The sequence below is a fragment of the Bradyrhizobium sp. NBAIM01 genome (assembly GCF_020194115.1).
GTDB lineage: Bacteria > Pseudomonadota > Alphaproteobacteria > Rhizobiales > Xanthobacteraceae > Bradyrhizobium > Bradyrhizobium yuanmingense.
The window spans coordinates 396,311-451,655 of the sequence record NZ_JADYVU010000004.1 but is presented as its reverse complement, the minus strand read 5'-3'; the positions used below and the strand labels follow the sequence as shown (position 1 = coordinate 451,655).

57 protein-coding genes, 1 tRNA gene and 5 pseudogenes (2 of these 63 cut by a window edge) are annotated in these 55,345 nt (G+C 60.7%); 37 read left to right on the top strand and 26 right to left on the bottom strand.

Annotated features, from left to right (window positions below; all coding sequences use genetic code 11):
• Positions 1 to 547: the final stretch of a beta-L-arabinofuranosidase domain-containing protein gene (locus I6F31_RS17375; protein WP_225185806.1), read on the top strand. 1,418 nt of this gene lie to the left of the window's left edge; only the last 547 of its 1,965 coding nucleotides appear in the window; its start codon lies off the left edge, out of view; it ends in the stop codon at positions 545 to 547.
• Here I6F31_RS17375 and I6F31_RS36530 read toward each other — a convergent pair.
• Positions 501 to 899 carry a hypothetical protein gene (locus I6F31_RS36530; RefSeq protein ID WP_276573207.1) on the bottom strand — a complete coding sequence of 133 codons (399 nt, stop codon included), beginning with the start codon at positions 897 to 899 and terminating at the stop codon, positions 501 to 503. The two genes, I6F31_RS17375 and I6F31_RS36530, sit on opposite strands and share 47 nt — an antisense overlap.
• Positions 900 to 1,178: 279 nt before the next feature.
• Between I6F31_RS36530 and I6F31_RS17365 the strand changes: the two are divergent.
• Both I6F31_RS17365 and I6F31_RS17360 read left to right on the top strand, forming a co-directional pair.
• Positions 1,179 to 1,481 (top strand): annotated as a pseudogene (locus I6F31_RS17365) (transposase); the annotation flags it as partial.
• Positions 1,482 to 2,197: 716 nt separating this feature from the next.
• Positions 2,198 to 2,560, top strand: a pseudogene (locus I6F31_RS17360) (TRAP transporter large permease subunit); the annotation flags it as partial.
• 40 nt (positions 2,561 to 2,600) lie between these two features.
• Here I6F31_RS17360 and I6F31_RS17355 read toward each other — a convergent pair.
• Positions 2,601 to 2,780, bottom strand: a complete 180-nt coding sequence (locus I6F31_RS17355) for a hypothetical protein (protein ID WP_225185805.1) — start codon at positions 2,778 to 2,780, stop codon at positions 2,601 to 2,603.
• Between the two features lie 454 nt (positions 2,781 to 3,234).
• Here I6F31_RS17355 and I6F31_RS17350 point away from each other — a divergent pair, with 454 nt between their 5' ends.
• From I6F31_RS17350 to I6F31_RS17320, 6 genes and pseudogenes are all read left to right on the top strand, one after another.
• Positions 3,235 to 3,648 carry a hypothetical protein gene (locus tag I6F31_RS17350; protein WP_225185804.1) on the top strand — a complete coding sequence of 138 codons (414 nt, stop codon included), beginning with the start codon at positions 3,235 to 3,237 and terminating at the stop codon, positions 3,646 to 3,648.
• Between the two features lie 119 nt (positions 3,649 to 3,767).
• Complete coding sequence (locus I6F31_RS17345) at positions 3,768 to 4,001, top strand: hypothetical protein (protein ID WP_225185803.1); 234 nt, start codon at positions 3,768 to 3,770, stop codon at positions 3,999 to 4,001.
• Entirely contained in the window at positions 3,998 to 4,531 is a 534-nt protein-coding gene (locus tag I6F31_RS17340) for a hypothetical protein (protein WP_225185802.1), read from the top strand. The genes I6F31_RS17345 and I6F31_RS17340 overlap by 4 nt, the downstream gene beginning before the upstream one ends.
• Positions 4,532 to 6,799: 2,268 nt before the next feature.
• The gene (locus I6F31_RS17330; RefSeq protein WP_346656493.1) at positions 6,800 to 8,146 is read left to right on the top strand and encodes a hypothetical protein; all 1,347 of its coding nucleotides are present in this window, start codon (positions 6,800 to 6,802) and stop codon (positions 8,144 to 8,146) included.
• Positions 8,109 to 8,567, top strand: a complete 459-nt coding sequence (locus tag I6F31_RS17325) for a hypothetical protein (protein WP_225185801.1) — start codon at positions 8,109 to 8,111, stop codon at positions 8,565 to 8,567. Before I6F31_RS17330 ends, I6F31_RS17325 begins: the two co-directional genes overlap by 38 nt.
• Positions 8,568 to 8,768: 201 nt before the next feature.
• Positions 8,769 to 9,107: pseudogene (locus tag I6F31_RS17320) on the top strand (FCD domain-containing protein); the annotation flags it as partial.
• A gap of 80 nt (positions 9,108 to 9,187) precedes the next feature.
• On the opposite strand, the pseudogene I6F31_RS36720 reads toward I6F31_RS17320, so the two are convergent.
• Together I6F31_RS36720 and I6F31_RS17315 are read right to left on the bottom strand one after the other, a co-directional pair.
• A pseudogene (locus tag I6F31_RS36720) lies at positions 9,188 to 9,483 on the bottom strand (LLM class flavin-dependent oxidoreductase); the annotation flags it as partial.
• Positions 9,453 to 10,367, bottom strand: coding sequence for a LysR substrate-binding domain-containing protein (locus I6F31_RS17315; protein ID WP_225185800.1), 915 nt, complete (start codon positions 10,365 to 10,367; stop codon positions 9,453 to 9,455). The gene I6F31_RS17315 and the pseudogene I6F31_RS36720, both read right to left, overlap by 31 nt.
• 110 nt (positions 10,368 to 10,477) lie before the next feature.
• Here I6F31_RS17315 and I6F31_RS17310 point away from each other — a divergent pair, with 110 nt between their 5' ends.
• The 5 genes and pseudogenes from I6F31_RS17310 to I6F31_RS17290 all read left to right on the top strand — a co-directional run bounded on the left by I6F31_RS17310 (position 10,478) and on the right by I6F31_RS17290 (position 16,205).
• Positions 10,478 to 11,227 carry a glucose 1-dehydrogenase gene (locus I6F31_RS17310; RefSeq protein ID WP_225185799.1) on the top strand — a complete coding sequence of 250 codons (750 nt, stop codon included), beginning with the start codon at positions 10,478 to 10,480 and terminating at the stop codon, positions 11,225 to 11,227.
• A 25-nt stretch (positions 11,228 to 11,252) separates the two neighbouring features.
• Positions 11,253 to 12,104: a transketolase gene (locus I6F31_RS17305; protein ID WP_225185798.1), complete on the top strand. Its 852-nt coding sequence runs from the start codon at positions 11,253 to 11,255 to the stop codon at positions 12,102 to 12,104.
• Positions 12,101 to 13,111: a transketolase family protein gene (locus I6F31_RS17300; RefSeq protein WP_225185797.1), complete on the top strand. Its 1,011-nt coding sequence runs from the start codon at positions 12,101 to 12,103 to the stop codon at positions 13,109 to 13,111. Before I6F31_RS17305 ends, I6F31_RS17300 begins: the two co-directional genes overlap by 4 nt.
• 180 nt (positions 13,112 to 13,291) lie before the next feature.
• Complete coding sequence (locus I6F31_RS17295; protein ID WP_225185796.1) at positions 13,292 to 14,317, top strand: TRAP transporter substrate-binding protein; 1,026 nt, start codon at positions 13,292 to 13,294, stop codon at positions 14,315 to 14,317.
• Between the two features lie 35 nt (positions 14,318 to 14,352).
• A pseudogene (locus I6F31_RS17290) lies at positions 14,353 to 16,205 on the top strand (TRAP transporter large permease subunit).
• Positions 16,206 to 16,248: 43 nt separating this feature from the next.
• Here the strand turns inward: I6F31_RS17290 and I6F31_RS17285 are convergent.
• The 10 genes from I6F31_RS17285 to I6F31_RS17240 all read right to left on the bottom strand — a co-directional run bounded on the left by I6F31_RS17285 (position 16,249) and on the right by I6F31_RS17240 (position 26,464).
• Positions 16,249 to 17,055 (bottom strand): SMP-30/gluconolactonase/LRE family protein, encoded by an 807-nt coding sequence (locus tag I6F31_RS17285; protein WP_225185795.1) that lies wholly within the window; start codon positions 17,053 to 17,055, stop codon positions 16,249 to 16,251.
• A gap of 116 nt (positions 17,056 to 17,171) precedes the next feature.
• Positions 17,172 to 18,275 (bottom strand): ABC transporter ATP-binding protein, encoded by a 1,104-nt coding sequence (locus I6F31_RS17280; RefSeq protein WP_225185794.1) that lies wholly within the window; start codon positions 18,273 to 18,275, stop codon positions 17,172 to 17,174.
• Positions 18,276 to 18,285: 10 nt separating this feature from the next.
• A complete protein-coding gene (locus tag I6F31_RS17275; protein ID WP_225185793.1) occupies positions 18,286 to 19,125 on the bottom strand; it encodes a carbohydrate ABC transporter permease in 840 nt (279 codons plus the stop codon).
• Positions 19,122 to 20,045: a sugar ABC transporter permease gene (locus tag I6F31_RS17270; protein ID WP_225185792.1), complete on the bottom strand. Its 924-nt coding sequence runs from the start codon at positions 20,043 to 20,045 to the stop codon at positions 19,122 to 19,124. Before I6F31_RS17270 ends, I6F31_RS17275 begins: the two co-directional genes overlap by 4 nt.
• Before the next feature lie 61 nt (positions 20,046 to 20,106).
• A complete protein-coding gene (locus I6F31_RS17265) occupies positions 20,107 to 21,543 on the bottom strand; it encodes a sugar ABC transporter substrate-binding protein (protein ID WP_225185791.1) in 1,437 nt (478 codons plus the stop codon).
• Positions 21,544 to 22,349: 806 nt separating this feature from the next.
• A complete protein-coding gene (locus tag I6F31_RS17260; protein WP_276573206.1) occupies positions 22,350 to 23,228 on the bottom strand; it encodes an amino acid ABC transporter ATP-binding protein in 879 nt (292 codons plus the stop codon).
• Positions 23,229 to 23,236: 8 nt separating this feature from the next.
• A complete protein-coding gene (locus I6F31_RS17255) occupies positions 23,237 to 23,887 on the bottom strand; it encodes an amino acid ABC transporter permease (RefSeq protein ID WP_225185790.1) in 651 nt (216 codons plus the stop codon).
• On the bottom strand, positions 23,884 to 24,552 hold the full coding sequence (locus I6F31_RS17250) for an amino acid ABC transporter permease (protein WP_225185789.1): 669 nt from the start codon (positions 24,550 to 24,552) through the stop codon (positions 23,884 to 23,886). Before I6F31_RS17250 ends, I6F31_RS17255 begins: the two co-directional genes overlap by 4 nt.
• A gap of 21 nt (positions 24,553 to 24,573) precedes the next feature.
• Positions 24,574 to 25,467 carry a transporter substrate-binding domain-containing protein gene (locus I6F31_RS17245; RefSeq protein WP_276573205.1) on the bottom strand — a complete coding sequence of 298 codons (894 nt, stop codon included), beginning with the start codon at positions 25,465 to 25,467 and terminating at the stop codon, positions 24,574 to 24,576.
• Between the two features lie 79 nt (positions 25,468 to 25,546).
• Positions 25,547 to 26,464, bottom strand: coding sequence for a LysR family transcriptional regulator (locus I6F31_RS17240; RefSeq protein ID WP_225185788.1), 918 nt, complete (start codon positions 26,462 to 26,464; stop codon positions 25,547 to 25,549).
• 131 nt (positions 26,465 to 26,595) lie between these two features.
• On the opposite strand from I6F31_RS17240, the gene I6F31_RS17235 reads away from it, so the two are divergent.
• The 9 genes from I6F31_RS17235 to I6F31_RS17195 all read left to right on the top strand — a co-directional run bounded on the left by I6F31_RS17235 (position 26,596) and on the right by I6F31_RS17195 (position 35,744).
• The gene (locus tag I6F31_RS17235) at positions 26,596 to 27,546 is read left to right on the top strand and encodes an NAD(P)-dependent oxidoreductase (protein WP_225185787.1); all 951 of its coding nucleotides are present in this window, start codon (positions 26,596 to 26,598) and stop codon (positions 27,544 to 27,546) included.
• Positions 27,547 to 27,569: 23 nt separating this feature from the next.
• A complete protein-coding gene (locus I6F31_RS17230) occupies positions 27,570 to 29,075 on the top strand; it encodes an aldehyde dehydrogenase family protein (RefSeq protein ID WP_225185786.1) in 1,506 nt (501 codons plus the stop codon).
• Between the two features lie 26 nt (positions 29,076 to 29,101).
• Positions 29,102 to 30,148 (top strand): glutamate cyclase domain-containing protein, encoded by a 1,047-nt coding sequence (locus I6F31_RS17225; RefSeq protein WP_225185785.1) that lies wholly within the window; start codon positions 29,102 to 29,104, stop codon positions 30,146 to 30,148.
• A gap of 206 nt (positions 30,149 to 30,354) precedes the next feature.
• Positions 30,355 to 31,668, top strand: a complete 1,314-nt coding sequence (locus tag I6F31_RS17220; protein ID WP_225185784.1) for a selenocysteine synthase — start codon at positions 30,355 to 30,357, stop codon at positions 31,666 to 31,668.
• The gene (locus I6F31_RS17215) at positions 31,665 to 32,681 is read left to right on the top strand and encodes a glutamate cyclase domain-containing protein (protein WP_225185783.1); all 1,017 of its coding nucleotides are present in this window, start codon (positions 31,665 to 31,667) and stop codon (positions 32,679 to 32,681) included. Before I6F31_RS17220 ends, I6F31_RS17215 begins: the two co-directional genes overlap by 4 nt.
• Positions 32,682 to 32,701: 20 nt before the next feature.
• Positions 32,702 to 33,451: an amino acid ABC transporter ATP-binding protein gene (locus I6F31_RS17210; RefSeq protein ID WP_225185782.1), complete on the top strand. Its 750-nt coding sequence runs from the start codon at positions 32,702 to 32,704 to the stop codon at positions 33,449 to 33,451.
• A 43-nt stretch (positions 33,452 to 33,494) separates the two neighbouring features.
• A complete protein-coding gene (locus tag I6F31_RS17205) occupies positions 33,495 to 34,370 on the top strand; it encodes a transporter substrate-binding domain-containing protein (protein ID WP_225185781.1) in 876 nt (291 codons plus the stop codon).
• Between the two features lie 52 nt (positions 34,371 to 34,422).
• Positions 34,423 to 35,085: an amino acid ABC transporter permease gene (locus I6F31_RS17200; protein WP_225185780.1), complete on the top strand. Its 663-nt coding sequence runs from the start codon at positions 34,423 to 34,425 to the stop codon at positions 35,083 to 35,085.
• Positions 35,082 to 35,744, top strand: a complete 663-nt coding sequence (locus tag I6F31_RS17195; RefSeq protein ID WP_225185779.1) for an amino acid ABC transporter permease — start codon at positions 35,082 to 35,084, stop codon at positions 35,742 to 35,744. The genes I6F31_RS17200 and I6F31_RS17195 overlap by 4 nt, the downstream gene beginning before the upstream one ends.
• Positions 35,745 to 35,923: 179 nt before the next feature.
• Here the strand turns inward: I6F31_RS17195 and I6F31_RS17190 are convergent.
• The 5 genes from I6F31_RS17190 to I6F31_RS17170 all read right to left on the bottom strand — a co-directional run bounded on the left by I6F31_RS17190 (position 35,924) and on the right by I6F31_RS17170 (position 39,641).
• Positions 35,924 to 35,995, bottom strand: a tRNA-Arg gene (locus I6F31_RS17190).
• Between the two features lie 75 nt (positions 35,996 to 36,070).
• Positions 36,071 to 37,354 (bottom strand): site-specific integrase, encoded by a 1,284-nt coding sequence (locus tag I6F31_RS17185; RefSeq protein ID WP_225185778.1) that lies wholly within the window; start codon positions 37,352 to 37,354, stop codon positions 36,071 to 36,073.
• Positions 37,355 to 37,609: 255 nt separating this feature from the next.
• Positions 37,610 to 38,188: a hypothetical protein gene (locus I6F31_RS17180; RefSeq protein WP_225148072.1), complete on the bottom strand. Its 579-nt coding sequence runs from the start codon at positions 38,186 to 38,188 to the stop codon at positions 37,610 to 37,612.
• Between the two features lie 352 nt (positions 38,189 to 38,540).
• Positions 38,541 to 39,122, bottom strand: coding sequence for a hypothetical protein (locus I6F31_RS17175; protein WP_225148071.1), 582 nt, complete (start codon positions 39,120 to 39,122; stop codon positions 38,541 to 38,543).
• 114 nt (positions 39,123 to 39,236) lie between these two features.
• On the bottom strand, positions 39,237 to 39,641 hold the full coding sequence (locus I6F31_RS17170) for a nuclear transport factor 2 family protein (RefSeq protein ID WP_225148070.1): 405 nt from the start codon (positions 39,639 to 39,641) through the stop codon (positions 39,237 to 39,239).
• 706 nt (positions 39,642 to 40,347) lie between these two features.
• Here I6F31_RS17170 and I6F31_RS17165 point away from each other — a divergent pair.
• Entirely contained in the window at positions 40,348 to 40,845 is a 498-nt protein-coding gene (locus I6F31_RS17165; RefSeq protein ID WP_225148069.1) for a DinB family protein, read from the top strand.
• 32 nt (positions 40,846 to 40,877) lie between these two features.
• Here I6F31_RS17165 and I6F31_RS17160 read toward each other — a convergent pair whose 3' ends face one another.
• The 3 genes from I6F31_RS17160 to I6F31_RS17150 form a co-directional block, all read right to left on the bottom strand.
• On the bottom strand, positions 40,878 to 41,282 hold the full coding sequence (locus tag I6F31_RS17160; RefSeq protein WP_225148068.1) for a nuclear transport factor 2 family protein: 405 nt from the start codon (positions 41,280 to 41,282) through the stop codon (positions 40,878 to 40,880).
• Positions 41,283 to 41,436: 154 nt separating this feature from the next.
• Positions 41,437 to 42,360 (bottom strand): CoA ester lyase, encoded by a 924-nt coding sequence (locus tag I6F31_RS17155; protein WP_225185777.1) that lies wholly within the window; start codon positions 42,358 to 42,360, stop codon positions 41,437 to 41,439.
• 2 nt (positions 42,361 to 42,362) lie between these two features.
• On the bottom strand, positions 42,363 to 43,529 hold the full coding sequence (locus I6F31_RS17150; protein WP_225185776.1) for a CaiB/BaiF CoA-transferase family protein: 1,167 nt from the start codon (positions 43,527 to 43,529) through the stop codon (positions 42,363 to 42,365).
• Between the two features lie 361 nt (positions 43,530 to 43,890).
• Between I6F31_RS17150 and I6F31_RS17145 the strand changes: the two genes are divergently transcribed.
• Both I6F31_RS17145 and I6F31_RS17140 read left to right on the top strand, forming a co-directional pair.
• Positions 43,891 to 44,241: a hypothetical protein gene (locus I6F31_RS17145; RefSeq protein ID WP_036009533.1), complete on the top strand. Its 351-nt coding sequence runs from the start codon at positions 43,891 to 43,893 to the stop codon at positions 44,239 to 44,241.
• A 415-nt stretch (positions 44,242 to 44,656) separates the two neighbouring features.
• Positions 44,657 to 45,334, top strand: coding sequence for a ParA family protein (locus I6F31_RS17140; protein ID WP_025032179.1), 678 nt, complete (start codon positions 44,657 to 44,659; stop codon positions 45,332 to 45,334).
• Positions 45,335 to 45,403: 69 nt separating this feature from the next.
• On the opposite strand, the gene I6F31_RS36525 is transcribed toward I6F31_RS17140, so the two are convergent.
• Both I6F31_RS36525 and I6F31_RS17135 read right to left on the bottom strand, forming a co-directional pair.
• Entirely contained in the window at positions 45,404 to 45,532 is a 129-nt protein-coding gene (locus I6F31_RS36525; RefSeq protein ID WP_260345777.1) for a hypothetical protein, read from the bottom strand.
• 147 nt (positions 45,533 to 45,679) lie between these two features.
• Positions 45,680 to 45,829, bottom strand: a complete 150-nt coding sequence (locus I6F31_RS17135) for a hypothetical protein (protein WP_167361666.1) — start codon at positions 45,827 to 45,829, stop codon at positions 45,680 to 45,682.
• Between the two features lie 395 nt (positions 45,830 to 46,224).
• Here I6F31_RS17135 and I6F31_RS17130 point away from each other — a divergent pair, with 395 nt between their 5' ends.
• The 9 genes from I6F31_RS17130 to I6F31_RS17090 all read left to right on the top strand — a co-directional run bounded on the left by I6F31_RS17130 (position 46,225) and on the right by I6F31_RS17090 (position 52,971).
• The gene (locus tag I6F31_RS17130) at positions 46,225 to 47,415 is read left to right on the top strand and encodes a site-specific integrase (protein WP_225185775.1); all 1,191 of its coding nucleotides are present in this window, start codon (positions 46,225 to 46,227) and stop codon (positions 47,413 to 47,415) included.
• A 252-nt stretch (positions 47,416 to 47,667) separates the two neighbouring features.
• Complete coding sequence (locus tag I6F31_RS17125) at positions 47,668 to 47,889, top strand: hypothetical protein (protein ID WP_225185774.1); 222 nt, start codon at positions 47,668 to 47,670, stop codon at positions 47,887 to 47,889.
• A gap of 192 nt (positions 47,890 to 48,081) precedes the next feature.
• Entirely contained in the window at positions 48,082 to 48,672 is a 591-nt protein-coding gene (locus I6F31_RS17120) for a hypothetical protein (protein WP_225185773.1), read from the top strand.
• A gap of 39 nt (positions 48,673 to 48,711) precedes the next feature.
• The gene (locus tag I6F31_RS17115) at positions 48,712 to 49,962 is read left to right on the top strand and encodes an AAA family ATPase (RefSeq protein ID WP_225185772.1); all 1,251 of its coding nucleotides are present in this window, start codon (positions 48,712 to 48,714) and stop codon (positions 49,960 to 49,962) included.
• Between the two features lie 421 nt (positions 49,963 to 50,383).
• Positions 50,384 to 50,752, top strand: a complete 369-nt coding sequence (locus I6F31_RS17110) for an excalibur calcium-binding domain-containing protein (RefSeq protein WP_346656492.1) — start codon at positions 50,384 to 50,386, stop codon at positions 50,750 to 50,752.
• 383 nt (positions 50,753 to 51,135) lie between these two features.
• Positions 51,136 to 51,384, top strand: coding sequence for a hypothetical protein (locus I6F31_RS17105; protein ID WP_225185771.1), 249 nt, complete (start codon positions 51,136 to 51,138; stop codon positions 51,382 to 51,384).
• A 71-nt stretch (positions 51,385 to 51,455) separates the two neighbouring features.
• A complete protein-coding gene (locus I6F31_RS17100) occupies positions 51,456 to 52,514 on the top strand; it encodes a phage major capsid protein (RefSeq protein ID WP_225185770.1) in 1,059 nt (352 codons plus the stop codon).
• An 11-nt stretch (positions 52,515 to 52,525) separates the two neighbouring features.
• Positions 52,526 to 52,747: a hypothetical protein gene (locus I6F31_RS17095; protein ID WP_225185769.1), complete on the top strand. Its 222-nt coding sequence runs from the start codon at positions 52,526 to 52,528 to the stop codon at positions 52,745 to 52,747.
• A 5-nt stretch (positions 52,748 to 52,752) separates the two neighbouring features.
• Positions 52,753 to 52,971, top strand: a complete 219-nt coding sequence (locus I6F31_RS17090; protein WP_225185768.1) for a hypothetical protein — start codon at positions 52,753 to 52,755, stop codon at positions 52,969 to 52,971.
• A gap of 11 nt (positions 52,972 to 52,982) precedes the next feature.
• Here the strand turns inward: I6F31_RS17090 and I6F31_RS17085 are convergent, their stop codons facing one another.
• On the bottom strand, positions 52,983 to 53,201 hold the full coding sequence (locus I6F31_RS17085) for a hypothetical protein (RefSeq protein WP_225185767.1): 219 nt from the start codon (positions 53,199 to 53,201) through the stop codon (positions 52,983 to 52,985).
• An 86-nt stretch (positions 53,202 to 53,287) separates the two neighbouring features.
• On the opposite strand from I6F31_RS17085, the gene I6F31_RS17080 reads away from it, so the two are divergent.
• A complete protein-coding gene (locus tag I6F31_RS17080) occupies positions 53,288 to 53,671 on the top strand; it encodes a hypothetical protein (protein WP_225185766.1) in 384 nt (127 codons plus the stop codon).
• 151 nt (positions 53,672 to 53,822) lie between these two features.
• A complete protein-coding gene (locus I6F31_RS17075; RefSeq protein ID WP_225185765.1) occupies positions 53,823 to 54,041 on the top strand; it encodes a hypothetical protein in 219 nt (72 codons plus the stop codon).
• Positions 54,042 to 54,214: 173 nt separating this feature from the next.
• Here the strand turns inward: I6F31_RS17075 and I6F31_RS17070 are convergent, their stop codons facing one another.
• On the bottom strand, positions 54,215 to 55,345 hold the final stretch of the coding sequence (locus I6F31_RS17070) for a toll/interleukin-1 receptor domain-containing protein (protein WP_225185764.1). It continues 1,557 nt past the right edge of the window; only the last 1,131 of its 2,688 coding nucleotides appear in the window; its start codon lies off the right edge, out of view; its stop codon occupies positions 54,215 to 54,217.

Genomic DNA, 55,345 nt, shown 5'->3' with positions numbered 1-55,345 from the left:
GGTGGAAATCGTCGTCGAATCTGCGCCGCCAATGGCCTACACGCTTGCCCTGCGCCTGCCGGAATGGTGTAACGCGCCGCAGGCGAGCATAAATGACGAGCCTGTCAATTGCGAGCCGTGCAAGGGCTATTTGCACATTCGGCGATCATGGCGGCAGGGAGATCGCGTCAAAGTATCGCTGCCGATGCAAGTGCGTCGCGTATACGGCCATCCACAACTTCGAAATTTGGCCGGCAAGGTGGCCATCCAACGTGGCCCGTTGATTTATTGTCTGGAGGAAGCCGACAATGGGACCGAATTACATAACGTTTGGCTTCATCCGGACAGCCGGTTTTCCCTTATCGAAGGAACTGGTCTCTTTAACGACAAGATTTTGCTACAGGCGGAGGGGGCGCGGTTGCAACACACTCATTCTGAAGAAGCGGCGCTTTATCAATATGATAAACCGCGTGGACAGCTAAAACCGCAGCGGCTGACATTCATTCCCTGGTTCGGCTGGGCTAACCGCGGCGAAGGCGAAATGCGGATTTGGCTAAATGAGCGTTGACGCCGAACGCGCGGATCGCGCTTCCAGGAGATCCGGCGCAGGCGATAATGGTTGGCCGGCTACGACGAGAGAAATCTTGCAATGCATGTTCGGTGCTGATGGCCGAAGTGGAGGGACCGCCTGGCGTGAGGTGGTCAGCGTGATCTTCGCCCTCACCCCTGGGCGGGTAACTTTCCCACGGTAGCTCTCGATGCTCCATCTCGAGGATTGTGGCGTGGTGTCCCAAACCATCGATGGCTGCCAAGCGCCATTGCTCGATCCGGGAAGAGTAGCCCCCATTCGCCAATGTTTTATTGCCCGTGATCAGCAGCGAGCGTCGTTCGTATCGGGCGGCGATCAGCTCGTACAGCAAACTGTTTTCGCCTGATCGTTGCTCACATAATTGATGTCATCGAGGATCGGGAGGTCATACGGGTCGGGCGTGTGACGCGCGCACTCCAGCGCCAGCTCGCGTCTCGCGACCTGCAGCCGTTGCACCAGATAAGTGGTGCGTGAATAGAACGCACCACCCATCCACGACGACAGCCATGTCGACGACGTACACGGTTCCGGGCGAGCGGATCGCCGAAAACGAGCGTATAATGCGCGAAATGGCGGGCAAGAAGCCTGACTGAGCCGCTTTTCGCGCCTTTTTGAAGAGGGCTCATCGCGACCGACGGGGACCCGCGGATCCTCAAAAGCGAAGCGAGGTCGTCGTCGCCCTGATCCGTTCGTTCAGGCACCCCACAGCTGCAGGATTGGTTCAAGGCTGAGCCGTGGCGAACTGGGGCCGAGCTCCTGACGAGGTTACCGGGGAATATCCGGGCGCGTACCCGGACGAGTTACTGCAAACGCTTCAGCGCCGACTGAAACCTGGCGCAGCCAGCAGGCAAGCCCGCTACCGTTTGGATCGGCGGCTCATGCTGCGCGGATCGAGACACCGATTGCGCCGTGACAGCGCCCCCTTTTCGATATGGGGAAGGCCGTCGTTGCACAACCCGGACCAGCTCCACGACCGGCTTTCACCGTACCGAAGGTCCGACTTCTCGGGAGCAAATAGTTGAGCAACGATCCCGCCCTCGGGAACATTCCTTCATGAGGCAATACGGAGTCTTACTCTGATGGCCGCCATGCAGAACCGCCACCATTCGAAGGTGTGGCCCTTTCGCCTTCTGCGGGCGACGCTCTAACCAGCTGAGCTTAATCCCTCCGAGGGGCGCCGTCTGGGGCGGGAGAAAGCTGACAGGACCGTTTGAGCAATGGCAAATGGGATGCAGTGCCAGAGGTTCTTCGTCGGTTGCCGGATGCAGGCGTTAGTTAACTGAAGTGAGCAACTTCAATGCCAAAGCATGCGGCGCCTCTTTGCGAGTGTGGCCCGTCGCGTTCAGCGAACGGCCATTACAGTTGACTGGTTCAACGAACGCATGCGCGTAGTCCCTATCGTTTCCGTGCGAAACAAACCGTTTGAGCACCAACTCCACAACACGCAAGAGATCCAGGAGCGAAACCTTCGGCGGTGAGCCTGGCAACAAGTTGAGCTGTAGCCGTATCCAAGCTCAAGTCTAACCTTTGCCGGCAGAACTGCCGTTCTGTTCCACCAAGTTGTCGTTTGCTTTCCTGTGCAATGTCGTGTTCACGACCTGGCGGCAGTTGACCTTTCGCCAAACGTACGGGCCGGTTCTGTTAGCTATCCAGTTAGCGAGCGTAGGGCTGTGCGCAGGAAAATGGCCCAGCTTGATCGTGACTTTCATGATTCTCGGCAACGTGCTGGGGGCAATCCCGGCCATCGTCCTGTTCGGTCCGCTGCTGTTTCCGATCGCGCGGCAGGTCGGGGTGCCCGACGTCCACTACGCGATGATGGTCGTTCTCGCCATGGGCATCGGCCTGTTCGCGCCGCCGTTCGGCGTCAGTTACTATGCCGCTTGCGCCATCAGCCGCATCAACCCCGACGAGGTCATGAAGCCGATCATGGGCTACATGATCGCGCTCCTGATCGTCGCAGCCGTGCCCTGGTTGTCGATCCGCTTCCTTTGACGAGCTCGGCAGGAGCCTCGCGGAAACCCGTGCCTCCTGCTCAGGCGAATTTCGGCAGGTGCAGGGGCAGGCCGTCGCAAGGCATATCGATCTGCTCGACCTGGCCCTTGCCGACCTCCGTCACCCGGAGCTTCTTGCCTCCGAGCCTGAAGGCACGGTTCGTCGGCTGAGTCCCATCCAGGATCAATCGATCGACCATTTCGGCGCGCTGGTTCAGCACGGTGACGTTCTTCTGGTTGTAGACGGTGCAATAAAAGCCGGCCGTCCGCGCCGAACGTCATCTCATCCGGCCCTTTGAAATCCGGATTGGAATCGGGTTGCAGGACGTTGCCGAGGACCACGCGCCTCGGGGCCGCCTCGCCGAGCACGTCGTAGCGGTAAGGCGACCATCGCTTTGGTCGTCTTGCTCGTGGTGCTAGCGATCGGGTTGGCGCGCGTCCCGAGCGAAGCTGGGATACTAATTATCATCGGGATCGGCGCTGCAGCATTCCTGGCCTTTCTCGGTTTTCAAGCTTGGTTCGCGAGCCGCCACCCCGATCTAGGTGCGACAGAAGGGCCAACCTATGTACAGACAGGCAAATCGAGCTTGCGGCAAAGAATCTTCCGGCGCCTCGCATCGCTGAGCTGGTGCCCGATTCTCAAAATCCAACGCAGTTGAAGCCGGCCGGCTCGCAATGACTGAACGTTTCTTGCACATCGGATTCACGCTCAACGAGGGCTTGCCCAAGGTCCAGGCACTTGAGCCTGTCTTCAATATCCTTGCGCCGGACTGGTTGCGCTACTCGCCAATTTGCTGGCCGGTTTGGACCGCAAGACCGGCCAGCGATTTCTACTATGGCATCAAGCCAATGATTGGCGCATCGGAGTCGATGTTGATCGTGAAGGTCGATATGAGCGATCGGAACGGCATCCAGCCCCAATGGATTTGGGAGCGGATGGATAAGAAGCGCACGCTTGGACCGCCACCTCCACCAGCCGCGCCACCCACTGATCTGCCCAACTTACTCGCCCTGGCAGGGCTAGGGAAGGTCTCGGCAAAGCCGATGAGCGGGCTGCTTGGCTTGATCGACAAAGATCCAAAGAAGTAGGCGAGGCGCGCCAAGGACTCGTTATACGCAACTATTTGCGTCCTTTGACATCCCACAACTTGAAAGTTCAAGCCTGAAACCTCTATGGTTGCTTAAGGAAATCTAATAGAGAGGCGGGTATGGGTGCTGCAAGTCACAGTCTTCTTATAAAATACGGCCTTGCAAGTGAACCGAGTGATTTGCAGGTGCGTCGCTGGGCCGATCGTGTTCGAGAACTAATCCGCCAAGGCATGGCCAGGGATGCTGCTGGGGATTCGGCAGCTAAGCAAATTTTCCCAGACTATCGCACGCGGGTCTACGCATCGGAGGGCGATACCATTGATACGTTGTTGCGGTTAGCTGAACAAAAGTGATCGATCTCGCTCATTGGTTTGGAATCGCTAAGGATAATTTTTCTCCGGTCCAGTGGATTTTTGGAGGTGTCGTCGGCTTTCTAGCGACTCGATGGACGCTCACGAAAAAGGAGCGCTTGGACGCAGAACAAAAACTCTTCGAGAACGGCAGAGACCTGATGTTGGCGCAAAACGCGCGCTATCAGGAATTCACGAATGCCCTTCAGAAATACATCAGTAAGAAAGAAGACCCAACGTTCGATGATTTCTTATCGATTGCGACCGCGGGCGACAATTATTTCCATCAGCTCACTATAGTTAGCAACGCCATTTTAGCTGGCAAGGTGGATTCGCACTCGCGAGACGCAACGTTGGTCCCGCGGATTGAAGAGGCAATAAAAAGCAATCTACCCGGCTACTATTCCACATTGCAAAGTATAGCTGTCCGCAAAGGATATGAGTACAGCGGGAAACTGCAGCGTTCAAAATATGAGGCGATTTACGCTGTCGTCGAAAAATACGGGAAGATGAGGCCACCCCAGGAAGATTAGGAGCGCTCTTAGCTTCAGTCCGGGCCTTCTCCGCAGCCGTTGAAGCCGGTTGCCGCGCCGACAGGCAAGCTACCCTATCGGCTTTGCCTTCAACGCCTGCCGCAGCAGTGTCCTGATGGCTTCCGGGCGGGTAGGGGCTCTGTCCTGACTCGCTATCCAGTCGTCAACTGCAGCGAGGTCGTCTGGCTGCAGGCGAACGCCGATAAGCGTTCCCTTGCCGGTTGCGGGCGGCCCCCGTTTTTTCCGTGTTATCACGGCTTGGCGTTTCATGGAATCCGTGTTAACCTAGTTTCTGGGCCGGTCAAATTAACTGGACGACAGCGAAGTAAATGACTGATCTTAATGCGACTGCCACCGTGAAAATCGATCCATCCACGCCTTTTCGCACGGACGTACTTCCACGGGATTCGTGAGGCCGGGTGCAATCCTTTTGTTGCTTATGGAGGGCTGTACCAAAGCGTGGTCGGAGGATCTCAGAAAACCGATGGGCCGCTTGCCACGATCCTGACGGCAAGCTCCGAATCAGGCACGCGCGGGCAGTTTGGGCAGAGCGGTCGTCGGACGATGCGATCATCCTGTTGGGCGCCGCGCCCCAGCTGGCCTGAGCAGCGTGCTACAATGAGGAGGTGAATCGCCGGACACTGGATTGTTGAGGCCCAGCAGCGAAGCGCGAGCGGTTCACCATCCATCCTTGTGCGTCGGCATTGCCGGCGAGGTTCGTAGGGCAACTAAGGGGCACGCTGTTGCCTAATCCCGCCAACGACAATCGAATGCAGCCGCGTGGCCTCTGTCGCGCGGCTGCAGCGCGCTATTGGGAACAAGCCCGACTCAATTCGACAAGCAGGTGCTGGCTGGCGCCATCCCCAAGCCGCTGGAGCTATTCGGCGTGAACATCTGGGACCGGGCGGCCCTGGACCATTTATTCGATGGTACGCCTCAGCCGGTCAACGACAACGAAGATTATTGGGACAAGGCATGCGGCAGCGAAGCCAAGGTACGTAAACGAGTACATCCATCGCCACGGCAAGCCTCGCGTAAACTGCGACGACCAGGCAGGGAGCAAATAGCCTTGCCGGCGCCTCCGTACACGCCCGAATTCTGGACGGCTTACCGTGCGGCCATGAGAACGGACGAGCCGCCGCAAGTAACGCCGGCGTGTTAAAGCCGGCAGCATAGCGGCGGCCGTGAACGGCTATTACGGCTCGACTGAATTCAAGTGCTGGCCGAAACGACAAAGGCTACCTATCGCGGCGTTTTGGACCGCTTTGTGGATAAGCACGGTGCCGGGCCGATTGCTGGCCTTAGCCAAAACATCAACAAGCTGATTTACGAGATAGCCGATACCCCATCCGCCGCGAGCAACTTCCGGAAGCGGCTCAAAGGTCTTCTAGACTACGCCGTATCGGCCGGCCTGCGCGCTGATAATCCCGTCGTCGTGGCCAAGAAAGTGAAGCTTAACTGGCCATCGGACCTGGACCGAGGAAGACATCACCAGGTTCCGCAAGCACCACGAGGTTGGCACGCCGCTACGGCTCGCCTTCGAGATCCTATTGCATACTGTTCTCCGCCGTTCCGACGCGTGCGCCTGGGCTGGCAGCACCTGACTAAGGACGGCTTTGTCATCAGCACTAAGAAGCACCAAGGCCATGTTGAGCTGTGCATTCCGGTGCATAGCGACCCTGCGCGCTATATCGCTGACTGCCCCAAGGATGGCCCGGCCTTCATTGCAACGATGTACGGCCGCGCTCGCAGCGAGAAAGCGTTCTCTACGTGGATCAGCGGAGCGGCGAGCGCTACCGGTCTTCCCCAAAGCCTTCGCCACACGGTGTGCGCAAGGCCGCGTGTCGACGCTTGGCCGAGGCTGGATGCAGCGCGTTGGAATTCATGTCCAGACTGGCCACACAGATACCGCAGCCGACCGAACAGGCGAGGTGGCGACGCAGTCGGCGCCAGCGTCGACGCGAGGCGCGCGAACGCTTCCTAGTTTGGCCGGCGATGCACGTTCAAAACTGCCGATCCAGGCCTAGCTCACACGGCTGTAATCTGAGTTAGATGTTCAGTCCAGCGTTCCAGCGCTTCTCGCATTTCCGCTTCGTATCGGGCCCGATTATACACCCCAGCTACGCCGGCGGTGGCCGCTCACGTGGTTCAAGATCGCCTCAACGATGTGCGGCAGGACGCCCAAGCGATCCTTGGAAGCCAACTCGACAACTTCGCTCTTGTGTCATCTATGACCGCCTTGAGGTTACTCAGGCCGCGAAAAAGGCATTGAAGATGAAAACTCAGGCGGCCCAGAACCGTGTTCCCGTCCAGCCGCTCGGGCTCTTCTCGTTGATCTCAGGCTGGCACCCCAAGAGGCCGGAAAAACTAGTCGTGCAAGCGCTCTCGGATCGTCGGCCGCCGCTAGTGAGAAACGCCAGGGGCCGATTTACATCGAACAGGAACGAAGTCGCTGCGCAAATTGCGGCGGATTACGCGTCCGCAGGAAAGCGTGTGATCGTGTTCTGCAACGATACCAAGGCATGTGGAAGCGTTGCCGATCAGATCAATGGACTCCTGGCGCGGGCCACTATCGCGTTGGATGAGGCCGAGGAGATGCGGAAGGCGGTTCTCAAAGATGTGGGATCGTCCGAAGCCACATTCGATCCCACTGGGTGCAGGGCGGCCGTACACCATCGCGATCTTCTCCCCCTGGAGCGGAGGTTGACGGAAAGCGTTTTCCGGGTCCGCAGGGAGATCGAAAGCGACGACTTGGGCCTCGATGTGGTCGCCGCGACATCTACCATTGCGCAAGGTTTAAATCTGCCGTGCGACGTGGTGATCCTCGCAGGCACCGACAGGAGCGCGGTTGATGACCCAAGTGGCAATCCCCGCACGGATCTGCGTCCTCACGAGATACTCAATGCGCTAGGAAGGGCAGGGCGCGCGGCGTACGCAGCGACCGGGTTGGCAATCGTCATACCTGCACAGCCGATTGGAGTAGAGCGAGCGAACCTCGCTCTACCAGCGGAAGGAATATTGAAGACGGTCTTTTCCGGGCAGGATGCCTGTGAGGAGATTTATGATCCGATCGAGTTGCTGCTCGATCAGATTGAAGTATCCGCCGATTCCGATCCGAAGATGCAGTCGATGATCCGGCGTTTGTCGGCTGTCACAACAGCGGGCGAGAGCGGCTTTGACGATATTGTCCGTCGCTCTCTGGGGTACTTCCGGCTGAAAGAAGCTGATCCTCGAGGAGCGGACAGATGGCTCCAACGCTGCCGTACCGCGCTCAAGGCTGCCAAGGAGCAACTAGAAGATCCGCCCGTTCTTGATTGGCAGCGGGAAATCGCTGTCCGGAACGGTATTCCTCCAAGACTCATCGAGCGGCTGGGGGAGGCGATTGATCAGGCGCCAGTTGATAAGACCGCAACCGAAGACGGGATCAGATGGCTCCTCGATGTCGTGGCTGAACACCCTTTTGGATTTGACGATTTTCGTCAGGGAGGCGGCCCTCGAGTCGGTCTTCGGCCGAGCTTACACAAATACGACAGCGCCCAAAGCCACAGCCAAGCGGATACTGGATGCGCTCCAGACGTTGGTATCGATGTGGTGTGGAGGGCGCACGCTTGTTGAGATTGAGGCTTGGCTCCTCACCTTCATTCGAAAGCACGAGGGAGAGGTTAAACAACAAGCAAATCAATCGTCCACGGCGCAGCGGGCACGCCGTTTCGCCATACGCATTGCCCCTGATTTCGGCTTGCTCTGTGGCGTGCTTGGCCAGATCGTCGCCTATAAGGCTGCAGAAGGGGAAGGGACCGTGCTTCCGATCATCGACATGCTGCCCCAAATGGTGAGAGCCGGGGACTACGATCGCCATCATGCCGCCTTGAGACAAATTACAACCGCCGCTTCGCGGGTTGAAACCTTTGAGGCATGTCTCGCGTTACGCGGGCACTTCAAGGCTGGACCATCCGCAAAAATGGACGTTGTAAGAAATGAAGTCACGTCCGCAATGCTGTTTCAGTCGTTTACAGGCTTGAACGACGAGGAATAGAGTAAATGCGCTGACTATTTTTCGGGCAACGAGAAAGCTATGGCGTCACGGGAGGGAAGCTCCTGAGCGACTGCAGCTAAATGGTTTGAGCGGAAAACGGCGATCCGTCTGATCGACAACCAAATCGAGGTTCATGACAACGCTATTTGGAAACACAGGGCACAGTATGATGCGCTCGGTCGAGTTGCACGAGGCTCGCGGGCCATGGTGGAGGCAAACGACGTCGACGTCTATGATGCCTTCAATTAGGTTTTTCACGAATACATCTACACCGCGACGCGGAACTCGTTCATGGCCGAACAGACCCAGGACGTTCGTGCGCGGCTCAGCGCCTTGCGCTGCACCCCATTGTCGCACGGCGATCGCATTCGCAAATCCCGCGAGGAGCATGATGCCATCATGCAGGCGATTGGCGAAGGTGTCGGCGAGACCGCCTCGCGCCGAATGCGTGCACATACGCTGAACGCGGCCGCAGCTCTGCGGCGCTTCATCAAAGACCTGCGTCAGACCCGTCACGGGTACGAGCCCGACAATCTCTGACGGTAGCGGACTTGAACCGATCCTTGATGCAGAGCAAGGCGGTGCGCACAACGTGCGTTTGCCCGCGCTTCTTTTCCGTATCGGACCGTCGGTTTCTCGCGATCGACAATGTCGACCACGAGCTTGAACCGGCAACGCCATGCGCACTATTGGTGATCTGGCGGAGCTGGGTCAGTGAGAACTCCGGCCGGATCAGCGCGTTGAACTCCTCCTGGAGCCGGTCCGCCTCAACTTGCGTGCTGGCGATGAACGGAGAGATGCCGTGCAGAATCTTGATCTGATCGGGGCTGCGGTCCAACGCGCGCGCCTGACGCTTGATGTCGGCATAAAACTCCTGTGCGCTCGTCAGGGTCCAGTGCGCGGTGAAGATGGCTTCGAAGCGACTTCTTCACCAAGTTGCGCCATGATCCAGTCTGCAAAGGCTCGTAGCGCAGATCTCTGTCGGCTGGCGCGCGGATAGATCAGGCGATGGCCGATGTAGCGGATATCGTTGGCGCGCCCTGCCAGCGGTGCAACCAATCGCCCGCTCGCCAGTTCGCGTTCGGCCAGAAGCGTTGATTCCAGCGCGACTCCCAGTCCCTCTGCGGCCGTTGCGATCGCCAGAAAGCTGCGATCGAACCTCATGCCATGGAGGGCAGGTGCTTCCAATCCGTTCGCCGTGAACCATTGGTGCCACTGAACCTGCTTCACGTCGGAACGAATGAGCGTTTGATCGAGGAGATCGGCAGCCTTTGTGATCGATTTTGCGAGAGCAGGCGAGCAGAGCGGGGTGACCGTCTCCTCCGGGAAAGGGACAACTTCAACACCCTCCGCGCGCGGCGGACCGTAGACGATGTCGATATCGAAATCGTCGTTGCTGAAGCGAGCATAGTCCGTGCTGGCAGCGAGCCGCACTTCGAGCTTCGGATAAGCGGAGAGAAACTGTGCAAGCCGTGGTGCCAGCCACTGCGCAGCAAAACTGGGTGCCGAATGGACGCGTACCAATTGTGGTCCGCGCGCGGCGACTTCCTCGAGGCCACGACGAAGCTGATCAAATGCCGCTCCCGTGTGTCGCATCAGATTTTCGCCGGCCGGCGTCAGCCGCACCGATCGCGCGCTGCGCTCGAACAGAACGGTGCGAAGCGTGTCCTCCAGCTTGCGGATGGCATGACTGACGGCACTCGGGGTCAGGTGAAGCTCATTCGCCGCATCGCGGAATGATCCTGTGCGAGCAGCGGCTTCGAAGGCACGAATTGCCGATATCGGAACGTTCGACAGCATTCCATAAGTGAACCAGATTCATCCATCCGTGACAACTGCGCGTTTGTCTGTCGCGCGTCCCGGGTGCATTCCTGGCCTTGCCGAGAAAAAACAATCTACGGGAGGAACTGATGCTGCTCAGCGGTAGGACGGCAATCATTTCGGGCGCGGCCTCGCCGCGCGGCATCGGGCTCGCCACGGCCCGGCGGTTCACCGCCGAGGGCGCCCGGGTCGCCATTCTCGACATCGACGCCGGCGCTGCGGCGGATGCTGCGGCATCGCTCGGGACATCGCACATAGGGCTGGGTTGCGACGTCGCCGACAAGCCGTCCTGCGAGCAGGCGGTCACCCGCGCGGTCGAGGTCTTCGGCGGCATCGACGTCCTGATCAACAATGCGGGCATTACCCAGCCGGTCAAGTTCCTGGATATCTCGCCGGCTGATTGGGATCGCATTCAGGACGTCAATCTGAAGGGTATTCTGTTCCTCTCCCAGGCGGTGATCCCGCACATGCGCGCACGGAAATCCGGATCGATCGCATGCATGTCGTCCGTCTCGGCCCAGCGTGGCGGCGGAATTTTTGGTGGGCCGCACTATTCGGCCGCGAAGGCCGGCGTGCTTGGTCTTGCCAAGGCAATGGCCCGTGAGTTTGGTCCGGACGGCATCCGCGTCAATTGCGTGACGCCCGGCCTGATCGGCACCGATATTACCGCGGGCAAGCTGACCGACGAGATGAGGGCGAAGATCCTGGAGGGCATTCCGCTCAATCGTCTCGGCACGGCGGAAGACGTTGCCGGCATCTACACTTTTCTGGCGTCGGATCTCTCCGCCTACGTGACCGGTGCCGTGATCGACGTCAACGGCGGCATGCTCATCCACTGAGCCAGCGAAACAAGGGTCCAGACCGATGGAAACCCCCACTAAGACGGTTGCCAACGCGCCCAAGCTGGCGGACCGCGCCTACAACGTTCGCCGCAACGCGCTGCGCATGGGCGAGGTTCAGGGCCAAGGCTATATCGCACAGGCGTTGGACATCTCCGACGTCCTCGCCGTCGCCTATTTTCACGCAATGCGCTATCGGCCTGAAGATCCCTCCTGGGAGGAGCGAGACCGCTTCCTGCTCTCCAACGGGCATTATGCCATCGCGCTCTATGCGGCTTTGATCGAGGCGGGGATCGTCCCCGAGGGTGAGCTCGAAACCTATGGCAGCGACGAGAGCCGCCTGCCGATGTCGGGCATGGCCTCCTACACACCGGGAATGGAAATGTCGGGGGGCTCACTCGGGCTTGGGCTGAGCATTGCCGTCGGCATGGGGCTGGGGCTGAAGCGCAAGAAATCCGAGGCGCGGGTGTACACCTTGTTCTCCGATGGCGAGCTCGATGAAGGCTCGGTGTGGGAGGCGATCCAGTCGGCGGGCCACTACAAGCTCGACAATCTGATCGGCATCGTCGATGTCAATAACCAGCAGGCGGACGGTCCTTCGACGCAGGTGATGGGCTTCGAGCCGCTGGTCGACAAGCTTGAGGCCTTCGGCTGGTTCGTGCAGCGCATCGACGGCAATGATCTGGATGCCGTGGTTGCCGCATTCGATGCCGCCAAGTCCCATCCCGAGCCTAAGCCGCGGATGATCGTCGCCGACACGCTGATGGGCAAGGGCGTTCCCTTCCTGGAGCAGCGCGAGAAGAACCATTTCATCCGCGTCGAGCAGCACGAATGGCAGCTCGCGTTGGCCGCGCTGGAGGCGGCGAGGCAGGCATGAAGACCGTCAGATCCGCACCCCAGCCGGGCAAGCCGCGCCTGACAACCTCTGCCATGATCGCCTCGATCGCGTCGGAGGGACAGAAGACGAAACCGGCGCCGTTTGGACACGCGCTCGTCGAGCTTGCCCGTAGCCGCCCTGATGTGGTCGGCATGACAGCCGATCTCGGCAAATACACCGACCTGCACATCTTCGCGAAGGAATTTCCGGACCGCTATTACCAGATGGGCATGGCCGAGCAGCTTCTATTCGGCGCCGCTTCGGGCCTCGCCGCGGAAGGCTTCATGCCGTTCGCGACCACCTATGCGGTGTTCGCCTCGCGGCGCGCCTACGACTTCATTCACCAGACCATCGCGGAGGAAGACCGCAATGTGAAGATCGTCTGCGCACTACCCGGTCTGACCTCGGGCTATGGCCCGAGCCATCAGGCCGCGGAGGATCTTGCGCTGTTTCGCGCCATGCCGAACATGACCGTCATCGATCCCTGCGATGCGCATGAAATCGAGCAGCTGGTGCCCGCGATCGCGGCGCATCAGGGGCCGGTCTACATGCGCCTGCTGCGTGGCCAGGTGCCGGTCGTGCTGGACGAATACGACTACAAGTTCGAGCTCGGCAAAGCCAAGCTGATCCGCGAGGGGAAAGACGTCCTGATCATCTCATCCGGCATCATGACCATGCGTGCGCTCGAGGCGTTGCAAACTCTGAAGAACGACCGTGTCGATGCTGCGGTGCTCCACGTGCCGACCATCAAGCCGCTCGACGCCGAGACGATACTGCGTGAAGCCGGCAACTCAGGCCGCCTGGTCGTCGTTGCCGAAAACCACACGACGATTGGCGGTCTCGGCGAGGCGGTCGCCGCACTCCTGATGCGTTCAGGCGTCCATCCGCCCTTCCGCCAGATTGCATTGCCGGACGAATTTCTTGACGCCGGCGCACTTCCGACGCTGCACGACCGCTACGGGATTTCCACCGCAGAGGTCGCAAGGAAGATCAAGCAGTGGCTCTAGCGCACCGGCACTAAGCGCCAGCCAGGCCAAGCCCGAGTGAAGAGTTGTGCCCGCTGCGTGTTGCTGCGGGTGAGCGCTGCCTCTTGCCCGAATGTGGGCGGTCGAGGAGCCCGGAAAAGCTGAAAATCAGCGCAGACTGATGCAGCCGGCACAACGTCAATACAGGATCAGGAGGAAAACATGACCGTCTCGAAACCCGGACGCCTCAGCCGTCGTTCGCTGTTGCTCGCGGCGAGCGCCGTACCTCTCTGCGGGATTCTGACGCGCCCGGTATATGCCGCTGAGTTCGTCTACAAGTTCGCGACCGGGCAGGATCCGACCCATCCGGTGAATGTCAGGGCGCAGGAGGCGATCGAGCGTATTCGCGAAGCGACCAGTGGCAGGCTCGAGATCAGGCTGTTCCCGGCCAACCAGCTTGGCTCCGACACCGAGTTGCTGACCCAGGTTCGCAGCGGTGGCGTCGAGTTCTTCAATCAATCGTCCTCGATTCTCGCCACCCTGGTGCCGAGCGCGGGCATCGTGAACACGGGCTTCGCATTCACCGACTACGACAGCGTATGGAAGGCGATGGACGGCGACCTCGGCACCTATATCCGGGCGCAGATTGCCAAGACGCCGATCATGGCGGTGTCGAAGGCCTGGGACAATGGCTTTCGCCAGGTGACCTCGTCCGGCCGCGAGGTCAGGACGCCGGAAGATCTCAAGAATTTCCAGATCCGCGTTCCGCCGGCGCCGCTGCTGACCTCCCTGTTCAAGGCGCTTGGAGCCGGTCCGACGCCGATCAACTTCAACGAGGTCTATTCCGCGTTACAGACCAAGGTCGTTGACGGCCAGGAGAATCCGTTGCCGATCATCGCGACCGCGCGTCTCTACGAAGTGCAGAGCACGTGCAGCCTGACCGGCCACGTCTGGGATGGCTACTGGATCCTCAGCAACAAGCGCGCCTTCGAGCGCCTGCCGAAGGACATGCAGGAGATCGTGACGCGCGAGCTCGATCGCTCTGCCGTCGATCAGCGGGCCGATATCGCAAAGCTCAGCCAGTCATTGCGGAACGATCTTGCGGCCAAGGGCCTCAAATTCATCGACGTCAATCGTGCCGATTTCCGTCAGGCACTGTCGAAGACCAGCTTTTACGCCGACTGGAAGGGGAAGTTTGGCGCGGAGGCGTGGTCCCACCTCGAAAAAGCCGCGGGGCAGCTATCATGACCAGCGTGAGCCACACGCCGCACGTTGAGGCCGGCATGGCGGCCGGCGCGTCGCAGGCAGGCCGGCGCAGTTGGGTGATAACGGCGAACACGGTGCTTGGTCATGTCGTGGCGGTCCCGGCAGCACTGCTCGTGCTGGCGGAGATTGCGGTGCTGTCCGCGGGCATCGTGGGCCGATACGTCTTCCGCACGCCGCTTATCTGGTCTGACGAGCTTGCCGGCATTCTCTTCCTCTGGCTCGCCATGTTCGGTTCCGTGATCGCGTTCCAGCGCGGCGAACACATGCGGATGACCGCCATAATCGGTGTTCTCAGCGCGGAGGTTCGCGCATTCCTGGATGTCGTCGCGGCCACGGCATCGCTGGCATTTCTTGCGCTCGTTGTCTGGCCAGCCTATGAATTTGCGGCCGACGAGGCCTTCGTCACGACGCCGGCGCTTGAGATCGTTAACAGCTGGCGCGCGGCGGCGTTGCCGATCGGCATCGGCCTGATGCTGACCGCAGCGGTTCTCCGGCTCATCCGCATCGCGAGTCTGCGCAGCTTGCTGGGATCTCTGGCGATCGTCACCGGCATCATCGGAACGTTCGTTCTGCTCGCTCCGGTCCTGAAGCCGCTCGGGAATCTGAACCTTCTGATCTTCTTCGTTGTTGTGGTCGGGGCGATGGTCTTCGCGGCCGTGCCGATCGCGTTCGCGTTCGGCCTCGCTACCGTCGGCTATCTCGCCCTGACAACCAGCACGCCCGACGTGGTGATGATCGGACGGATGGACGAGGGCATGAGCCACCTGATCCTGCTTGCCGTACCTCTCTTCGTCTTTCTCGGCCTCCTGATCGAGATGACGGGCATGGCGCGCGCCATGGTTAGCTTCCTCGCGAGCCTCCTGGGCCACGTGCGCGGCGGATTGCACTACGTACTGGTCGGAGCGATGTATCTGGTCTCGGGCATTTCCGGATCCAAGGCAGCGGACATGGCTGCGGTGGCTCCGGTCCTGTTTCCCGAGATGCGGCAGCGCGGGGCCAAACCAGGAGACCTCGTTGCTCTTCTTGCGGCGACCGGCGCCCAGACCGAGACGATCCCGCCCTCGCTCGTCCTGATCACGATCGGCTCGGTGACCGGCGTGTCGATCTCGGCGCTCTTCACTGGCGGGTTGCTCCCGGGGTGGTGCTCGCGGTCATGCTTGCGGCCGTGGTCTGGTGGCGATACCGGCGCGAAGACCTTTCTCACGTCAAACGGGCTACCGGCCGGCAAATCGGGCGGGCCTTTGTGATCGCGATACCTGCTATCGCACTGCCGTTCGTGATCCGCACGGCGGTCGTCGAGGGCGTCGCGACCGCAACGGAGGTCTCGACCATCGGCATCCTGTACTCGGCCTGTGCCGGTCTCTTCGTCTACCGGCAGTTTGACTGGCGCCGCATCTATCCCATGCTGGTCGAGACGGCCTCGCTGTCAGGGGCGATTCTGCTCATCATCGGCGCGGCGACAGGCATGGCCTGGGCGCTGACCCAGTCCGGATTTTCCGCCTCTCTTGCAAAGTTCATGACCAGCCTTCCCGGCGGAGTCCCCGTCTTCCTGGCCGTGACGATCTTGACCTTCGTGATCTTGGGCAGCGTGTTGGAAGGGATTCCCGCGATCGTCTTGTTCGGTCCGCTCCTGTTCCCGATCGCGCGGCAGGTCGGGGTCCACGATGTTCACTACGCCATGGTCGTCGTCCTCGCCATGGGCATCGGCCTGTTCGCGCCGCCGTTCGGCGTCGGCTACTACGCGGCTTGCGCGATCAGCCGCATCAATCCGGACGAGGGCATGAAGCCGATCGTGGGCTATATGATCGCGCTCCTGATCGGCACGCTGATCGTTGCCGCCGTGCCCTGGCTATCGATCGGCTTCCTTTGATAACGGGCGAGGCGCCCTCGCCAAACATCGCGAGGGCATCTCGTCAGGCGAATTTCGGCAGATGCAGCGGGAGACCTTCGCAAGGCATGTCGATCTCCTCGACCTGGCCCTTGCCGACCTCAGTGACGCGTAGCTTCCTGCCTTCGAGCGTGAAGGCACAATTCGTCGGTTGCGGTCCGTCGAGGATCAGGCGATCGGCGACCTCACCCCGCCGGTCTAGAACCGTAACGTTCTTCTGGTTGTAGACCGTGCAATAGAGCCGACCGTCCGTCCCGAACGCCATCCCGTCCGGCCCTTTGAAATCCGGATTGGAATCCGGCTGCAGCACGTTGCCGAAGACGACGCGTTTCGGTGCTGCCTCGCCAAGCACGTCATACCGATAGATCTCGCCGGTGAAGGATGCGTTGGCGTAGAGGTGGTTGTCCGGACCGAAGGCAATGCCGTTGGTGAAGCGGATCTTGCGATCGAGCACGCGCAGCACCTTCATGACCGCCGGGTCGATCTCATACACACGGCCGTCCCAATCGAGGTCCATATAGCCGTCGGCGAAGGCCTGGCCGTTGATGAAATCCTCGGCCGCCATTCCGGAGTCGGTCATGTAGAGCAGCCCGTTCGGACCGAAGCAGAGGTCGTTCGGAAACAGGAAGCGATCCGCGCCTTCGCCCTGCATGCGCCGGATCTCGTTGCCGCTCTCGTCGATGCAGATCAAGGCCCGGAGGCCGGCTTCCGCGATCCAGATCCGACCGTGGCCATCGGTCGTCAGTCCATTCGGCCGGCCACCGGTCGTGCGGATCACACGCCGATTGCCGCGATGATCGAGGCGCGTGACGCAAAGGGTCGACGCGGACATCTCCGTCACATACATCGACCCATCCGGTAGGCATACCGGGCCTTCCGGCGCTCCAATTCCAGTGGCAACCAGTCTCGACGCCATTCGTCCCTCCCGTTCTCGAATGTTGGCTCTCGTTAGGCGATGACCAGGTCGCTGCCCGGGTCGATCAGCACCACGCGATTGAGATCGATGGCGAGGTCGATGCGCTCGCCATGGCTGCTGACGTCATGAGCCTGAAGCTCGGCGACAGCATCCACGCCGCCGAGCTTGATGGTGGTGAAGGTGCGGGTCCCGGTTGGCTGAATGAGGTCGGCAATGGCAGAGTAAGCCACCACTCCGTCCCGCAGAGGTCCGCCGCCGGCCCGGCTGAAATGCTGGGGCCGAATGCCGACGAGAACCCGTCGCCCCTCGGCGCTGGTGAGTGATTTGGCCTTCGCGTTCGGAAGGGGCAGCACATCGCCGGACTGAAACATGACGGCTGCGCCACCGCCGCTCGTCCTGAGACTTGCCGGGATGAGATTGATAGACGGCGAGCCGAGAAAACCTGCCACGAATCCTGTACGGGGTTGCTCGAACAGCTCCAGCGGAGCTCCCTGCTGCTCGATCTTTCCATCACGCAGCAGCACGATCCGATCGGCGAGCGTCATCGCCTCGACCTGGTCATGCGTGACGTAAATCATCGTCGTCGTGATCTCATGGTGCAGACGCTTGATCTCGGTCCGCATCTCGTCGCGCAACTGGGCGTCCAGGTTCGAGAGGGGCTCGTCGAACAGGAACAGGTCCGCCTTCCGGACGATGGCGCGGCCGATGGCGACCCGCTGGCGCTGTCCACCGGACAACTGACGTGGATAGCGCTGCAGGAGATTGCCGATGCCGAGCATCTCGGCTGCTTCGCTGACCCGTTTCCTGATTTCGATCTCGGAAGTTTTCCGCGCGCGCAAACCGAAGGCGATGTTCTCGCTCACGGTCAGATAAGGGTAGAGCGCATAGTTCTGAAACACCATCGCGATATTGCGCTCGCGCGGCCGCAGATCGTTGACCACCGCGCCCCCGATGGTGATCGTACCGTCATCCGGGTCCTCGAGACCGGCGATGGTTCGCAACAGCGTGCTCTTGCCGCAGCCCGACGGCCCCACCAGGACAGCGAATTCGCCATCGGCGATGGTGAGATCAACTCCCCGGACCGCATGCACGTTGCCGTAATATTTGTGTACTCCGGACAGCTTGACGTCAGCCACTCCGCTCTCCCTAACCCTTGACTGCGCCAAGCGAGATGCCGCGCACGAGATAGCGCTGCATCACCGAGACCGCGACGAAGATCGGCAGCGTCCCCAAGACCGACATCGCCGCGATCTTTGCCCAGAAATTCGACTGCCCGCCGAAATAGTGCGTCAGCATGACAGGAAAGGTGATGACTTCGGTGCGGGTGAGCACCAGCGCGAACAGGAAGTCGTTCCAGGCGAACACGAAGGTGAAGACCGACGTCGCCATGAGACCGGGGCGCACCATCGGGAAGACGACTTTCCAGATCACCTCCCAACGGTTCAGGCCATCGACCAGCGCGCTTTCCTCAAGCTCCAGCGGAACATCGACGATGTAGCCGCGCATCATCCAGATCACGTAGGGAAGATTGAATGCGGTGTAGAGGAGAATGAGCCCGAAATAGCCGTCCACGAGGCCGAAATAGACGTAGATCAGGAAGATGGGAAAGACGACAGCGATCGGCGGGATCATGCGCTGGGAGATGATCCACATTGCCAAATTCTCGCCGCCGGTGCCGAACCTGGCGAGGCTGTAGGCGCAAAGCGTCCCGAGAACGATTGCGATGCCGGAGCTCACCCCTGAGACGATTAGGCTGTTCAGAATGGCAAGAACGTCGCCGTCCTTGAACAGAACATAGTAGTTCGAGAACTGGATCTGCCCGGGTATCCATAGAGGCGGCACGTGATAAATCTCGTCCGGCGTCTTGAACGAGATCATGAATAGCCAGTAGACCGGAAACAGAAATAGCAGGGTCACGACGCCGGCGCCGAGATAGCGAAGCGCCAGAATGCGGGCTTTTCTCGCCGATAGCTTGCCGACCCTCATCGCGCAAGCTCCATGCGCTTGAGGACCAGGGTCGTGATCAGCGTCAGAAGCGCAATCACCAGGAAGGAAATCGCAGCTGTGTAGCTGGTCTCGAATTGCGAGAAGCCTTGCACATAGGTGTAGAGCGAGACGGTCTCGGTCATCGAGCCTGGCCCGCCTTCGGTAAGGGCCCAGATAATGTCGAAGATGCGCACGAGGTCGAGGCCGCGGATCAGACAGGCCACGGCGACAACGGGAGCGATCGCCGGCAGAACGATTGCGCGAAGCACGCGCAGGTACGACGCGCCATCGATTTCCGCGGCCTCGAGCTGCGACTGGTCCACATTCGACAGCGCAGCGAGCAGCAGCAGGAACATGAACGGCGACCACTGCCAGACTTCGCAGATGATGATCGCCGGATAGACGTAGGCGGGATTGACTGTCCACAGGATTCGGACCGGCTCGCCGGCGAAGAAACTCAGGATCTGGCCAATCGGACCGAAGCGGACGTCGAACATCAGGCGCCAGGTCGCGCCCGCAACGATTGGAGAAATGACGGTCGGCAACACCAGCAGCGCGACGAAGATCTGTCGACCCGGCATGCGATCGATGAAGAGCTGCGCCATCAAGAAGCCGACCAGCAGCTCCAGGGGGAGGGCGATCGCGGTGATGATGGCGGTGTGGCCGAGCGAAGCCCAGAGGCGGATATCCCTGAACAGCTCCGCATAGTTCAAGAGGCCAACGAAGGAGGTGTCGTTCTCGGTCATCGTGATGCGCTGGAAGCTCACGATCAGCGAGTAGATCAGGGGAAACAGACCGACCAGAAGAAGGATCAGAATCGCCGGCGCGACGATAAGATAGGGCAGGCGGTCTTCGAGCATGCGCCCGAAGCGGCTGGGGCGGCGATGCTCGGCGCCATTGAGGCTCACAGAAACTGTCATCATCAGTCCGGAAAACGGCACCGCACGGGAGGGCGATGCCTCCCGTGCGGTATCCACTCAGCTATTGCGGGTAGGCGCCGGGCTTTGCGGCCCAGACCTTGTAGACGGATTTCTGGTTCTCGATGCCGACCTTCTCGGTGATCGCATCGAATTGTTGCGCCATGCGGTCGAGAATGGCCTTGGGATCTTCGCCAGCCCAGAGGCTCGAGATCGCCTTGGTCATCGCTTCGTCGTACTTGTCCTGCTGAAGCAGGGAAAGATCGAGCAGGCCCTTCTCGCCGGACGTCTTGATCGTGTCGAGATAGGCTGGAGCATCCGGCCAGAGCGCGCGGTATTTCTCGCTCGCGTAGTGCGAGAGGCGGAACGGATCGCGCAGCGTATAGGGGAGCTGAACGCGCTCGAGGCTGGTCTTCTTGCTGTTCAGCCACTGGATGAAGAGATACGCGGCCTCCTTGTTCTTGCTGGTGGCCGACACGGACAAGTCGAAGCCGACGCCGAGCTCGGGACGGCCGAGAGGGGTGAGCGCGTAGCCGACCTTGCCGGCGACCTGCGATTTCGGCACCCACTTCAGTGCTTCCTCGCCGGAGCCGTAGCCCGCGGCCCAGCGGCCGTAGGGCGGCCAGGAGATCGTCATTGCGGTCGTGCCCTGAAGGAAAGCGGCGAGATTGTCGACGAAATTCCACTGCTCGACGCCCGGCGGCATGAACTTGTTCTCCGCCAGCATCTGCTTGAACACCTTGAGACCGACCTCGCCATTCACTGTCGCCTTCATGGTATCGGCATTGAAGAACTTGCCGCCCTCCATGCGGAAGCGTTCCTGGAACATGTATTGCGGGTAGGGTGCGGTGCGGAAGAAGCCGGCGCCGTAGACCTTGGGCGCCATCTTGTCGGTGATGAACTGGCCGATCTCGTCGAACTGTTTCCAGTCCTTTGGCGGAGCCAGCTCGTAGCCGAACTTGGCCTTGAACGCGTCCTTCATCTTCGGATCCTCGAAGATGTCCTTCCGGTAGTAGAGCAACATCACGTCGCCGTCGTCCGGGAAGCCGTAGATCTTCCCGTCATACTGCATCTGGTTGTCGCGGTAGGCGGCCGCGATGTCCTGCAACTCGTCGCGGTAGCCGAACTTATCGACATATTTGTCGAGCGGCTCGAGCGCTCCGGCACGTGCTAGATCGGGCATCCAGGATGGAATGACGTTCAGCGCGTCATAGGCTCCGGCGCCTGATTTGAAATCCTGCATGATCTTGGTGAACATCTGGTCGGTCGGCACCTCGACCACCTTCACCTTGATGCCGGTGAGCTTCTCCCATTGCGGGCCCGAATAGTTCAGCGGGTCGAGCGACTGAAGACCGGCCTCCCAAACGATGCTGATCGTTGTACCCGCGTACTTCTTCGCGGCTTCCATCGCTGTGTCGGCGGCATCCTTGTCGGCAGCCGACGCTGAACCTGCAGCCAGCGCTAGCACTGCGACCGCGCCGAGAAACGTCCTGAACTTCATCCCTTCCTCCTCCTCTTGGGCGTCCGGAGTTCGGCAGGGCCGGCTTCGGAGCGCTTCTCACGTGATCTCTGCCCGGTTAGCCAGCCGCCGACGTGAACGGACGGCTGTCGGCGGCGACCTGGCCGAGAGAGACAAATTCATCTATGTCGAGGATTTGCAGCGCAGGCGCATCGTTGGTCGGGCTTCTCGCCCGCAACCTGAATGGACGCCAGTTGGCGTTGTAGAAGCACGCATCCTCCCTAAAACGCTCAAGAGCGCTGCCTTTGGGGCTAGTCTGCGTCGAGGCGGAACTGGCCGACAAATGAGAACTTTGCAAGCATCGGTGAATCGCAGTCACCTATCCGCTGAAGTCTCCGAGAAGCTATACGAGTCAATCATGCGGTTGCTCCGGATCGGGCTGAAGAACAGGCTTACAAGACTGTCCGGACGTGATGCTCGCGCAAGGCCGCGCCGGGCGATCGTAGCGGAACAAGCCGCGCTTCAGGACAGTGGTCGCGGGCGCGGCGCCCGAGTCCAGGATCAATCAACCATCGAGTCGGCCATCCAACCGCTTCACCTATTCTGAAGCTTCCTCCATGTGCACCTTCATGAGCGCGCATGCGCTCGCTGTTGCGCGCACGGGTGGCCTTCGCGATTTCCTCGCGAATCTTGACGTTGGCGCATCCAAATTGAGTGTGCTCTTCCGGAGGCGTCTCGGTGCTGAAGACAACCAGCCGACGCAGCATCTCGTTGATCAGCTCGCATGAGAAGCGCAGGAAGGGATTGGGGTTTGCGGCAGCCAGGATGTCGTGAAACTCGAGATCGGCCTAGCGTCCGCGAACCAGAAGAGAGACCTTCACCGTCGGGCAGCTGGACCGGAGACTCCCGGGAAAATGATCGTTACGTGTCTTGAGATCTGCTCGCGGATTGATCGTTTCCCAAAAACGACCGAAACCTCTCGGTTTAGGATTGGCCATGATGTCGTGCGGCGCGCCTTGCTCCACGATCACACCACCGTCCATGAAAATAACGCGGTCGGCAACCTCTCGAGCGAAGCCCATCTCATGCGTGACCACGATCATCGTCATGCCTTCGTTGGCTAACTCCCGCATCACGCGGAGCACTTCGCCAACGAGCTCGGGGTCGAGAGCCGACGTAGCCTCGTCGAAGAGCATAACAGCGGGGCGCATCGCGAGGGCGCGGGCGATTGCAACGCGCTGCTGCTGGCCGCCGGAGAGGCGGGCGGGATATTGGTCGGCCTTGTCGGCCAAGCCGACCTTCCGGAGTAACTCCAGCGCCTGCTTCCTCGCCTCAGTCTTGTCTCGGCGTTGGACTGACACGGGCCCCATCATGACGTTCTGAAGGACGGTCCGATGCGGGAACAGATTGAAGCTTTGAAAGACCATGCCGACATGCTCACGGTTCTTCGCAACCGCCTTCTCATCAAGCATGCGGCGACGGCCTTCGCTGTCGCTGCTGTAGCCGACCGGTGCGCCATCCACCGTGATGGTGCCGCCCTCGAATGTCTCAAGGAAGTTAACGCAGCGCAGCATAGTGGACTTGCCCGAGCCGCTCGGGCCCAGAACGACTACGACCTCGCCGCGCCGGATATCGAAAGAAACGCCGTTCAGGACACAATGCGTTCCGAACGATTTCACAAGGCCGTTCACTGATACGATGATGGGCGATCCGGCGGAGATGGTCATACGCACCCTCAGAGATCGAAGGAGAGTTTCCGCTCGCAATGGTTCGCGAGCAGCGAAATGGGATAGCAAATCAAGAAGTAGATCAGCATGATACCAAGGAAGATCTGGAAAGCCGCGAGTGTTCTCTCCACGACCTCGCGAGCCGCAAAGGAGAGTTCCCAGGCTCCGACGACCGAGGCGTAAGAGGTCTGCTTGATTGCCATAAGCGCGATGTTGAGGACCGGCGCAATCGCGAGACGGGCCGCCTGAGGAAGGACGACCTGACGCAGCATCGTCAGCCGCCGCATGCCGAGGCTTTTGGCTGCTGCGACCTGGCCGGCCGGCACCGATGCGATGGCGCCGCGCACGGCCTCGGTGACGAAGGCGCCGACATAGACAATCATCGATATCATGACCGCGGCATAGGCGCTAAGACGGATTCCAAATGCTGGGAAAGTGTAGAAGCCGAGAAACATCACGACCAATACCGGAATGCCCCGGAACACGAAGACATAGGACGTGACGATCGCCCGGACGATCGGTCCGCCGCCGCTCGCGATCGTTCCAACGACCGCGCCAAGAAGCGTGCCGGCTATGACGACGACGAAGGCAAGCCAAAGCGTCACCAGTGCACCCTGCACCAGGTAGGGCAGATTTGCGTGCAGGACAGAGATGCTCATCCGAGCCTCCGCGCGAAGCGCATCTCGTTGATCCGAAACCCGACGCCGATGACGGAAGTCAAGATCAGATAGAGCGCTGCAACGAGGACGAAGACTTCGAAGGATGCCCCTGATCTTTCGATGATGACCTTGCCCGATAGCGTCAGGTCGAGCACACCGATTGCTGATACGAGAGACGTGTCCTTCACAAGGACGATCAGTTGGTTCGAGACGGGTGCCATGACTTTGATGACGGCCTGCGGAAGAACGATCTGGCGAAAAACAGCCCAGCGACGCATGCCAATCGCCTGTCCCGCCTCCCATTGTTTGGGCCCGACGGCCGCGATGCCGCTGCGAAAGAGTTCAGACAAGAAAGCCGCGTGCTGAAGTGCGACCGCGAGGACGCCGCAGGTGATCTCGTCCCAGAAGATTCCCACGAGCGGCAGGCCGAAGAAGAGGAGGTACATCTGGACGAGGAGTGGCGTATTCCTCATCACCTCGACATAGGCTCGCACGAGAGCGCTGAGCAGCCGCCAGCCGGCGACGCGCGGTACTGTGAGAAGCACGCCGATTGCGAGAGCTGTCGGCGCCGCGAGTGCCGCGACAGCGATGGTAACGAGCAGCCCGCTCCAGAGTTGCGGGAGGTAGCGGGCGGCGAAGTTGCCAAACTGTGACCAATCCATCATCCGCCCTCTCTGCACAGTCAATCAGTTATTGTTGAGATACCACTTCGCATTCTTCGGCTTTTCGCCGAACCACTTCTCGTAGATCGCGCTATACTCGGCGAAGAGATAGCCGCCGGTCATCTCGGACACGACCAGGTCGAGGTACTGCCAGAGCCTGAAGTCGCCCGGCTTCATGAAGAGGCCTGTGTTGACGACATCCGTCAGGCGAGTTTCCATCACGCGCATATCCGGGTTGCTTTTGACGTACCAGGCGGCGACGGGCGCATCGAGCTGAGCGGCCTGGGCTCGGCCAAGCTTCACAGAGTTGAATTGCGACGCGATGCCGTCAAAGGTCTGCAGCTTGGCCTGCGGGAAGAGGCGCTTGGCGCGCTCCTCCTGGGTCGGTGTGGTCAGATTGGCGATGGTGACGTTCGGCTTGTTCAGATCGTCAAGCGTCTTGAAGGGCGCATCCTTGCGCACGATGAGAACAATGCCGCCATCGATATAGTTGCGGGTGAATGCGACCCGCTGCGCCCGGTCGGCGTAGATGGTGGTCGTTTGCGCGCCAAAGTCGATCGTGCCATTCTGCGCGTTGGGCCAGCGCTGGGCTGCGCTCTGACGGACAAACTCGACCCTGGTGGGATCGCCGAAGGTCGCTTTGGCGATCAGCCGGGCAACATCGATGTCGAATCCGACCAGCTCCCCCTTGTCGTCGACGAAGCCGAAGGGAGGTGACTCGCTCGACACACCAACGATCAGCTTGCCCCGCCCCAAGATCTCATCAAGCCTGGACTTCTCCTCAGCTTGGCCAGGTCCGGCCGCGGCCACGAATCCGCAGAATGCCGCAACCAGACCGGTGACGAACCGCCGTCCAAAGCTTCGCATGTCCATGCTCCATTGGTTATTGGAAAGATACAAGCCGTGGCCTTTGCTCAACGACTAGCGCTCGACCTGCCGCGGCGAAAGAACACAGCTCCTGACGGAGCACGTTAGAAATAGTTACGCTGCCAACGTTTTAGAGGCGGCAATTGAGGGCCGCTCGTTCCAGGGCCGCCAATGCAGCGGCAACGACAGGGCGCCGGGACGTGCCCTTGGGAACGGCGCTGAATATGCGTCTGTGTAGGGCGGGCGCAATGGGAAGAATGCGAAAGTCGGGATCCTTGTTGAGGGGCTGCACCGCAAGACCGGGCAGGACTGTTACGAATTGTCCTGTGCGTACCATCTCAAGGGTGGCAGAAATATTGCGAGCGCTGCAGCCAATCTTCATTTCGAAACCGGCGGCCAAGCACGCGTTCGTCAAGTTCTGCTGATAGGCGACCGCCGTTTGGTTGATCGCCCACTTCTCGTTCGAGAGATCCTTGAGCTCTATGCTTGTCAAATCGGCTTTCGCGAAGCGGTGGTCTGAGGAGAGGATCGCATTCAGAGCATCGACATAGAGAGGGTGGAATTCGAGGGCCTGCTGGTACGCATTTGCATCGGTATAATCGTCGACAATTGCGATATCGACCTGCTTGGCGACGGTTGCCTTGAGACCCTCGGTCGGCTCGAGTTCGACGAAGCTGGCATCGATGAGGGGGTGTGTCTTGTGGAGATAGCCCAAAGCTCTTGGAACGATGCTGGTCGCGACACTCCCGAATGCGGCAAGTCGTAGTTCGCCCGCAGGAGGCCCGTCCTTCTCGTCGAGTTCGGCTTCGATGCGATCTGCCAGTTGCAGCAGTGGTGTGACGCGATCCAGGAGTTGCTGCCCTTTGGTGGTCAGACGCAGTCCTCCTGCCGAACGCTCGAAAAGTACCGCTCCCGCCTCGCGTTCGAGCAACGCCAACTGTTGAGACACGGCCGGCCGTGTTTGGCCGAGCGCTCGAGCCACCGCCGAGATCGTACCGAGCTCGGAAAGCTCATGAAACAGACGTAGTCGTGAAAGACTGAGTGCCAAACTCGCATATCTCCAAAGAACATAGAGTAAGAATTTCTTTCGCCTCGCGTCAATTGGACTGGTCTTCCGGGGCTCGTCGAACCGGACCTAAAAGCGTCGGCATCACCCCGGTGATCGCGATCATTGCGAAGATGAGGCCGCGATCGCCGAGTTTTGACCGGCCTATTGGCCAATATCGCGAGGATTTATCGATGCCGACGATCGCCTTCTTGGGTGTTGGCCGCATGGGTTCACATATGGCGCGTCGGCTTGCCGAAGCCGGGCATAAGGTACGTGCCTTCGATCCCAACACGGCGGCCGTCGCCAAGCTTGCAGCGGCTGGCGTGGAGGCTGCCGCAAGCCCCAAGACCGCGGCTGCCGGCGCCGATTTCATTCTGGCGAGCCTCCCTTCTCCAGCGGCCTTGAAGGCGGCAGTGACTGGTGAGGACGGGATCCTCGCCGCCGCGAAGAAGGGCGCGACCGTAGTCGATTTCAGTACGGTCGACCCCGCCACCACCAAGGCGGTCGCTGCGATCTGCGACAAGGCCGGGATCAACTATCTCGACGCGCCCGTCAGCGGCGGCGTCGCCGGCGCCGAAAACGGCAAGCTCCTGATCATGATCGGGGGCGACCAGGCTGTGCTGGATGCAACGCGTCCCGTGCTCGAGACGCTGGCCGGCAAGATCATTCATTGCGGTCCAGTCGGTTCCGGACAACTCATGAAGCTCAGCCACAACCTGCTGACCGCGATCAACACCGTAGCGCTTGGCGAGGTGCTGGCAGCCAGTGTGAAGTCCGGCGCCAAGCTCGACGTGTTGCTCCAAGTTCTCGGTGGGGGTCTCGCCGGCAGCAAGATGCTGGATTGGTTCGGCAAGACGCTCTTCACGCAGGAACGGCCAGCCTTCTTCGCGCTCGACCTGATGCACAAGGACATCTCACTCGCACTCGACGAATTCACGGCTTCACCGATGTATCTCGGGCAGCTCGTTCGCCAGATCTACAATACCGCCCGCGCGGACGGTCTCGGCGGAAAGGATTCCACCAGCGTCTCGGAGGTCTACGAGCGACTGCTCAAGGTCGATCTCCGTCAGCCCGCAGCATGATTTCGAAGACCAGGAACGAACAAATGAGAGCGCAAATCGCCACCACCAGCTACGATTCCGAGCTGACGTTGCCCCGCTCCGGGCTGTTGGGCAACTTCATCGGCGGAAAGTGGATCAAGCCGGTCTCGGGCCGCACGATGGCAGTCGAGAATCCCTGCCGACGCGACACCGTCGCGATGGTCGGGGCTGCGGACGAGCAGGACGTCGATGCCGCAGTCGCGGCTGCTAAGGCGGCTTTTCCGACGTGGCGCCGCATGGCCGCGCGAGCCCGCGGCGCGCTTCTGACCGAACTCGGCAATCGCGTATCGGCGCATGCCGAAGAGATCGCCCAGGTCCTCGCGGCCGAAACGGGCAACGCGCTCCGCACGCAAAGCCGACCCGAGGTCGCGAGCACGGCCGAGGTCCTGCGGTACTACGGCGGCGTCGCGTCCGAGCAGAAGGGCGAGACGTTGCCGCTCGGCCCGGGGATATTCAGCTACACGACGCGAGAGCCGCTTGGCGTCGTTGGCGCGATCATCCCCTGGAATTCGCCTCTCGTCCTCGCGGCCGTGAAGATCGGCATGGCGCTCGGCACCGGCAACACTCTGGTGCTGAAGCCTGCCGAGGACGCGCCGCTCGCGGTCATCAAGGTCGCGGAGCTTGCAGCCGATCTCTTCCCAGCCGGCGTCTTCAATGTCGTCACCGGAACGGGCATCGAGGCCGGCGCGCCGCTGTCGAACCATCCCGATGTTTCGAAGATTTCGTTCACAGGCTCGGCCGAGGTCGGAAAGCTCGTTGCGCATGCCGCAGCCGACCGCATTGCGAAGGTCACCCTTGAACTCGGCGGCAAGAGCCCCTGCGTTGTCTATCCCGATGCGGCGACGCCCGAGCAACTCGACGCCTGCGCGACAAACGTCATCAACGCCATGCGCTTCGCGCGCCAAGGGCAGTCCTGCACGGCGGGCTCGCGGCTCTTCGTCCACCGGGACGTGTTCGAGCCGGTGGTTGCGAAGGTGGTCGAGAAGCTGAAGGCCATGAAGGTCGGCGACGCGCTCGACGAGGCCTCCGACATCGGCGCGATCATCAACGCCGAGCGCTACGGAGAGGTTTGCGCCTTCATCCGCGAGGCCGTCGATCGTGGCGCGAAGGTAGAGATCGGCCAGGTCCCGGCTCCCGCCAACGACACCGACGGCTTCATGCCGGGTCCCGTTGTGCTGACGGGTGTCGACAATGGCTGGCGTGTTGTGCGCGAGGAGGTTTTCGGGCCCGTCCTGGTTGCGATCCCCTGGACGAACGAAGACGAGATGATCGGCTGGGCGAACGACACTCATTACGGTCTCGCCGCCTACATCTTCACGAACGACATCACGACCGCCCTGCGCGCCGCGGAACGAATCGATGCTGGCTGGCTCCAGATCAACCGTGCCGGCGGTCAGATCCCGGGCATGTCCTACGGTGGCGCCAAACAGAGCGGCATCGGCGCCGAATATTCCATCGAAGGAGCCCTCGAGAGCTACACCTATCGCAAGAGCGTGACCGTCACGGTGTGAGCCGAGAGACAGGCAAAGAGGTCTCCATGGCTATGCTTGTAACTGAAGACTCCGCGGGTCCGGCCCCTCTTCTGGCCATGGCGGGTGAGCGGTTCGATCGTCTGATGACGATCGAATCGCGTCCTCTCTCGGGCGGGCTCCCGCCAGGTCTCGTCGTTCCGATGTACGAGATTTGCCGTCGTCATCACGGCGAGCCGCTTTCCACGTTGGCAGCCAGGGCCCTCATGTCGCGCGTCGCCTACGGAGACAACGTCATCGTGGCAACCGGTGCCGGTGTTCCGCCCAAACTCCCACAGGGAGAAACCGACGGACCGCCAGGCGCGGCGGTCCTTGCACGGGCGATGGCTCTCGGTCTTGGTGCCCAAGTCACGATTGTCTCGGAGGAGGCTCATTCTAGGCCAGTGGAGGCCTGCGCCGCGCTCGTTGGATCCTCGACGGCACGGCCGATCAATGTGGAAACTATTCCGCCTCATTCCAAACATGGACCCAAGGCCGTCGAAGCGCTCCTTGCGCGATGCCAACCATCGGCGATCGTCTTCGTCGAGCTCGACGGCCCCAACCCCGATGGCCTTTTTCACGGTGTCCGAGGCGATCGTCGCCCGGCCGGCACGATGGCGCATCTACATTTGCTCGCGGAGGCCGGCCAGGCTGCGAAGCGTTTGACGATAGGAATTGGCGACGGCGGCAACGAGGTCGGCTTCGGCGCGGTACGGACCGCGCTTGCCGCATTCCATCCCAATAGCTTCGTTGTCACGGCAGTCGAGACAGACGTGATCGTCAGCGCTGCGATATCGAACTGGGGCGCGTACGCCGTTTGCGCCGGACTTGCTGTCGGACTTGGCAGTCCCGACCTGCTGCACAAAGATACCCTGGAAGGGGAGTTGATCAGAGCCTGCGTTAGCGCGGGCGCTCGTGATGGCGCGACGGCAAGCACCGAACCCTTCGTCGATGGTGTCCCTGAGAGCGGCCATCGGGGCTTTGTCAGTCTGCTCCAGAGCATCGTTGCGAGTTCGTCAAGCGAGCCTAGTCCGGATTCATCGTCGCGTCAGCGATCTCGCGAGGTGACGCCATGACGCCGAGCTACGACTTTGCTGTTGGGCCCGACTTCATCGGTCTCGTACCGGGCTTGAAGCATCGAGAATGCCTCGCCTGGCGTATTCGCGCGGCAAGACGCCTTCGCCGAATGCTCCTGACAAGAACGCCCATTTCATCGCGCGTCGCCGGTCACCTTGGCTCCCCGGTTGTCCGCATCGCCAAGTCACACTGGTTCTAGGAGAAGATGATGACAGCCGCCACCACGGAGTCGAAAACGCAGTCCCCGAAGGCCACAGATCGCTTCGGCAATCTGATCGACCCCATTGTTGGCTTTGCGCGCGGCAGCATCATCCGATCCAGTGTCGACGAAGCCCGCCGCCTTCGGCATGGACAGGCCGTAGCTGCCGATCGTGTCCGCAAGCTCGGCCCGCATTCCATCGGTGTGTTCACAGGAAATCAGCGAGATTTTCCACTCAAGGCGGAAGATCTCGCGACATTGTGCGAGGAATGGGTTGGCCCGGGCCTCTTCGCCGAAGACCTCCGAGAAGTCGCGATCACTCACCTCGGTGGCGAGGCCGGGGATGGCGTCGCTGTCTTCAACCGCACCAGCGCGGGAATCATTGCCACCATCGTCGCTCACGCCGCCGGCAGCCCCGTGATTTCGATCGTCCCTCCGGGCGGGCGATCGCACGCTTCGGTGATCCGAGGCTGTTCCATCGCACGGGTGGAACTCGTCGAAATCGGGGGCGATCGCGACTGGCAGGCAGCTCTGACCAAGGCGAAACCAAACCTCGTCGTCGTCACCACCGTAACGAGCGCGCTCGAGCTTCTGGACGACACCGTGACCTCGGCCGTCGTCAAGGTCACCCACGCGGTCGGCGCTATTACGTTCGTGGACGACGCTTATGGCGCCCGTCTGCGTCCTGTGCTCCACGGCGGTAAGCCAGGCCTCGCCCTTGGCGCCGACCTCGCGATCACCAATTGCGACAAGGCGGGTCTCGCCGGACCGCGCGCGGGCGTCCTTGCCGGCCGCCCCCATCTTGTCACGGCGGCCTCGGCGAAAGGCGCTGAATTCGGGATGGAGGCGCGCGCGCCGATCGCTGCCGGCGCCATGCGGTCCCTCCAGGGCTTTCGGCCTGAGGATCTGCGGGAGGAAGCACGCTCTGGTCAGGCACTCGCGGTCGCGCTTGCCGAGAAGCTCGGTCGCGACGTCGTGGCTATCAGCGATCTCGGGCCGATGGTCGACGAGCAGGACGTGCTTTCCCTTGTCCTGCGGCGCGCTGGCCGTTCCGCAGAAAACTTTGGGCTCGTTCCCTGCGAGGTCTCCTCTGCGCTCGGAATGGTCCTCCTGCGCGACGCTGGAATCCTCACGGTCAACACCCATGGCCAGCCCGGGGCACGCGTGTCACTGCGTCTGAAACCGACCCTCGACGCGATCGGGCGAGTTGGCGGCCAGGACGCTGTCGTCGCCGCCGTCGACGCTGCACTCGATTACCTGGCCGCGCGGATCGACGAAGTTACCACGATCTCGCGGCTCATTCTGGGAGATCAGGCATGAACGCCGTCAACACGACCTTCGCCGGCATGGACGACCGGCTCGACCGGCTGGTCAATCTCGATCTCGGTGGCCGCGGTGTCGAGCATCTTTACGAGGCCGCGCGCACGCGCCAAGGCGGTGCGCTGTGCGGCGCGGCCGCCGAAATGCTTGCCGCTATCCCCGTGGGTGCGACGGTCGTGGTGACGACGGGCTCTGTCTCGCGGGCCTGGATTTCGCCGACCATTGGCGAGAATGACGGGCCAGCGGGCGCAGCCGCGGTCGTGCGCGCGCTTGCCCTATCCAAGCGGGTGACTTGTGTCGTTGTTGCGGAGGAGACCCTGCTGGACGGCACCGCCAAGATCCTTACCAGTGCCGGCTTGTCGGTGCTCCCCTTCGAGCAGGCACGGATTGCGAGCAATGATGGAAGCCTCGCGGTCGCCAGCACACGCTCCTTTCCCGTAACGGACTCTGAGGCGAAGGCCGCCTCCGCCGCCTTGCTCGATGAACTGAAGCCGACCCTGGTGTTCTCAACGGAGCGGGTCGGCCGTAATGCCGATGGCATCTATTGCTCGATGCGCGGCATTGATTATGGCATGGGACGGGCCCGGATTGATTACTTGTTCGACGAGGCGCTCGCTCGTGGGATTCCGAGCGTCTGCGTTGGCGACGGGGGGAACGAGATAGGCATGGGCGTCGTCGCTGACGCGGTGCGGCACCATGTGAAGTTCGGCGATGCGCGCCCGGAAGGCGGTGCTGGCATCGGAGCGGTGACCGGCACCGACGTTCTGGTCACTGCGGCCTGCTCGAACTGGGGTTGCTACGCCATCCTGGGGGCGCTTGCAGCACGCCTGAAGAGGCCTGACCTCCTCCATGAGCCCAAAATGGAAGAACACCTGCTTCGCCGCGGCGTCGACATCGGCTTGATCAACTCGGTCGGAAACGTCGTCGACGCCGACGTGGATGGGATTCCTTTGCAGACCCATGTCGCGATGACCGACCTGATTTCCGCGGTCGTTCGGCCGGCGTTTCGTTGAAAACAGAGAGAGGACGCCCAATGTCCGCCGGACCGGCCGCACCATTCCTCGATCTGCGCGGCATACGCGTTTCGTACGGATCAAACGAGGTACTGAAGGGCGTCAATCTTTCGGTCCGTCAAGGCGAGGTCGTTGTCATCATCGGTCCGAGCGGCAGTGGCAAAAGTTCGCTCCTGCGAACTGTCAACATGCTTCAACCGGTTACCGGCGGTGAGATCGTGCTGGAGGGCGAGGACTTGCTCTCCGGCAAGCAGGACCTGAACAGGGTCCGTCAGCGCGTGGGGATGGTGTTCCAGCACTACAACCTGTTTCCGCACCTGACTGTCCTGAAAAATCTCACCTTGGTTCCGCGCCGCGTCTTAAAGGAGCCGACTGCGGAATCTGAAGCTCGCGCCCGGGAGCTGCTCGCGAAGGTCGGCTTAGCGGACAAGGTCGGAAGTTATCCCGACCAGCTTTCGGGAGGCCAGCAACAGCGTGTCGCAATCGCGCGAGCTCTCATGATGCGTCCGCACGTGATGTTGTTCGATGAGGTCACATCGGCGCTCGATCCGCAGCTCGTACGAGAGGTCTTGAACGTCATGAAGGATCTCGCGCGCTCCGGCATGACCATGCTCGTCGTGACGCATGAAATGGGCTTCGCGCGAGAGGTCGGTGACACACTCGTATTCATGGCTGACGGCGTGGTCGTTGAGAAAGGACATCCGGCCGACGTTCTTGATCGACCAGGTCACGACCGGACGCGCCAGTTCCTTTCGCACACTGACGCCTGACCCACTTTAGCGTCGTACCTAGAATCAACAGGAGAAAGGGACTATGAACATACTGAAATGCGTAGCCGTAATCGCGGGTCTGTCATTCTCGATAGGGTCATTGCCCGCCGTAGCGCAGTCGAGGGTGGACGTGCCGCTGCCCACGGATCTGGCGACGACAAAGGTGCTGACGATCGGCATCAATTGCCAGTATCCGCCCGCCGGCTATGTCGGGCTCGATGGAAAACCGGCCGGCTTTGAGTATGGGCTCGTCAAGCGGATCGCCGCATTTGCCTTCGGCACCGAAGCCGGTCTCCAAACCCAATGTGTGAACGACAGCAATCGCATCCCGTTCTTGCAGTCCAGCAAGGTCGACCTCGTGCTTGCCTCGCTTGCTCGAACTCCAGCGCGCGCCGAGCAAATTGACTTCTCTGATCCGATCTGGTTGAGCAATCTCCAGCTTGTTGTGAAAAAAGACTCTCCCATTAATAACTACGCAGATCTCGCCGGTCACACGGTCGTAACGCCGACTGGGAGCACCTATCAGGCCTGGTTGCAAAAATGCCATCCGAAGGCGAACCTGATTACGGCCCAAAGCCCGGCCGATTCCTCCACGATGCTGGTCCAGGGACGTGCTGACGCCTTCGCCTACATCGACGTCTACGACTACAACTTCGTGCAGAACAACAAGAACTTCAAAGTCGTTGGCGAGCTTGCATCGCCGGCGATCCAGGGTATCGGCGTTAAGAAGGGCAATGCGGCCATGCTTGCCTGGATCAATGCAGTGATTGCCAAGATGCGCGAGGAGGATGCCTTCTACAAGTCCTTCGCCGAGGAAGTGAAGGATCCGACGATGGTCGCCAAGTATCGCAATGTTGTCCCGGGGCCGAAAGTCAAGCCCGACTATGCCGGCGTCGACCCCATGGAATGCAAATCGTGAGGAACCCCGCGGCGCTGTAGCGTCTCGGTCGACTTGAGTGGGGGTGCAGGTCGTGCAGAACGATCTCATGAAAGAGGTAGCCGAACTGCTGACAGGGCTCGGCAACAGCCTCCTCATCAGCGCAATCGGCATCCTGCTCGGAATTGGGATCGGGGTTGTGCTTGGCGCAATACGCTATGCACGGGTCCCGGTGGCGAACATGGCCATTGTTGCGTTCGTGAATGCATTTCGCTGCACGCCACTCCTCGTACAAGTATTCCTGTTATTCTACACGCTGCCCGATATTGGGCTTCGACTGACGCCATTCGAGACCTCATGGCTCGCGCTCGCATTGTGGGGCGGTGCTTATCAGACGGAAGTCTTCAGGGCCGCATTCGAAGCTGTACCGAGAGGCGAGGTGACGGCAGCTCGCGCTCTCGGTTTGCCGGCGTTCCAAACCTTTCTTGACGTCACTCTCCCGATTGCGCTGCGCATCGCGCTCACCGGCGCAACGACCACCGCCATCACGCAATTCAGGTCGTCCTCCTTCATGATCGTCGTCGGCTATCAGGAATTAACCTACGTCGCTAACCGGATCGTGTCAGATACCTTCAAGGTGTTCGAGACTTTCGGTATTGCCTGCCTCATGTATCTGCTCGTATGCAGCATTCTAAGCGCAGCGTCCCGGACACTCGAGCGCAGACTTTTGATTCCGGGACTCGGAGTGGTCAAATGAGCAACTGGATTTGGCCTGTCGCTGTTTATCTTGGGCAGGGTCTTCTTGTCACTCTTTGGATTTCCCTGCTTACCGTCCTTTTGGCGACGGTTCTTGGTCTCCTGATCGCGGCGTTGTCGCGAAGCACACTCAGTTTCGTGCGCCTGATCGGACGTCTTTATGTCGAGGTCTTTCGTGGCGTGCCGTCGCTTATGATCCTCCTCTTCGTATTCTTCGCCCTTCCCCAGATTGGGCTTCGCACCGGCCCACTCACGGCCGCAATCATAGGACTGGGACTTTGGGGTGGGGCAAACATCGGCGAGGTCTTCCGTGGCGCCTTGAATTCAATCCCATACCGCCAGGAGCAGGGTGCCCGGGCGCTTGGGTTGAGCGCAACCGAAGCACTTGTGTTCGTCATTCTGCCACAGGCATTTCGGCGTGCGTTGCCGCCCTACGTCGGTCAGCTCACCGTTCTCGTCCAGGCGAGCGCGCTGACGTCGGTTGTCGGCGTGTCGGATCTCTTGGGATCGGCGCGCCAGATGATCGAAAGACTAGCGTATGTTGGAAGCGGACAGTCGCACGCGATCGAAATCTATTTGGGCGTACTGAGCGTGTTCTTTGTGATCTGCTACTCTTTGACTGCGTTGGCAAGTGCTATCGAACGCCGTCTTCGATACTGAAGGGTAGGGCCAACCTATCGCCGAGCAAAGCCATCATACGGAAACCCCGATCGAGAGCCTCGCGTTCGAAGGCCATCTGAATTCGGCGGTTTTCTCTCGCCTGCTTACTCGGTCTCTAATGCTGCCGAGCTGAAATTTCAGCGCTGGCTCGGATATCTTACTGCAAAACAAGCACAAACTGGCGCACCCGACACGATTCGAACGCGTGACCTTTGCCTCCGGAGGGCAATGCTGATCTCCAAGGCTACCGCCTGAAACAGCAATTTGAGATGGTGCATCTCCCCGATTTGACCCAACTCCGCCTGCTCGAAGGGAGTGTCCTTGAATTAGGGGTAGACGCCGACAGCTCCGTAAGAGACACCAGTATGAGAAAGGTCGGAGCCCGCTATCTCAATGCCTGCCTTTCCGGGCTTTTGGGCTGGCAAGGCTGCAACGTGTTCTGCCCAGCGTCCGAGCGCCTCGCGCATCTCGGCTGCGTACTTAGCGCGGTTATATACACCGGAAACGCCCCCCCGGTGGCCGCTGACGTGGTTTAGGATCGCTTCCACGACGTGCGGCAACACGCCGAGCCGGTCGGCCATCACCGTAGACGCCGATCTCCGGAGATCGTGAACCGTCCAATGGGGCAGGGGCTTGCCTAGGGCCTGCGCGATGCGTGCATCCAGCGCCACCTTCGACTTTGACCAACCGGAGAACCCACGATGCGGATCACCGCTGCGTCGAGGTCCGTCACCAAAGAGGAAGTCTCGGCCGGTTCGACTGGGCGGGAGTAGGGCCAAGGCCGCGGGAACCAATGGTAGCAAATGCTCGCGATGGTTTTTGGTCCGGGCGCCTGGCAGGGTCCAGAGCCCCGAACTTGTATCGAGTTCGGCCCATTGCATACTGCCTACTTCATCACGGCGTTGGGCTGTGAGCAGCAAAAGACGCACGATGCGTCCGTAATCGTCATCGCCACAGGCAAGCCAGATGGCCGATAGCTCCGTCTCGGTCAGGACCCGTTCGCGGCTTCCCGGCTGCGCCGGTCGATTGGTCCCGAGAACCGGGTTCGCAGCAATGTCGAGGCCCTCACGTATTGCCCAGTTGAACATTGAGGACAGGGCCGTCCGGGCTCGGGCTGCTGAGACCGCTCCATGACCGGACGCGATGTCAGCGATACGAGCCGAGATATGACGGCGGGTGATCTGGAAAACCGAGACCGGATGCAGGGGTTTCCAGCTGACCAACAAGTAGCGTTCGATTTCCGAGTAGGTTTTGGGCTTGAGCCTTTCTTTGGCGTTCCGGAGATATTGATCCGTGATCACCCGGAGGGTGTCGGCCGCCTGCAGGCGCGCCTTGGCTTTCTCGTCTGCCGGGTCCTTGCCATTGGCAACCAGGCCCAAAAGCCGCTTGGCCTCCCTGCGCGCGAGCTCGGGAGTCCAGGGGGCGCCATGAGGACCGATGGTGACAAACCGCTGCCGGCCGAACACGCGGTACTTGAGGACGTAGGTCGCCTTGTCACGTTGACGCCGAACGCCAAAGCCCCGCACCGCTTCGCGGTGGTCTGCGTCCCAAATAGTCTCGCCTGGCTTGAGTGCTTGCACTGCACGGATCGTGATACTCGAAACCGCCATCGAACATCCTTGTAGCTACCACGTAGCTACCACCATAGCGCCAATTGTAGCGCAGGTAAGGCAAGGCGCGGCGGTCTTACTTATTGATATTAATGCTGTTTTCGTGGGAACGGCGGGGATGGCGTAGTACCGGCGGAGCCTTGGTTGTGTCTGTGGAACAGGAGGTCGGTGGTTCGAGCCCACCCAACTGTACCAGCGATCGATCGTTTAGCGCACAATGTTTGTTCGATTTAGTAGCGCGACGAGCCGGATGCGCTACAGTTCCATCGTAAAGACTCTTGAACCTTGAACTACGACTTTGAACATTCTTCCGTCCGCCTCGATCTGGAGGATATGTATTGTGGCTCCCTGAACTTGATCCAGTGGCGGGTCAATAGTTGACACGGGACTTCGATCAGCTTGCCATACTTCAGGGGAGTCGTTGACCCAATTTAGGAGCGAGTCGGTGTGATATCCGACAAGACGTACCGTGTCCGGCAATCTGCCGAGGGCCAATCGAAGTCCATCCATCGCAAGTATAGCAGCGCCCTCACGATCGAATATCGCTCCGCGGTCAATAAACGGTCCCAGTCTCTTAAAGAGCTTCTGCCAAGCCTCTATGTTCTCTTCGATCTTCTTGCCGCTGAACAAGACTGCAATGGCTGCAACAACGGGCCATGCATCGGTCAGCACGGTCCAGAAGGCCTGTTCACTAGCGCCTGTGCCGATATCGGTTTCTTCAAAAGGAAGTTGAAACTCAGCGACCAGCGTATCGCGGAACCTTGCAGATGAGTCTTCACACTCGGCGTTAGTTGGGTCAGGGATATAGACTTTCAAAGCGGGCGCTGGGTGCATAAGATTTTCTCATACTCTGCAAATGAATAAGGGCGGCAATTATGGACACGCCTTGCCGTGAATGCGTCCCCGTTGTTACGCCTGCCACCATAGCTCCTCTATCGCAACGACAAACCGAAGGTTGTGAGCTCCAATTGATTGGCAAGCTTCAAGTCTTGTAGTCCGGAGAGAACGCGCGTGACGCCGGTGAAGCGGTCCCCTTTGAATACTCGGTTACGCTGACAGTGCACGGGATTTCCACATATGTTACGGGGACAGTGCACAAATTGGCTATCGTGTAGGTCGCGGTATTCGCGACGCTAGCCACCGAGAATTAACTGCGTCACTCCGCCACTTGCGAGCTGTCCATTCTCTATTCATCGGACTTTAGTTCACCGGCCGATTGTGCAGAGGAATGCACGATGATCGCATTTGTGGTTGTTGCGCGCATAGAGACTGTGATTGTGGTCCCGATTGACGCGACGTGGCAGTCCAGCTTAAACGGAGGCTCTAGCGAGCGCTCAAAGCGCTCAATCTCCCTTTCTAAAAGGTCATAAATCGTTGCGCGCTCAGGCGGTCCCAGCTTTAGCGCGCCCCTGTCGGTTCGATCGGAGCCGAGATGCTGTATCTGCTGGTTGACTTTCTTGACTAGACCTGCGGGCACGAAATTCCCGGCCACTTTATAATCTTGCTTGGTGAAGTATCGAGGATCGAAGCCGCAATCGGTGTCATTCCTGAAGAACGCGACGAGATTTCGGGCGTGCAAGAAAAACGACTCGATAAAGGCATTCGCTTCGAGTTGGTCATGGTTGGATAGAAGCTTGCCGTAGAGTCCCCTGAGCATACTAATTTCGTAAGGTAAGTGCTCGCGTATGCACTCCTCATACTGAGTATCCGTGCCCGTACCGCTCTTGCGGATACGCTTTGCCTTCAACAATGCTTCCTTTCTAGTCATCTCCGCTTCTCGAGAAGTCAGAATTACGATGATAGTGCACTAATCTCCACAGGGCGCGCTATCTGGAAGTCCGACGCAATTTTGTGCGCCGTCACCGCAAATACGCGTAGTTTGTCACGCGATCACCGCTTTGACCTGCGCCGTATCCGCAAACTCGATCAGCTCGACGATCTTGCCATCCTGAAATCTGAACAGGTCCAAAAGCTCGGTGCTGAACGTCTTTCCAGTTGGATGGTAGCGGACGTCAACGCGGGAATGGACCGCGACGCGGTCACCGTCGACCAGCTCGGCAAGGATTTTGCGATTTTCGAAGCCGAAGTCCTCGATCAATTGACCGAAAGCCCCTCGCAGGGCTGGGTGACCCTGCACGCTTCCTGCCAGTTCGAGCGTGCTCTTGTCGCCCTTCAAAGTGAATGCGCCCTCGGGATGAAAGGTCGTCACCAAGCCCTCAACGTCATCGTCGCCGCGTGCGGCGTAGGCGTGCCGGATCGTTGCGAGCATGTCTTCGCGCTGTGCCATGTTACCCTCCCTACGACGTATCAAGGCACACTAGCGACCTTTGCGTGTAAACGCAAAACTATCGCGGGTGGTGCGAGGGCTCCAGCGCGCCGAAGCAGGATCGTTCGTTTTCGTTCCCCGATACTGCAAGAAAACGGCGGCGAGCACCGGCGAACCTTTTCACGACCCCAGGTGTTTGTAGCTGCGGCAGGACTGACAACGCTGAGGGATCTGAGCTATGAACGGTATCATCTATATCATCGGGCTGATCGTCGTGATTGCTGCGGTGCTCTCGTTCTTCGGCCTGCGCTAATGATGGACTGGGCGCAGCTAGGCCGTGAGGCGTCGCCGGCAAAGCCTTCGACGCCTCACCTCGCCACCACCCACACCATCACCGGCAGCGTCGTCGCCGCCAGCAGCGTGCCCAGCGCCACTGCGCCCAACGCCGGGTTCACCAGCCGCTGATACTGCACGCGAAGATGTACGCGTTCGCACCGGGCGGCATCGCCGCGAACAGCACGATGGCGCCGGCGGCGATCGGCGGCAGGCCCGGCAGCCTGGCCAGCATGAACGGATATTTCGGTGACAGTGCACCAACCCCCGATTCCGTAGGGGCGTCCCATTGACCACTGGTGACGACCAATTTTCTGCTGTCACCGTAACTTCCTCACGTCTGGGGCAACGTCCCGAGATCAGCCAACATCGACAACCTTTGGAGCCTGAGAAAATGATCTCAGCCGAATACTGCCGCCTTATGGCCCGCTACAATACTTGGCAGAACGCCTCTTTGGTAACGGCCGCCGACGGGCTGACCCACGAGGATCGCTGGCAAGACCGAGGGGCGTTCTTCCAGTCGATTGCAGCTACGTTGAACCATCTCTATTGGGCTGATGCCTTGATACTGGAGCGGCTGAAAGGGAACGCGCGTCCGGAGGAAACCATCAAGCATTCCCTCACAAGTCCCTCGGATTGGGATTCCTTCAAGGCGCTCCGCTTGCAACGGAACGAGGAAATCGAAGCGTGGTCAGCGCGATTGCGCGACGCGGACCTGAACGGGATGCTTTTCTGGTACCCTGGGGACGGTTCAACTCGAATCGAGAAGCCAAAGACGCTCGTTGCTATTCAACTCTTCAATCACCAGACCCACCATCGAGGTCAGGTCCACGCGATGTTGACGGCCGCGGGTGCAGCCCCGGAGCCGACTGACATTCATCTTCTGGCGTAACGCGAGGACGCTTCGATTCATCCCATTGCGCGTCAGGAGATCATCGCCTTGATCTGCGCCGTATCCGCAAACTCGACCAGCTCCGCGATCTTGCCATCCTGAAATGTGAACAGGTCCACGATCTCGGTGCTGACCGCTTTCCCGGTCGGGTGATAGCGCACGGTGACGCGGGAGTGGACGGCGACGCGATCGCCGTCGACCAGTTCGGCGAGGATCTCGCGGCCTTCGAAGCCGAAGCCTTCGGTGAATTGATGGAAAGCTTCGCGCAGGGTCGGGTGGCCCTGCATGCGTCCTGTCAATTCGAGCGCACTCTTGTCGCCCATCAGGGTGAATGCGCCCTCGGGATGAAAGGCCGTCACCAGACTATCGGTGTCGCCGCCGTCGCGCGCTGCGTAGCCGGCCCTGATCAATGCGAGCATGTCTTCGCGGTTTGCCATGTAGCCCCTCCCTGCAATATGTATCGGAGCAGCCTAGCGACCTTTGCGTGCAAAGGCAAAGTGATTGCAATCGTGCTGCGATTGCTCAGCGTGGCGCGATCCAGGCCCGTTAGCTGGCTGTACGGCGACACCGCCTCAGCGCGCGTTTCGATCCCTACGACCCCAGCCCAATGATCCTCCGCGCCATGCGCACATTGGCGTAGTCGATCATCTTGCCGTCCAGCGTCACCGCGCCCTGTCCCAGCGACTCGGCTTGCTCCATGGCTTCGACGATCCGCCGCGCCTGGGCCAGCTCTTCGGCCGAGGGCGTGAACGCGCGCAGCGTCGGCTCGATCTGGTCGGGGTGGATCACCTGCTTGCCGTCAAAGCCCATCGCCGCGGCCTTTTGCGCGCTGGCCTCGGTCAGCCCGGCATCGCGGAACGCGCCGCAGGGGCCGTCGATCGCGCGCAGGCCGCACGCGCGCGCGGCGACCAGCAGGCGCATCATCGGATAGGCGAACAGGTCGAGCGGCGCGGCGGCGTAGCCGCTCTGCGCGGAGCCGACGTGACGATAGCCGTCCGGCGAGATGCCGATGTCGGAGGTACGGGCGCCGAGCGAGGCCGCGAGGTCGCCGACGCCGAGATGCAGTGCGGCCACGCTGTCGTGGCAGGCGGCGAGGGCGTCGACATTGACGAGGCCGAGCGCGGTCTCGATCAGCAGCTCGAGCGCAACAGGCGCGGCGCGATCCGGCGCGGCTGCGCGGAAGCGATCGGCGATGGCAACGATGTCACTCACCCGCTCCGCCTTCGGAACGATCAAAGCATCCAGCCGGGGCAGGGCCGCCAGGCAGCGGATCTCCTCTGCGATGAACGGGCTGTCGACCGCATTGAGCCTGACCGCGACGTGCTTGTTGCCCCAGTCGAGCGAGGACAGCGCGCGGGCGGCTTCCGTCAGCGCAACGCCCTTCTCCGCGGGCGGCACGGCGTCTTCGAGGTCCATGAACACCGCGTCCGCCGATGATGCCGCCGCCTTGGCGACGACACGGGCGCGATGCGCGGGAACGGCGAGATAAGCCCGCGTCGGCCGGAGCGAGACCATTGTCACGCTCCCTCACCGAGGCCGAGTTCGCCGAGGATCTTCGCGTTGTGCTCGCCGACGTCAGGCACCGGATCCATCCGCGGCGTCACGCCGGGAATGGTGAGCGCGGGCAGGAAGCTCATCACCGGCCCGCACGGCGATCCCACGCGTCTCACCCGCGCGCGGGCGTGCAGCTGCTCATGAGCTAAGAAAGCCTCGACCGAGTTCAGGTGCGCGTTGGCAATCGCGGCTTCGTCCAGCAGCCGCAGCACCTCCGGGCTGGTCATGGCTGCAAAGCGCCGCTCGATATGCGCTTGCAGCTCGTCGCGGTTCTGCATGCGCAGCGGATTGGTGCGGAAGCGCGGGTCGTCGGCGAAGTCGGCGTCGCCAAGCACGATGCGGCACAGCGACCGCCATTCGCGGTCGTTCTGGATGCCGAAGAAGATCGTGTTGCCATCGCCGACGCGGAACGGGCCGTAAGGCGCGATCGTCGCATGCTTGGCACCGGTGCGCGGCAGCGGCCGGCCGGTATTCTGCGTGTAGAACGCGGGATAGCTCATCCAGTCCGTGATGGAATCGAACAGCGAGGCCTGGAACGCCGTGCCCTTGCCGGTGCGTTCGCGGCGATACAGTGCCATCAGCACCCCGTTCAGAATGTACATGCCAGTGGCGATATCGACGACTGATAGCCCGACCTTGGCCGGCTCCGCCTCGGTGCCGTTGATGGCGAGCACGCCGGCCTCGCACTGCACCAAGAGATCATAGGCCTTCTTGTCGCTGTAGGGACCATCAGTGCCATAGCCGGAGACGTCGCAGGCGATGAGGCGGGGGTACTTGCGCAGCAGCGAAGCGGCATCGAGGCCGAGCCGCTCGGCCGCGCCGGGCGCAAGGTTCTGGATGAACACATCCGTGCGCGGCAGCAGGGCGTCGAGCACCTTGCGGCCCTCGGGGCTCTTGATGTCGATGGCAAGGCTTTCCTTGGAGCGGTTGGTCCAGACGAACTGGCTCGACATGCCGTTCATCACGTGATCGTAGTCGCGGCAGAAATCGCCGCTGCCCGGCCGCTCGATTTTGATCACCCGCGCGCCCCAATCCGCCAGGTGCCGGCTCGCCAGCGGCGCCGCGATCGCCTGCTCCAGCGAAACCACCGTCACACCCGACAGCGGCAGCTCCGCTTCATTCCCTGTCATGTGATTGTCCTCCTCGTGTGCGCTTTTCGACCAGCGCAGGAGACAGGCCGGCCACCCCACGCGCATCTTCTTGAGGGTGACATGATGCCCCTGTTTTGCCCGACAAGTCAAATTTGGCTTCGAAAAATCCTAAAATTCGGCGACGTGAGTGTTTGCAATGACTTGGCTACTGTGCATGGGGTTGTTTTCGCACTTTTGTGTTTGGGGCCGACAGCGGCGCCTTCGTTTCGTTTCCCGGAACTGTCGAGGCCCCTGACCTGTTGCCGAGAGCGCACACGTGCCGGCTTTCGCACTTGCCCTCGGTTGCCAACGAACCGCCGTTCACCCACTATTCGCCCTGACTCGTGATGTGGGGGGATCGATGCCGGCGTTTCGCTTCAAGTCCTTTGCAAAGCCCTTGGCCGTTGCAAGCCTCGCGCTTGCCCTGGCCATCCTGGCGCTGCCGCGCGCCGGCTTCGCCTACACCCAGGAGGAGCAGCAGGCCTGCACGCCGGACGCGATGCGGCTGTGCGGCGAGTTCGTCCCGAACGTCGATGCCATCACCGCCTGCATGATCAAGAAGAAGGCGCAGCTCTCGCCGCAATGCGCGGTGTTCTTCCGCCGCGGACCGGCGCCGCGCGAGCAGCGCGCCGGCAAGCCGACCCAGATCGCGCCCAAGGCTGCGAAGAAGACCGCCAAGCCGGCGCCGAAGAAGAAATCCAGCCAAGGCTGAGCGCCCAGCGACCAAGGCTGAGCGCCCAGCGACCAAAGCCGCGCCATCGCGCGCTTTCCTCGTTCCGGCCCTGACATCGGCTTCGCGACAGATTGCGGACTCGTTTTGTTCGCACGACGCCGGAAGGCTTGCATCGATTGACGGGCGTGCGCCCCTGAAAAGAAAGCGCGCGGCAGGTTTGCGCGGCAAGGTTGCATTCCGCTTTTGTCCCGCGCATTGCTCAAAAAACGCACAGACGCGCGCCCGAGCGGCATTTCGATGCGGCCCGTGTCTCCGTCCTGCGAAGCAGTGTGACTCAAAAGCCAACACGTCTTGTTATTTCGTGGCTGTCGCGCAGCTCCCGACAAATTTTTCTTTCACGAATCAGCGCGCTGATTCATTTTCGCGGCCTGGGGTCAATCTGGAGGCGGAAGGTATGAACGTCATTGTTTTCGCATCACGTAAAGGCGGTTCGGGCAAGAGTACCCTCGCCGCGCATCTCGCCGCGCAGATCAAGGCGAGCAAGCAGGTCATGCTGGTTGACGCCGATCCGCAGGGCTCCCTGACGCTGTGGCACAAGCTCCGCGGCACCAACGAGCCCCCGATCAAGGCTGCCGTCAACTCCGTCAGCGGCATCGTCTCCGCGGCCAAGCGCGACGGTTATGAATGGGTGTTGATCGACACGCCGCCGAACCTTTCGGCCGTCGTCGACGACGCGATCAAGAATGCCACCATGGTGGTCATCCCGGCGCGTCCCGGCGTGTTCGACGTCAACGCCGTGCAGGAAACCATCCAGATGTGTCGCGCCGCGCGCAAGCCCTACGCGGTCGTGCTCAACGGTGCCCCGGCCAAGCGCGACGAAGCCGAAAGCCCGATCGTGACCATCGCCCGCGAAGCACTGGCGAAATTCCGCGCTCCGGTGTGGGGCGGCCAGATCACCAATCGTTCGGACTTGTTGATGGCGCTCAGCCACGGCGAAGGCGCGCGCGAGTATCAGGCCGAGAGCCGTGCGGCTCAGGAAATCGCAAGACTGTGGGCGGCGATCGAGCGTTCGGTCAAGGCTATCCGCGGCACCGCATCGGCCTCCGGCGCAATGCACAAGCAGGCAGCTTAATTTTCATTGATCATGTCGAACGGCGAAAAACGCGCGGGAAGTCCGCGCGTTTTGCGTTTCTGATTTCGCTCACGCTACCATCAGCATGTAGAACACGATGACCGGCGACAGGGTCAGGATCACCGACCAGATGCCGACGGCCCAGAGAATGTCCTCGGTGCTGAAGCCCTGCTGTTCGGCGTCGAAATGCGACGCCATTTCATTCTGACTATTCACAAACGCCCCCGCGATTTCTTCGCTTATGGACGTCAGTGATAGCAGCGATGTTTTAAGATCCGGATCGCATCTGCCCGTGCATTTTGAACACAGGTGCTACCACGGATTAACCATCCCGCGCGCGCAGCTTCAGCCGACCAGCCAGACGCGAAACAGCAGCACCGGCATCAGGCCGAGCATCACGGCCCAGAACCCGAACGACGAGACGACGAGAATTCCCTTCAAGAGATCGGCGGGCGCGAACTGGCTCGCGGCCGTAGGCCGGGTGCGATACCCCATGGTCATTTCCCCTTCGGTAACTTTGGACAGAACGATAGGCGCAGTCACGTAAACGAGACGTGGATACGGATTGCGGCAGCTGCGAAGGCCGTTGGGGCGCGGTTAACCAAACGGGCACGCTTCACCCTCTCCCCTTGTGGGAGAGGGTGGCTCGCCGCGGAGCGGCGAGACGGGTGAGGGGTCTGTCTCCACACAAACAGTCTTGCGCTTGGAGAAAACCCCTCATCCGGCGCTTCGCCACCTTCTCCCACAAGGGGAGAAGGTGCACTCCATAGCGCTCCACACAGCTCCATGTAGCTCGTGTAAGTGATTGTAGTTGCTGAATTTATCTTCACCGCGCTACAGTGGGCTCCATACTCCTCCACCCCCATCGTGGGGACATTTTGAGGGACACCATGGTCCGCCGGACGCGTTCTGCATTTCTGGAAAACCGTACTGCACGCCTGAAGCTCGCGATCCGAAAGAAGCCGTACACCGCGCTGATCGCGCCCGGCATCTTCCTTGCGTATCGCCGCAACGCTGGTCCCGGCACGTGGTCGGTGAAGTGCAATGGTTGGCTGAAACGCTTTGCTCTTGCCGACGATCACGAGGACACCAACGGCGAAAGTGTGATGACGTATTGGCAAGCGCTGGAGCGCGCCAAGACATTGGCGCGCGCTGGCGACGGCAGCAGCGAGCAGCCGATCAGCATCAGCGAAGCCATCGCCGCCTATGAAGCCGACCTGGAAACGCGCGGTGGCCGCAAGTACAACGCCACGCAGCTTCGCTTGCACTTGCCCGATGCCTTGAAGCGCAAGGCCGTCGCGCTACTCACCGAACGCGAGCTGCGCGATTGGCGCGGTAGTCTGGTCAAGGCCGGTCTGAGGCCCTCGTCCGCCGACCGCATCGGCCGGTCGTTGAAGGCCGCGCTCGCTCTCGCCGCTCGCAACGACAAGCGCATCAGCAACACAGCTGCGTGGCAGAACGGATTGAAGAAGCTGCCGGACAGCGAGATCGCGAGGAATGTCATTCTCCCGGATCACACGGTCGCGGCATTGGTCAGCGGGTCCTATGACGAGGACGCCGACTTCGGTCTCGTGATCGATGTCCTGGCAGAGACCGGCGCACGAGAGAGCCAAATTTTTAAGCTGACGCCGCACGATCTCCTGGACGATCATCCAATTGCACCGCGCCTGATGATGCCGACCAGCCGCAAGGGCAAGAACCGCAAGATCGAGCATCGCCCGTTGCCGATCTCGCAGCGGTTGGCGATGGCGCTGCGGCAACACGCGACAGGCCGAGCTGCCCATGCGCCACTGTTCGACAAGATTTGGAATTTGGCGACGCTCTTCCGTCCGGTGGTCCAACGCCTCGAACTGGAGCCGGAGGTGACGCCGTATGCCTTGCGACATTCATCGATCGTCCGGCAGTTGCTCAAAGGCGTGCCGACCCGCGTGGTCGCGGCGCATCATGACACGTCGGTTGTTATGATCGAGAAGAACTACAGCAGGCACATCATCGGCGATCCGAGCGACGCAGTGACAAGGGCGACGTTGCTCGATTTCGACACGAGCGCCGAATTCAGCAGGTTGTCTCGTGCCGCTTGAGAGGCGGTAGCGATCGTGGTGTAGAGACCAGCGTGAAACCTCCGCCGCTAGGCGCACTCGCGCACGAAAGACTAGAGTGACGCGACCTTTGCACCTTAGCGTCAACCGGTTCTTGAACTTTTCAACGGTCGGTTTGAGTTATGAACCAGGAACCGGCCGTAGCCTTGCTGACAAGGGCGAAAGCCATATTATTAATATAGCTCCTCGTGATTTGAGGTCATGTGATCTCACCGAAACCTACAGGAGCCACCAATGCACCCGCCGATACTGCCCAACGCACCCGACGATGCCGACGCCTACAGCGTTGACGAGTTTTGCGCGCGTCATCGCATCAGCTCGCAGCTGTTCTACAAATTGAAGCCGCAGGGCCTGATGCCCGTGACGTTCAACGTTGGCACGCGGGTCTTGATCTCCCGCGAGGCTGCTGCGGCGTGGCGTCGTGCGCGCGAGAATGCGGCGCAGGCCGTGGCCTAGTCGTAGAAAAGCGGCCCGCCACAGGCCGCCTCTCCATAACCTTCTCAAGGGATTGCTAGAATGTCTTTCGCTGATACCAGCGCGCCCACGCGCGCGCAAGAGGCAGAGGGGCCGACCGAAGTCGGCGGGTTCACGATCTGCGCGAACGGTCTGAACGGCGGCTATCGTCGCGTCGGTTCACGCATCAAGCGCGTGCCGGAGGCCGAGCGCCGGCCGGTGAGCCGTCTTCAGGTCGAGATCGTCAAGGAACTGCTTGCCGGATGCCGCCGCACCCGCTGGGCGCGCAATTTGCGGTCGCCCGTGTCGAGCGACCTCAAGCATTGGGCAGAGAATTGGGGCGGTCGCGATCTTGTGGCTCGCGGCCAGGGCACTGCCTATGTCAGCACGGGCGCTGCGATCATCGCCGCGATTGAACTCGGCTTTGTCTGCATCCCCACTGGCGAGGGCTCGCACAATGTCTTCATCGGCGTCCACTTCGATGACGTTGCCGCGCGCATGGAGGAGCGCGGCTGGTTCATCGCGCGTGATCATGTGACGGCGACGCGTATCGAGACGCCGAAGCCGGAGCCCATGGTTGATCGTGAGTGGCTGCTAAAGCAGGCGGCAGAACACGGCATCCCGCTTGGCCCTCACATCAATGGCGATCATGTGAAAGACGCCAATGCGATCGACGAGGATGATCCGTTTGCAGTCGAGCCTTTGCCCGAACCGCATTCCTTCTGGGCGCAATGGGCCAAGGAACATGGCATCGACGGTGATACCGAACAGAACGAGGAGCACTGACTAATGCACGGCGGTTTTAAGAAGCCCGATCCCGACGAGTTGCTGGAGTTGATCAAGCGCGCGATGCGCCTGCGTCAGACCGATGACGAAATCAGAGAGCGGATCGCGAAGGCGGGTCTCGCACGTGACGCCTTCATGCAGCGGATGATCGACGGGTTGATCGCGAAGGCCCGCAACGAAACCCGCATCCCCGACCCCGGCAACGCGGCAGCGGTCGCCGCGTCGCAGCCGATCAAGTTCATCGATATGCGCGGCTGGGACGATGAGCCGCCGCCGCGCCGCGAATGGGCGGTGCTCAACCGCATTCCGCAGCGACAGGTGACGCTGTTCTCCGGTGAGGGCGGCACCGGCAAGACGATCCTGCTGTTGCAATTGCTGTGCTCGACCGTCCTGGCGCGCGACTGGATCGGCAGCGTGCCTGAGCCGGGACCTGTGATCTACCTCGGTGCGGAGGACGAGGAAGATGAGCTGCATCGCCGGCTTGATGCGATTGCAGAGTACTACGACGAACCGTTCTCAGAATTGATCAGCAACGGGTTCTATGCCTCGTCCTATGCGGGCGAGGACATGACGCTGGCACGGTTCGATCGCAACGGTAACATCGAGCCGACGCTGCGTTATGACCGCCTGTTCGAACAGGCATGCGACATCCGGCCAGCCATCGTTGCAGTCGACACCTTGTCCGACGTGTTCGGCGGTAACGAGAACGATCGCGTGCAGGTGTCTGCATTCACCGGTCTGATGCGCAAGCTGGCGATGCAGGCCAACTGCGCCGTGATTATCAACAGCCATCCGTCGCAAGCCGGCAGCAACAGCGGCACCGGCCTGAGCGGATCGACGGCATGGCACGGCAAGGTCCGTGGCCGCATGTATCTGCGTGCCGCCACCCAGGACGAGGGCGGTGTCACTGATCCCGACTTACGCGTTCTGGAATTCAAGAAGAACCAGTACGGTCCGCTCAGCGACAGCATGCTGCTGCGCTACCAGAGAGGCGTCTTCGTTCCTGAGCCGCGTGGCGGATCGCTCGATCCGCAGATCGCTGAGCAGCGCGCTGAGCACATCTTTTTGAGCCTGCTCGACCGCTTCACCAAAGAGGGCCGCAACGTCACCGACAAGCCCGGCACGAACTATGCCCCGGCCATGTTCGGTAAGGAGATGGAAGCCCATGACGGGAAGCTCAACAAGGAGGCCATGGCGGCTGCCATGCGTCGACTTTTCGCGAGCAACGCAATCCGGGTTGTGACTGAGGGTCCGAAGAGCAAGCAGCGGTCCCGCATCGCTCGGGCTTGACGCTTCCACCAGCCATTCCACCGCGCTTCCGCCTTCCACCAGCTTCCAGCGGCGCAGAAATGCGATGCTTCCACCAACCGTTCCACCGGCCTTCCACCATGCTTCCACCGGCTTCCACCAACCGTTCCACCCCTCCCCCCTATAACCCCCCTGCTGGTGGAAGCGCACCAGCGGTGCTGGAAGCACCGTTGCGCCTTCCGCCATCCCTTTCTCGCGGGGTCGTCGGACATCAACAGCATCATCGCGGGGGCGGCGTCGTCGAACCCCGCTTAGCCGAATAACCCAAGGGGCGGTCGCAGCGCCCGACCAGAAAAGACAAAAGCAAAGAACGCGGCCCGGGCGCACCAGGGCTCTTAATTCATGATACAAGGTGAGATGTTGTTCTAAGCCATTTTCCACCGTGGCCGAGCCAAGCCAGCCCATGCCGCACCTTCCCAGCCCTAATCCGGTTCGTCCCGGTCCTCGTCCTGAACAGCGAATGCGTGAATTGCAGCGCCGTTTCCGTACGGTATCGGCGCGCCACGATCGCACCACTAAGCTGCGGTGGGCCATGGCGGCATTGATCGCAATCGCTGCCATTTTGGTTACCTATCCGGCTATTTGGCTCCTTGCTTCGAGTTCTTGGCCGATCACGACAACGCTCAGACATATTGCGTCGGCGCCTAACTGTGAGTTTGCCCGCTTGGTCCGCTTGGCACCCGCCAGACGGGGGGAGCCCGGCTATTGGAAACACCACGACCGAGACGAGGATGGAATTGCTTGCGAACCGTGGACGCGCCGCACGCCATGACCAAGTTCACAAGTCGGTGAGAACCTTGGATGGAATTTTGTCGCGACTGTATTAGGAGGGGCAGCAATGGTGCTGCGCTCAAAACAGGATCGACAAACATGGCAACACGAGCCAGTTACGAGAAGAAGTATGGGCCGAACGCTTACGTTGTTCTGTCTAGCAAGAACCGAGTAGCCGCGGCTGGCAGGTGGGGCGACGAGAGCAGGGTGAGGGCCGAACGTGCCCGCCACTACCGGCTGATGGGGAGCCTACCCTCATAACTGGGGCGCCACGGCCGACCTTCCATCACGCGCTCAACGGCGGCGTCATCGCCAAGAAGCCGCGAGGTCAATACGACGTTCAGGAAGCGATGTTCCACGAGATCAGCAAACTATGGAGCAGCAGTGACTAGCGAGACTCCGAAGGCGCGCAAAAAGCGCCTCAACCGCGAACGCATGAGGCGCTACCGTGAAAATCAGCGCAATGAGGCGAGGTTCGTGGGTGGGCCTGTCTGCAACGGAATGATCGGCGAGCTTATCGACGCGGATCGCTTGCTGGAGTGCGAGAGCGAAAATCCGAAAGAGATATTCGACTCCATGCTTGGAGTCGTCTCCGAGTTTTTGGCATCCATAAAAAAGAAGCGCTCCGTGTAGATGCGTAGACAGCCAAATCGCTCCGAAAATGGTCTTGTTGTTCAGGCCCAACAGACCACGGGAACAACCCAATGACGAAAGGCCCGCGACCGATCCCTGTTCGCGCTGACTATCCCAAGCCTTCCGGCATGCCCTTCATGCGCGCGTGTTTCGCGCTCGTGCAGCGCCATGCCCTCCAGCGCGAGCATGAGGACATTGTTCTCGATGATCCGGTTGCAAAGGAGATCGTGAACCGCGCTGTGGCGGCACCTGGATCGACGACCGGCTCCGGCTGGGCCGCTGAGTTGGCTCAGCAGTCCTTTGGCGCATACCTCAACGATCTCGCGCCGTATTCGGGCGCCGCGCGCTTGATCGCGCTGGCAACGCCGGCGGTGGCGACCAATCCAGAGAACACCACGAGCTATCCGGCGCGGGTCGGCGCCAGTGGGCTGGACTTCGTCGCCGAGAATTCGTCGATTCCGGTTTCGAACTACGCCTTCAACGGCGTCACGATCGGGCCGCCCAAAAAGATGGGGGTCATCATCCCGTTTTCGCGTGACCTCGCGAAACGGTCTGACGCCGAACGCATTTTCGCGCAGATGCTCTGGGAAGACCTTGCCGCTGGCCTCGACACTGCGCTGTTCTCGACAAGTGCTGCCACGAGCGCGGCACCTGCGGGGCTGCTCTATGGCGTGACTGCCGGCACCGGAATTCCTGGTGCCGACAGCGCGGCGATGAAACAAGACCTGATTGATCTCGCCGCCACTGTCGCAGATGGTGGCAGCGGCAACGTCACCTTCGTCATGGCTCCGAAGCGCCTCGCCAAGCTGCGCATCCTCGATCCTGTCCTGGCTGCCTCTCTGGACGTGGCCGCCAGCGCGGCGGTGCCGGCCGATCGGGTCATCGCGGCAGACGCCGCAGCGTTGTTGGTTGCGACGGACGGGGCACCGGAAATCGACGCTTCCAACGCCGCAACGCTCCACATGTCTAGCGTGCCGCTTGAGATCGTGAGCAACACGGGTCCGACCACGGCCGATCCCGTTCGCAGTCTGTGGCAAACCGCTTCGACGGCGTTCCGCTTGTTGCACGACTTCGCATTCGCCAAGCGTCGCGCGACTTGCGTCGCCTATACCGACGCTGTGACGTGGTGACGGTGGGAGAGATGCCGGATTATTCCTTCAACGGCGGGCAAGCCAGAACCGAAGCGGATGATCCGGCAGCTCGCGCCGAGCGCGTCCTCGCGACAGTTGCCGAGACACTTGAGCGCCTGGAGCAACAGGCTGCGGAGCATCAGCGTTGGCTCAATGACCCGGCTCGGCGCGAGCGTGCGGAGTTGGCTCAGGAATACATCAACGAAACTCGGCGGCGGAACGGTGGTGCGTGATGGCAGTGGACCTGGAGCATTTCGCGGCGGCGATCGGCGAGGAAGTTGCGCGCGTGCAGAAAGCCGAGCGCGAGAACATCGAGCGTCAGTTCGAGCTGTTCCGCCGCGCTCTGGAGGTTCAGGCGAGCCGCATCGCCGATCTGGAGGCGAGTGTTGCGGCACCTGCTAAGCGTTCTCCGGCGCCGGAGAGGACCGCGAGCTTGCTCGCGGGGCGTGCTGAATGACGTTGGTTGAATCAGCTCGGCAGTGCCGGGCGAGCGCGGCTGAGCTGCGCGCCGGCATCAGACGGTTCGGTGAAGCTGCCCTGGAGATAGAACAAGCCGTTGCGCTCCTCCGCGATGCCGCCGAGCTGGTGCGTGCAGGTGAACCGGGCCGAGCCCTGGTGCGAGCGCGCGAGGCAGCGGCCTTGCTGGGCGTGCTCACGATCCACTGACCGGCGACGGGGGGGGGGCATGTCGAATTCTATGCGCCTGGGGGACTTCGACCGGTCGGGGGGTCTCATTTTAGACGCCGCAACTTTTGAGAAACGGCCGAAAACCAATGTCACAACGGAAGCGGGGCGGTCAGCCCTTCAACCAGAACGCTGTCACCCATGGCAAATATAGCGCACCTCGCCGCGCGGCTCGCCAAGCTGCCTGGAAGGAGCAGCAACGTCGATCGGATGAATGGTGCCAGGCACAGCCGCCGATCGACTATGGCCGCGTCATCGATGAGCTGCGCAGGAAAGGAAGACCTACAGAGACAATGCGCACCTCGGAGAATAATTTCGCGGTCGGAATTCGAGTTCCACACTCGCGCAGGGCGGCCCTGGAGCGCGCCGCAGCGATGCGCGGGCTGTCGGTCGCCGGGTTCGTCGAATGGCTTGTCGGCCGCGCGCTGGCCGATGCTGGCCTGATTGAACAGCCGAACCCTGAGGGTCCATAGGTTTCTGACGACGAGCCTTGACGAGCGATTGAAAGCGATCTAGCTGGATGGTGCGCGCAACCAAGGTTGCCCTCGCCCCTCGCCAACCCACAAGCGAGCTAGCGGGATCGCCACAACAGTGGAAACTTCCTTCGAGAAGGAATCCATTGTCATGGCTTCAATCAAAATCCGTGAAGATCGCGTTCGTCGTCAGCTCGCCGAGCGGGATATGCGCCTTTGCAAGACGCCCGCGCGGTCCTGGCTGCGACCATTCTATAGCCCCGGCTATATGGTGGTCGATCACAGGAACGTCGTGATCAGCGGCTGTGGCACCCGGCAGTATGACGCCAGCCTTGAAGACGTTGAGAGGTTTGCGTTCGGGCCTCGATAGCTGGAGTGGCAAGACCCCGGCTTGTCTGACGCAGTCCCCGCTGGTGGTGACGCCGAAGCACCGCACACATCGTCGAGCTATGGGTCGGACGCCGATCCATGGCTCGACGCGATACCGGCCTGATTGAAGCTGTAGCGATTCCACATCCGGCGCGGGGTTTAAAGAGTGATCCCTCAGCCTCTTATATCTTTAAGCGAACTCTGGGCGCTTATTTCTTCCCCGGCAGGTTGATGGCGGCCCGGAGATGTGATCGCTTTCATTCGCTGAACTTCTATTTTCTTGAGGGGCATTCTCAGCTTTTGTGAAACCCACTGCTTATCCTCAATCGTGAGCGGCATATAATAAGCATACATGTGGATCACAACGCGAAGCAGGGCGATGATCGAACTGTGCTCGCCATAGATCTGGATCGCGTTTTCGATTTCCTTTCGGTTGATTTTGCCCGAACTGTACAAATGCGCGACAAGCATTACGAGAGTGAAATTGAACGGTGTGTTTCCTGCGACTGTCTTCTTATCGGCACTTTCATGCTCAGCCGCCAACTTCTCCAAGGCTCGTATGGAGTGCTCTTGATTGAGGTAACGGGCCAACCCAGCGTGCGAGATGTAAACGGACCAGAAAGCAAATATACGCTTTACTTTCTCAAATCTTTCTTCCAGCGAAGAACTGTCAGCGCGGAATGCGGTCCGGATTTCTTCCATCGATTTCTCGCGATCATATATCAGGACGGCTGCGATCGCATGATTGAGCGAGACGTACCTGCCGCTCGCTTTCACCATGCGGGTAATACAATCTATCACGAGCCCTGCGCTGAACGTGCCAGACCTGCCGCTCAAAATTTGGCCGATGACAGAATGTGTTCGGAGGAGAGCATTGACGCTCCGCATGTAAGAGTCGTGGTCGATCGCTGCGACTTCGAGGTTATCAACATGCGTCGAGTCGCCAATGCTCGGACTGAGAAATGGGAGCGTGTACCGCGCAACCACTCGCGCTGCATCGTCGATGATGTCCGCGATCTTCTCCTGCAATAAGAGGACGCGGTTTTCTGTTACGTCCGATTTCGATTCAATTTCAAGGCTATCCTTCGTCGCGAGACCGACAATTAGCTCGCGCGTATCATCTGAGATAATCCAATCGCTTGCTTTGGAAAACAGGGCATCCAGCGTCTGTAGCAAACAATCCAAAACGTATTTGTCGGTCGAGAAATATGCCATGTAGATGACGATATTCGCGAACTTCCTCTGGAATATGTTTGCGGTACAATACTGTACGAAGTCCTTGTACTTCTCCTGATCCTGCGACTG

Excerpts from the sequence above, each read along its gene's own strand:
- I6F31_RS17215 (WP_225185783.1), top strand. The coding sequence starts at position 31,665 with ATGAACGCCGTCAACACGACCTTCGCCGGCATGGACGACCGGCTCGAC.
- I6F31_RS17235 (WP_225185787.1), top strand. The coding sequence starts at position 26,596 with ATGAGGCCGCGATCGCCGAGTTTTGACCGGCCTATTGGCCAATATCGC.
- I6F31_RS17160 (WP_225148068.1), bottom strand. The coding sequence starts at position 41,282 with ATGGCAAACCGCGAAGACATGCTCGCATTGATCAGGGCCGGCTACGCA.
- I6F31_RS17275 (WP_225185793.1), bottom strand. The coding sequence starts at position 19,125 with ATGAGGGTCGGCAAGCTATCGGCGAGAAAAGCCCGCATTCTGGCGCTT.
- I6F31_RS17205 (WP_225185781.1), top strand. The coding sequence starts at position 33,495 with ATGAACATACTGAAATGCGTAGCCGTAATCGCGGGTCTGTCATTCTCG.
- I6F31_RS17180 (WP_225148072.1), bottom strand. The coding sequence starts at position 38,188 with ATGCACCCAGCGCCCGCTTTGAAAGTCTATATCCCTGACCCAACTAAC.
- I6F31_RS17230 (WP_225185786.1), top strand. The coding sequence starts at position 27,570 with ATGAGAGCGCAAATCGCCACCACCAGCTACGATTCCGAGCTGACGTTG.
- I6F31_RS17345 (WP_225185803.1), top strand. The coding sequence starts at position 3,768 with ATGGGTGCTGCAAGTCACAGTCTTCTTATAAAATACGGCCTTGCAAGT.
- I6F31_RS17295 (WP_225185796.1), top strand. The coding sequence starts at position 13,292 with ATGACCGTCTCGAAACCCGGACGCCTCAGCCGTCGTTCGCTGTTGCTC.
- I6F31_RS17100 (WP_225185770.1), top strand. The coding sequence starts at position 51,456 with ATGACGAAAGGCCCGCGACCGATCCCTGTTCGCGCTGACTATCCCAAG.
- I6F31_RS17305 (WP_225185798.1), top strand. The coding sequence starts at position 11,253 with ATGGAAACCCCCACTAAGACGGTTGCCAACGCGCCCAAGCTGGCGGAC.
- I6F31_RS17155 (WP_225185777.1), bottom strand. The coding sequence starts at position 42,360 with ATGGTCTCGCTCCGGCCGACGCGGGCTTATCTCGCCGTTCCCGCGCAT.
- I6F31_RS17350 (WP_225185804.1), top strand. The coding sequence starts at position 3,235 with ATGACTGAACGTTTCTTGCACATCGGATTCACGCTCAACGAGGGCTTG.
- I6F31_RS17315 (WP_225185800.1), bottom strand. The coding sequence starts at position 10,367 with ATGCTGTCGAACGTTCCGATATCGGCAATTCGTGCCTTCGAAGCCGCT.
- I6F31_RS17175 (WP_225148071.1), bottom strand. The coding sequence starts at position 39,122 with ATGACTAGAAAGGAAGCATTGTTGAAGGCAAAGCGTATCCGCAAGAGC.
- I6F31_RS17110 (WP_346656492.1), top strand. The coding sequence starts at position 50,384 with ATGCCGCACCTTCCCAGCCCTAATCCGGTTCGTCCCGGTCCTCGTCCT.
- I6F31_RS17125 (WP_225185774.1), top strand. The coding sequence starts at position 47,668 with ATGCACCCGCCGATACTGCCCAACGCACCCGACGATGCCGACGCCTAC.
- I6F31_RS17195 (WP_225185779.1), top strand. The coding sequence starts at position 35,082 with ATGAGCAACTGGATTTGGCCTGTCGCTGTTTATCTTGGGCAGGGTCTT.
- I6F31_RS17150 (WP_225185776.1), bottom strand. The coding sequence starts at position 43,529 with ATGACAGGGAATGAAGCGGAGCTGCCGCTGTCGGGTGTGACGGTGGTT.
- I6F31_RS17135 (WP_167361666.1), bottom strand. The coding sequence starts at position 45,829 with ATGGGGTATCGCACCCGGCCTACGGCCGCGAGCCAGTTCGCGCCCGCC.
- I6F31_RS17080 (WP_225185766.1), top strand. The coding sequence starts at position 53,288 with ATGTCACAACGGAAGCGGGGCGGTCAGCCCTTCAACCAGAACGCTGTC.
- I6F31_RS17130 (WP_225185775.1), top strand. The coding sequence starts at position 46,225 with ATGGTCCGCCGGACGCGTTCTGCATTTCTGGAAAACCGTACTGCACGC.
- I6F31_RS17225 (WP_225185785.1), top strand. The coding sequence starts at position 29,102 with ATGGCTATGCTTGTAACTGAAGACTCCGCGGGTCCGGCCCCTCTTCTG.
- I6F31_RS17095 (WP_225185769.1), top strand. The coding sequence starts at position 52,526 with ATGCCGGATTATTCCTTCAACGGCGGGCAAGCCAGAACCGAAGCGGAT.
- I6F31_RS17075 (WP_225185765.1), top strand. The coding sequence starts at position 53,823 with ATGGCTTCAATCAAAATCCGTGAAGATCGCGTTCGTCGTCAGCTCGCC.
- I6F31_RS17085 (WP_225185767.1), bottom strand. The coding sequence starts at position 53,201 with ATGCCCCCCCCCCGTCGCCGGTCAGTGGATCGTGAGCACGCCCAGCAA.
- I6F31_RS36525 (WP_260345777.1), bottom strand. The coding sequence starts at position 45,532 with ATGGCGTCGCATTTCGACGCCGAACAGCAGGGCTTCAGCACCGAGGAC.
- I6F31_RS17270 (WP_225185792.1), bottom strand. The coding sequence starts at position 20,045 with ATGACAGTTTCTGTGAGCCTCAATGGCGCCGAGCATCGCCGCCCCAGC.
- I6F31_RS17210 (WP_225185782.1), top strand. The coding sequence starts at position 32,702 with ATGTCCGCCGGACCGGCCGCACCATTCCTCGATCTGCGCGGCATACGC.
- I6F31_RS17185 (WP_225185778.1), bottom strand. The coding sequence starts at position 37,354 with ATGGCGGTTTCGAGTATCACGATCCGTGCAGTGCAAGCACTCAAGCCA.
- I6F31_RS17255 (WP_225185790.1), bottom strand. The coding sequence starts at position 23,887 with ATGAGCATCTCTGTCCTGCACGCAAATCTGCCCTACCTGGTGCAGGGT.
- I6F31_RS17165 (WP_225148069.1), top strand. The coding sequence starts at position 40,348 with ATGATCTCAGCCGAATACTGCCGCCTTATGGCCCGCTACAATACTTGG.
- I6F31_RS17285 (WP_225185795.1), bottom strand. The coding sequence starts at position 17,055 with ATGTCCGCGTCGACCCTTTGCGTCACGCGCCTCGATCATCGCGGCAAT.
- I6F31_RS17265 (WP_225185791.1), bottom strand. The coding sequence starts at position 21,543 with ATGAAGTTCAGGACGTTTCTCGGCGCGGTCGCAGTGCTAGCGCTGGCT.
- I6F31_RS17250 (WP_225185789.1), bottom strand. The coding sequence starts at position 24,552 with ATGATGGATTGGTCACAGTTTGGCAACTTCGCCGCCCGCTACCTCCCG.
- I6F31_RS17220 (WP_225185784.1), top strand. The coding sequence starts at position 30,355 with ATGATGACAGCCGCCACCACGGAGTCGAAAACGCAGTCCCCGAAGGCC.
- I6F31_RS17140 (WP_025032179.1), top strand. The coding sequence starts at position 44,657 with ATGAACGTCATTGTTTTCGCATCACGTAAAGGCGGTTCGGGCAAGAGT.
- I6F31_RS17260 (WP_276573206.1), bottom strand. The coding sequence starts at position 23,228 with ATGACCATCTCCGCCGGATCGCCCATCATCGTATCAGTGAACGGCCTT.
- I6F31_RS17170 (WP_225148070.1), bottom strand. The coding sequence starts at position 39,641 with ATGGCACAGCGCGAAGACATGCTCGCAACGATCCGGCACGCCTACGCC.
- I6F31_RS17300 (WP_225185797.1), top strand. The coding sequence starts at position 12,101 with ATGAAGACCGTCAGATCCGCACCCCAGCCGGGCAAGCCGCGCCTGACA.
- I6F31_RS17145 (WP_036009533.1), top strand. The coding sequence starts at position 43,891 with ATGCCGGCGTTTCGCTTCAAGTCCTTTGCAAAGCCCTTGGCCGTTGCA.
- I6F31_RS17310 (WP_225185799.1), top strand. The coding sequence starts at position 10,478 with ATGCTGCTCAGCGGTAGGACGGCAATCATTTCGGGCGCGGCCTCGCCG.